The sequence below is a fragment of the Synechococcus sp. WH 8101 genome, from assembly GCF_004209775.1.
Taxonomy (GTDB): Bacteria; Cyanobacteriota; Cyanobacteriia; order PCC-6307; family Cyanobiaceae; genus Synechococcus_C.
Map to the genome: position 1 here is coordinate 111,360 of NZ_CP035914.1, position 55,779 is coordinate 167,138.

The window sequence follows — 55,779 nt, forward strand, 5'->3', positions numbered from 1 at the left end:
CCACAGTGCTGCCCAGGCGCTCACGATCGTGCGCCGTCGTGCCCGCGATACCGAGACCATCTACAGCTTGTATGTCACCGACGGCGAACGTCGCCTTACCGGCATCCTCTCCTTAAGAGATCTGGTAACGGCTGATCCGGAGGACCGGATCGGCGATGTGATGACTCGTGATGTGGTGAGCGTGAGCACCGACACCGACCAAGAGGAGGTTGCGCGCGCGATTCAGCGGTACGACTTCCTGGCCGTGCCGGTGGTGGATCGGGAGCAGCGGCTGGTGGGGATCGTCACCGTCGATGACGTGATCGATGTGATCGAGCAGGAGGCCACCCGCGACATCTATGCCGCCGGTGCTGTGCAGGCCGGTGACGAAGACGATTATTTCCAGAGCAATCTGTTCACCGTCGCCCGGCGTCGGGTGGTATGGCTGGCGGTGTTGGTGGTGGCCAATGGCTTCACCACCGAGGTGATTGCGCTCAACGACGGCGTGCTCAAGCAGGTGGTGCTGCTGGCCGCGTTCATCCCATTGCTGATTGGCACCGGTGGCAATGTCGGTGCTCAGAGCTCCACGGTGGTGATCCGCGGCCTGAGCACCCAGCGGATTCAGGCCCTCGGACCGCTGAAGGCGGTGGGCCGGGAGGCGATCGCCGGTGCTCTGCTCGGATTGCTGATGCTCGTGGTGGTGGTGCCCTTCGCCTGGTGGCGGGGCGAGGGCCCCCTGGTGGGTGCGGCCGTGGGCATCAGCTTGATGGCGATCACCACCCTGGCGGCAACGGCCGGGGCGGCGCTGCCGCTGCTGTTCAACCGCATGGGCCTCGACCCGGCCCTGATGTCGGCACCCTTCATCACCACCGCCACCGATGTGGCCGGGGTATTCATCTATTTGCGTACGGCCGCCTGGCTGCTGGAGCGCCTGCCTGCCATAGCGCCGCCGTTGGCGTCCTGACCCAGGCGGTCTAGGTAATTCCACTCAAAACAGGTCTGGTTTGCGTTCCTGAGAGAGGCTTTACACTTCTTCAGGAGTAGGGTTCACATAACGCAAAGGAGCAGACATGGCCGTCTCCCCAGCCCCCAGAGCCGTCAGCGCCAAAGCGGTCGCCGCTGTTCCAGCCCGTGCATCCGGCGACGTCGATCTGGTGCGTTCGTACCTGCGGGACATCGGTCGTGTGCCGTTGCTGAGCCATCAGCAGGAGATCACGTTGGGCCGCCAGGTGCAGGAGCTGATGGAGCTGGAAGCGCTGGAGTCTGAGCTGCGCGATCAGCGCGGTGGTGAGGCGGTGCCGGCAGGGGAATTGGCGACAGCGGCGGGGTTGAGTGCGCTGCAACTGAAGCGAAAGCTCCAGGCGGGCCGCCGCGCCAAAGAGCGGATGGTGGCGGCGAATTTGAGGTTGGTGGTGAGTGTGGCCAAGAAATACACCAAGCGGAATATGGAACTGCTGGACCTGATCCAGGAGGGAACGATCGGCCTGGTGCGGGGTGTGGAGAAATTCGACCCAACGCGGGGCTACAAGTTCAGTACGTATGCGTATTGGTGGATCCGTCAGGGGATCACGCGGGCGATTGCGGAGAAGAGCCGCACGATCCGGCTGCCGATCCACATCACCGAGATGCTCAACAAGCTGAAGAAAGGGCAGCGTGAACTGAGCCAGGAGCTGGGGCGCACACCGACGGTGACGGAACTGGCGGCATTTGTGGAACTGCCGGAGGAGGAGGTGAAAGACCTGATGTGCCGTGCGCGTCAGCCGGTGAGCCTGGAGATGAAGGTGGGGGATGGAGATGACACCGAATTGTTGGAGCTCTTGGCAGGTGATGGCGAATTGCCTGAGGAGCAGGTGGAGGTGGAGTGCTTGAAGGGCGACCTGCGGGATCTATTGGAACAACTGCCGGACCTGCAACGGCGTGTGTTGCGGATGCGGTATGGGATGGACGGCGAGGAGCCGATGAGCCTCACCGGGATTGGGCGCGTCATCGGCATCAGCCGTGATCGCGTCCGCAATCTGGAGCGCGACGGTCTGGCCGGTCTGCGCCGCCTCAGTGATCAGGTGGAGGCCTACGTCGCCTGCTGATCGGGCGCCCTCTGATCGGGCATCTGCTGAGGGCGACTCGTCTGCTCGGCGATGGCTAGGAGCAGCGGATTCACCAGTTCCGGCGCTTCGTCGTGGGGGCAGTGGCCAACGCCGGGAAGGATCTGAAGCGAACGAATACAGGGGAAACGTCCGGCCCAGGCCCGGGCTTCAGTCACCGGCTCCCACGGATCGGCTTCACCCCAGATCAGATGCACCGGCAGATCCAGTTGGGCTAAAAGATCCGGGGCGAGGTGGTCGTTGAAGAGATTGATGAAGCCGCGGAACGCTTCCGCAGCGCCGGGGCGCCGGCTCGGGCGATAAAGCAAGTCCACCAGCTCCTCATCCACATGGGCGCCGCTGGGGTAAGCCTGCCGAAGCACCTGCCGGATCAGGGCCGGTCGGGCGGCGTTGCGGAACAGGGCCGTGCTCAGCCAGCGCTGGCGCACCATCGCCTTCAGTAGCGGCCGGATCCAGGCCATCCAGGCCGGCTGCCGGCCCAGTTGTTTGTCGTCCATCAGCCGCTGGGCGCAGTCGATCAACACCAGACCAGAGCATGGGCTCGGGCCCGCATCCGCGTTCAGCAGCTGGGTGGCGCGCAGGGCCACGACGCCGCCGATCGAATTGCCCACCAGCAGCACCGGCCGGCCTACGATCTCCCGGCAGAACGCGGCCACCTGGGCGCCCCAGAGCTCAAAGCCGTAGTGCAGGCTGTGGTGGTCGCTCTGTTCATCGGCGAGTCGGGCCCGCGGTTGGCTGCTGTTCCCGAACCCCACCAGGTCGAGCGCGTAGGTGGGCAGGTGGGCTCCAAGCGAGGGCAGGGTGTGGCGCCAGTGCTCCTTGCAGGCGCCGAAGCCATGGATCAACACAACAGCCAGTGGTGCGGCTGAGGTCAGCGGCGCTGAGGTTGAGGGTTCTTCACACCAGCTGATCTCCAGGCTGAGCTCGTGATCGGGGCCGATCCCAGCACCGACGGGCGGGGTCCAGGTCCAGGTCTCACCCACCGGCACCGGCCACCGATGCGGAGGGGTCGGTGTTGCCATCACCGTCATCGTCGCCTTTGCCGAACAGGCGCTCCTCCAGTCCCTTGATCACCACATAGAAGGGGGGCACCACCCCGAGCGAGAGGATCGTTGCCACCACCAGGCCGCCGAAGATCACGGTGCCGAGCGATTGCTGGCTCTGGGCGCCGGCGCCATTGGCCACCACCAAGGGGAGGAAGCCTGCCAGTGCTGCGATGGCGGTCATCAGGATCGGCCGCAGCCTCGATTCGGCTGAAGCGATCACCGCTTCGCTGGCGCTCATGCCTGCTTCAAGGTGCTGTTCGGCCACTTCCACGATCAGGATGCCGTTCTTGGCGGCCAGACCGATCAGGGTCACCAGGCCCACCTGGGCATACACATTCAGATCAATCGAACGGATGGCCAGGAAGCCGAGCGCACCGAGCATGGCCAGGGGCACGGTCATCAGGATGATCACCGGCGTCACGTAGCTCTCGTATTGGGCGGAGAGCACGAGATACACGATCAGGATGCCGAGACCGAACACGAGGATGCTGGCGCTACCGGCGGAGAGCTGCAGGGCCGCCAGACCGGTGAAGGCGTAGCCGATGTTGTTGAAATCCAGCTGCTTGAACAGAGTCTGGATTGCTGTGAGGGCCTGTCCGGAACTCTTGCCAATGGCCTGGGCGCCCTGCACCAGCACCGTGCGATAGAGGTTGTAGTGGCTGATGATCGGCGGTGCGCTGTCGAGCTCCGCTTCCGCGAACTGGGAGACCTGCACCAGATCGCCCGCCTTGTTCTTCACGTAGTAGTTGAGGATGTTCTCCACCTGGGAGCGTTGGTCGGCGCCCGATTGCACATACACGTTGCGCACCTGGCCGTTCTCGTAGGTGAGGCCGGTGTAGGTGCCGCCGGCCAGGGTTGCGATCGTGTCCATCGCCTCCTGGTAGTCCACGTTGAGGGCTCCCATCACGGCCCGATCCACCTTGAGGCCGAAGGCGGGAGCGCTGGGGATGAACTGGCTGTAGAGCGAGGAGAATTCACCGCTGGCCTTGCCGGCCTTGATCAGTTTCTGGGCCTGATCGTTGAGCTGGTTGAAGGTGTAATCGCCGCTCAGGTCATTGAATTGGAAGTAGAAGCCGCCCTGGGCGGAGAATCCCGGCACCGCCGGCGGTTGGCCGATCACGGCCAACCGCCGCTCAGTTGCGACAGTTTGGCGTTGAGCCGATCGGCGATGGCAAAGGAACTGTTCTTCTGCCCGGGCCGCTCACTGAGGGGCTTGAGGCCCACCATGATCGTGCCCTGGTCGGGGCTGGAACCGTTGAAGCCGTAGCCGCTGATGATCGCCGCTGAGAGCACATCGTCTTCCTCTTTGAGGATGGAGGCGATCTCCTTACCCATCGCCTGGGTCTGGCTGAGGGAGGCGCCGTTCTGCAACTGATAAATACCGAGGATGTAGCCCTGGTCTTCGTCGGGGATGAAGGCCTGGGGCAGGGCCGCGAAGGCCAGCACCGTGAGCACGATGCCGCTGCCCAGGGCCACCATCACCCAGCGCCGGGCCTTGATCAGGCTGGTCACCAGCCGGGCGTAGCCGTTCTGCAAGCGATCGAAGAACCGGTTGAACACCCGGAAGATCAGGGGGAGATTGGCGCCGGCCAATCCACCCACCACCACGCCGAGCACGTAGGTCCAGCTGCCGAACGCTGCGGAACTGAACCGACCGAAGGCCAGACCCACGATCACGCCGGCGACGGGCCAGGCCCATCCCTTCGGCTCCTTCGGTTCGCCTCCCTTGAGGATCAGGCCCGAGAGCATCGGCGAGAAGGTGAGGGCGTTGAAGGCGGAAATGGCAATCGAGAAGGCAATCGTGAGGGCGAACTGCTGGTAGATGATGCCAATGCTTCCTGGATAGAAGGCCACAGGAACGAACACCGCCATCAACACCAGGGCCGTGGCAACCAGGGCACCAAAGAGTTCACCCATGCAGGCGAGAGCCGCCTGCCGGGGCCGCAGGCCCGCCTCGATATTTTTCGACACCGCCTCGATCACCACGATCGCGTCGTCCACCACCAGGCCTGTGGCGAGCACCAGGCCGAGCAGGGTCAATTGGTTGATCGAGAAGCCGAACACCTTGATGAAGGCGAAGGTGCCGATCAGGGAGATCGGGATCGCCAGGCTGGGCACCACCGTGGCGCGCCAGTTCTGCAGGAAGATGAACAAGATCAGCAGCACCAGCACAATCGCCAGGCCGAGGGCATCGATCACCCCTTCCACCGACGATTCAATGAACTGACCGATGTTGTAAACCTGCTGCACCGTGACACCCGGCGGCACGGTGGCGGCGAAGGAGGTCATCTCTTTCACCACAGCATCGGCCACATCCAAGGCATTGCTTTCCGGGGTCTGGAACACGGCCACGGTGATCGTGTCGAAGCTCGAGGTGTTGATCGCCGCCGTGGTGTAGTTGTTGAAGCCGTATTGCACCTCGCCCACATCCTTGAGCAGCAGCAGATTGCCGGTGGGGGAACGACCCACGATCAGATTGTTGAAATCGTCGATCGAAACCAGGTTGCCGTTGTTCTGCACCAGCAACGGGTAGGTGTAAGCCTGATTGCCTGAGGCGGGTGGCCCGCCCACGAGGCCACCAATGGCCGTGCTGTTCTGCGCTTGCACCGCATCCACCACCTCCTGGGCCGTGAGCTGGTTGGCGGCCAGCTTGTCGGGATCGACAAACAACCAGTAGGCGGGGTTGGTGCCACCGAGGATGTTCACATTGGCAACCCCTTCGACCCGCTCCAGCGGGTAGTAGAGCTGCTCATACACCAGGCCATTGAGATAGGCCGCGTCGTATTGGCCCTCCGTGGACGACACCTGATAGGCCAGCAGAATCGACGGTGTGCTTTGTTGCACCGACACGCCGGTGGCAGACACCTGGGCTGGCAGTTGCGGCATCGCCAGCGACACACGGTTCTGCACATTCACCTGGTCGATGTCGATGTCGGTGGTCTCATCGAAATAGACCTGGATGATGCTCTGCCCCTCCATGTTGCTGGTGGAGGAGATGTAAGACGCGCCGGGAACGCCGTTGATCTGCTGTTCAATCGGGTTGGTCACCGCCTGTTCGGTGACCAGGGAATTGGCACCGCTGTAATTCGCCGTCACCTGGATCAGGGGTGGGGCGATGTTGGGCAGGTTGGCAATCGGCAGCGTGGGGATGGCGATCACCCCCATCAGCACGATCAGGATGCTGCAGACGGTGGTGAGAACCGGCCGCTTGATGAAATTATCGGAAAACGCCATGTTGGTTTCAGTTGCTCCCGCTCTTGCTGGCGAGCTTCACCGGCATGCCGTTGCTCAGCAAGGCGGTGTTGCTGACCACCACCGTTTCACCGCGGCTGAGGCCGGATTGGATCGGATAGAGATTGTTCTGCAGTGTGCCCAGTTGCACCGGTTTCTGCACCACGATCGGCGTGCTGGTAGGAAGGCTTTCCAGTTTTTTCTTGCTCGCTGCCGGGATCACCGTGGAGGCCTTGATCTTGGGGAGCGCTTTGCTCAGGGGAACCACCACATACACGAAAGGTTGCTGCGCCTGCATGAACACCGCCTGCACTGGCACAGCCAACGCCTGGGTCTGGCCGGTGATGATCTGACTCTTGACAAACTGTCCGGTCTTCAACTGTCCGGTGAGGTTCGGGAAAGTGGCCTTCACCATCAGGGTGTTCGGCGATTGCTGGCTGCCTGAGATGCCGAAATAGGGAGAGATGAAGGTGACGCTGCCGACGCCGGTGACCGGTGGTGTGGTCTGGGAACTCACATTCACCGTTTGCCCCACCTTCACTCGACCGGCCTGGGTGGCCGGGATCTGCATCAGCGTCCACAGGGTGGAATTGTCGACGATGCCGGTGATCGCCTGACCGGTTTTGACGTAATCGCCCAACTTCACCGTGTCGAGGTCGCCCACGACCCCGTCGATCGGCGACCGCACGTATTTGTATCCAAGGGTTGCGGCGCTGGCGAGGGCCTGATCGCGGGAGGCGATCGCCTGAGTGGCGTATTGATCGCGAGTTTTGGCTGAAGCTGCACCCTGTTTGTAAAGGAACTCGTAGCGCTCGGCGTTGAGCTTGTCGGTGCGGGCCTGGGCGCGGGCCGCGTTGAGGGCGGCGCTCTGTTGCACGTTGTCGAGCACCAGGATTGGCTGGCCTGCCTTCACGCGCTGGCCTTCGGTGGCGATGATCTTCACCACCCGTCCGTCGGTTTCCGGCCGCAGGGCCACGTTGGTGGTGGATTCGAGCGTGCTGATCGCTTCCACGCTGGGATTGAAGGTGGCCTCGTTGATCTGAGCCGTTTTCACGGTCAGGAACTGTTGAGCCGGTTGCTTCGGTTTGCTGCAGCCCACCAGCAACGTCGCCGCAATCGCGGTGCAGGCCAGAGGACCTCTCACGTGCCAAACAAAATCTTCGCGGACCCTACCGGGTTTTCTCGGGCTTGATCGTTCAGGTCTGCCACTCCTGGCGATGCCACAGCTGACATTTCCGACGCTCTGGCCACAGTGGAGCTGTTGCAGCAGAAGCAATGTGCCTCAGTTGTGAGATTGGTGCCCAGCTTGGGGCGTTTTCCGAGGCGATCCTGGCCGGTTCTTCTCGCACCAGTCGGCGGCGGGTGCTGAAGGCGGGGGCCTTGATCGCGGCCTCGGCACTGTTGCCGCCTTTGCTGCAGAGCCATGCCCGGGCCGACGTCAAGGCCGACAGCGACCGTCCCATGCCCGCGGATGGACCGGCGGATTGGCTGTTTGAAAACGGCACGATCCTCACCATGGAGACGGATCAGCCGCGGGTGGAGGCGGTGGCTGTGCGGGGGCGGGCGATTGTGTATGCCGGCGATCGCAGCGGCGCCCAGGCCTGGATCGGTCCTGGCACCCGCAGGATCGATCTGCAGGGCCGCATGCTGATGCCCGGCCTGGTGGACAGCCATGTGCACCCCATGCTCGGCACCCTCTTCAGCAGCGGCTTTGTGATCGACGCCAATGCCAAGGAAGAGCAGGTGATCGATGCGATCAAGGCCCATGTGAAGGCCGACCCCGGCACGGGCGTGTTCTTCGGGGTGGGTTGGAACACCAATCTCTGGCAGGCGCAGGGCGGCCCGCACAAACGGGACCTCGATGCGATTGAGGCGGAGCGCCCGATGCTCTTTCTCTCCAGCGATGCGCATTCCGCCTGGGCCAACAGCAAGGCATTGGCGTTGGCCGGTGTCACCGCCGCCACCAAGGATCCGCCGGTGGGTGGGTACCAGCGAGACGCCAATGGTGAACCCACGGGTCTGGTGCGGGAAGCGCCGGCGATGGTGCCGATGATCGCTGCCCTGAAGCTGCTGGCACCGGAGCGTTACAACCCGGCCCTGAAGGCGATGTTGCAGACCTTCGCCCAGATGGGATTCACCAGCCTGTTTGATGCCGGCATGCCGCTGGGGCTGGAGACAATTTTTGCCGCGCTGGTGCAGATGGACGAGGCGGGTGCATTGCCGGTGCGCTTGCATGCCACGCGCATGGTCACCAACAAAGACCAGGTGCAGGGCGCGGTGGCCGACCTGGCCGAGCTGAATCGGCGCTTCCGCAGCGAACACTTCACAGTGCGCACCCTCAAGATCGTGGCCGATGGGGTGATCGAGAATCGCCAGGCAGCGATGCTGGAGCCGTATCAGCAACCCCCCGGGGCCCGCGGTCAGCTGGCTCTGAGCGAGGCCAATGTGCAGGGTCTGCTGCGGCAGTGCGAGCGCGCCGGTTTCGATGTGCACTTCCACACCATCGGCGATGCCTCCCTGCGCCAGGCCCTGGATGCGCTCACGGCGGTGCAGGCCTCCGGTGGTCAACCGAAACTCACCCTTGCCCATGTGCAGGTGGTGGCCGACAGCGATCAGCAACGGCTCGCCCGCCTCAAGCCCCTGATCACCAGCACCGGCATCTGGTGCATTCGCTACGCCGCGGTCGAAGACGCACTTGGTGCTGAGCGTTACCGCAAGATGTTTCGCTTCGGCCGCCTGCAGCGTGATCACGGCGTCAATGTGGCGCTCGGCAGTGACTGGCCGGCAACGTATGGCAGCGGCACCCTCGGCATTCGCCCCTTCCTCAACATCCAGGCGGCGATCCTGCGCCAACCGCCACCGCCGTTGCTCGAGGCGATGGGCTCGAGTCTTGGGGCTGATGCCGAGCAGCCGCTACCACCACAAGCGGATGCGTTCACGCTCGAGGGGGCCCTACAGGCTTACACCCTGGCTGGGGCGCGCCAGATGGGCCTGGAGGCCATCACCGGATCGATCCGCGTTGGCAAGCGGGCTGACCTGGTGCTGCTCGATCGGGACCTCACTGCGATCCCGACCGAGGACATTCACCGCACCAACGTGTTGCTCACCCTGATGGATGGCCGCTCAACGGGCGTCGACCGGAGCTGAGGAGTGGTGCAGCACGATGCGGATGTCGCCTTTCTGGGTTTTGTAGAAGGTCCAGGTTTTCTCCACCGTGGTGGTGACGCCCTTGTCGTCGGTGAGGGTCACGAACCCCATCGTGTTGGCGGTTTTGCCGAACAGCTGCACAACGTTGTCGTTCACTGTGCAGGTTTTCCAGCGGCGGTAGGTGGCGAATCCCTTGCCGCTGGGGAAGGCGCTGTCGGGTCCGACGAAATAGGCGAGGGCCCCGGCGCGGCTCGGGCGGAAGGTGTCTTGACCTGTCGCCAGGGTGGGCTTGAAAGCCACGGGCCCGATGGCGTAGCCATAGGCCACATCAATGATGGTGCCGGCTTTGCTGCGGGCGGCGGCTTCACCCTCCACATAGAAGCTGTTGCTGATGGCAATCAGCGCGTTGCACCAGGCTTTTTGGGCCTGTTCCACCTCCTTCACGGTGATGGTGTTATCAAACACCTGCACCTGTGGGTTGGCATGGCCGACGGCGGGGCTGAAAGCCGTGAGGGCCAGGGCGGCGCTGCTGCCGGCAGCGAGAAGCCTGCTCAGGTGCATCGTGGATCGTGGTGAAACCAATCGGAACTGACCGTAGCCAGGTTGCGTGCTTCAGGTGCGGTTCACATCGGCAAGACCTGATGCAATCGCTGCATAGCAGCGTTCCAGTTGGCTATCGCTGATGCACAGCGGCGGCAGCAGATACACCACATTGCCGAGGGGGCGCAGATACACGCCCCGGTGGAGGGCCTGGAGCTGCAGCTGGCGGCCGATCGGGTTGAGGTACTCGGTGGCGCCGATCGTCAGCTCGAAGGCCGCCATCGTGCCCAGGCAGCGCACCCGCGCGATGCCGTCGAGCTGTTGCAGATGCTCCAGATGCCGCTGGTGCCTGGATTCGAAGCCGCTGTAGGCCTCTGGGTTGGCCTCGAGCCGATCGAGGCTGGCGAGGGCGGCGGCACAACCCAGGGGATTGGCCGTGAAGCTGTGGCCGTGGAAGAAGGTGTGGCTTGGTTCCCGGCTGATGAACCCCTGATAGAGCCGTTCGCTTGCCATCGTCGCGCCCATCGGCAGGAAGCCGCCGGTGAGCCCTTTGGAGAGGGCCATCAGATCGGGTTGGAGTCCGGCCAGGGCGCTGGCGAACAGGGCGCCGGTGCGTCCGAACCCCGTCATCACCTCATCAGCGATCAGAAGCGCGCCCTTCTCGCGCACGCGGGCCTGCACGGCTCGGAGAAAGGCGGGGCGCACCAGGCGCATGCCGGAGGCACCCTGGATCAGCGGTTCCAGGATCAGCGCTGCCGTCGGCGTCTCCAGGGCCTGGTCGAGTGCAGCCAGCGCTTCATGCTCCCGAGCCTCCACGCTGCTGTCGCCCCAGTGGGTGTGCGGCCAAAGAAGGCGGCGAACGTCGAAGAGCAGGCTGTCGTAGGGTTCGGTGAAGACGGAGCGATCGCCCAGGGCCATCGCCCCGAAGGTGTCGCCGTGATAAGCCCCTTCAAAGGCGATTAGCTGACGCCGCTCGCTGCCCTGGTTCCGCCACCACTGCCAGGCGATCTTGAGCGCCACCTCCACGGCGGTGGAGCCGTTGTCGGAGAAAAACATCCGCTCCAGGCCGGTGTGGGCCGCCAGGCGTGTGGCCAGCTGCTCCGCGGGCGCATGGCTGAAATTGGCGAAGATCACTTGCTCCAGCTGCTTGGCCTGGCAGGCGATGGCGGCGGCGATGCTTGGTTCGCCATGGCCGTGCAGGGTGACCCACCAGCTGCTGATGGCGTCGATCAGTTCACGCCCATCCTCGAGGCTGAGCACACAGCCCCGGGCGGCGCGCACCCGCAGAGGTTCGGGGTGCAGGGCCACCTGGGTGGTGGGGTGCCAGAGATGGGGATGCCAGACCATCGCCTCAGCTTCGCGCCCCAGATGCCGGCAGACCCTCTACCCAGTGACGAAACAGCTGCTCAGGCAACTGATCGGCATTGGCGTAGCGGATCCAGAGATCCCATACCTCGGGGAGCCCGCTGGCCTGGCGGGGAAAGGCCCGAGCCGCCGGCAACTGGTGCGCCGGTTGGGGCACCAGCAGAGTGAGATCGGGCTCCAGCACCGTCCAGGCAGCTCCTTTCTGAGCGGCGATCAGCACCGCATCCACGGCGCCGCTCTGCAGGGAGCGCACAAGGTCGCGCAATGGTTGCTGGGGGTGGATGCTGGCGTTGGGCAGCAGGTGCTGCGTCCATTGCAGCAGAAAGGGAGAGGCGCTGGGCAAGCCCACGCGTAGATCGCCCACCTGGCGGAGTTCGGCCCAGGTGCGGGCGTTGCGTAGCCGTTCCCCGTGCAACAGCAGCGACACGCCATACACCTCCTGAACGGTGCTGAACCGCAACGCGCTGGCCTGATCCGGTGCCGGTGCCTTCAGCGCGATCGTCATGTCACAGCGCCCATTGCGCAGGGCCTGCTCCCCACTGCCACCACTCCCGCTCCCCAACGGCAGAAACCCGGCCTTCAGATTCATCTGCTCGGCAAACAAAAGGGCCAGCTCCACATCTGCTCCCACCAGGGCGCCTGTGTCATTCAGAAAGGCCATCGGCACATCGTTGACATGGGTGCAGAACCGAATTGCACCGCGGCGTTGGATTGCCTCCCAGCGACCTGGTTGCTCCAGCGCTGGTGCCTTGGCATCCACCAGAACGGCGGGTCCGCGGGCCCGCAGGAAGGGCCGTGTTTCCAGTTCCCGGCGCAGCGGTTGGCCGGGAGGGGGCAGGCGATTAAAGGCCAGCCGGGCGGCACCGATGAAGAGGGGCAGGCTGAGCAGGGTCAGGCCCGGCGTGAGCAGCTGTCGAGGCGAGGGCCAGGTCTGCTCCAGGCTGAGCCAGGTGGCGAGGATCACCAGACTGATCACACTCATGCAGGCCAGCAGGGTGCCCATCCGGGCGATCGCCAACTGGTCGATAGCGATGTAGAGCTGCACCAGATCGGTGGGGAGGCCGAGCCGGTTGAGCAGGAAGGTCATCGCCATCACCCCTTCGAGAAAACTGCTCGCCAGCCCGGTCATCAGAAACTCGGGCACGCCGGAGAGGGGCATGGGATTGCCGTTGAGCCAGCCGGCAAAGGGCACGAACGCCAGCGACAGCAACCGCCCCATGTCGGGGAACACCAGGGCCAGGGGGGTGAGCACCTCCACGGGCAGCTCCACTTCCGCCTCAAGCTCTGCCTCCATTGCCCGGCGGTTTGACTGGGGCATCGCCTCTGTTTGGCCCCCGCGGCGTTCGATCCGGGCCTCAACGATCAGTCGTTTGCCCTGCTCCACCAACAGCGGCAACACCACAAACAGATTGGCGGTGGCGAAGGCGATCGTGAGCGGGGTGCGGAAGCAGCGCAGCAGGCGGCCGGCACCGATCGGTGTGCAGGCGGCGATCAGCTGGGGCAGCACCACCAGGGTGAACAGCAGCACGATGCCGCCCTGCAGGAAGAGATAGATGCCGAGGCGCGGAATCTCCGCTGCGGAAACTTGGGCGGTGGTGCCGGCGAGGATGGCGAAGACACCGATCGGAGTGAAGCGCGCCACAAAGGCGGAGATCGCCAGCAAGCCATCGCTGAGCCGGTCGAGAATGCTGATGAGGTTCTGACGCGCCGGCACACCGATCAGGGCGATGCCAAGGCAGAGCGAGAAGAGCACCACCGCTGGGATCTGGGTGGTGGCGAAGGCTTCGAAGGGGTTCACCGGGATGAACAGCTCGAGCAGATTCAGCTGCTTCGGCGCTTCCAGGAGGCTGGGGCGGAAGAGGGAGGCGTCCTGCCAGGCGGGAAATCCCAGGGGCAGCAGCAACACCGCCAGCAGGGCCAACAGCCAGAGCAGCAACAGCACCAAAGCGGCTCGGCCGAGCAGGCGACCGGCCTGCGACAGCTCCAGGCGACCGACTCCGGCGATCAGGGAGAGGCTCAGGAAGGGCAGCACCGGCATCTGAAACAGACGCAGAAACCCGTCACCCACCGGGGCCAGCAGCTGGGTGACGCCGGGCGGCAGCCAGAGCCCTACCACCAGCCCTGCGAGCAGGCCCTCCAACACCTGTACCGCCAGGGATTGCCGCAGAAACAGGCGAAGCGGTGCGAGCAGGCTGCGGCACAACGTGGGCATGGGCCTGGACCGCTTATCCGACGCTAGGGGTCTTCAGTTTGTAGCCGCTGTCGATCGTGGTCTCGGGCAGAGGTTGGCTCTCCTCGTTGGGGATCATCACCTCGATGTAGGCGGCGCCATCGTGGGCGTCGATCTGATCGAGCACGGCATCCAGCTCGGCCAACGTGCTCACGCGGGCGCTGAGCCAGTTCTTGCAGCCGAAGGCTTCCGGCAGCAGGTGGTAGTTCACCGGAGCCAGGTCGTCGTAGCCGTGGCCGCGCTCGCTGATCACATCCTCGATGCCGTAGAGGCCGTTGTTGAGCACGAAGATCCGCGGTTTCACGCCGTAGCGGCCCATCACGGCCAGTTCGTTCAGGGTGAGCTGGTGGGAGCCATCACCGGTCACCATCCAGGTGTGGCCGGAGGTTTTGGCCATCACCACCCCGAGGCAGGCCGGCGTGGCCCAGCCGATCGAGCCCCACAGGCCCTGGCCTTCGGCGCTCACACCTGCCGGCAGCAGCACCTTGTTGAGGTGGGTCATGCAGGTGCCGGTTTCGATCACCAGCGTGTCGCCGGAGCGCAGTCGCCGCTGCAGACGGGGGTAGAAGCTGGCGGAGCTGGTGGCATCGGTCGGAGCACCCACCAGCGGCATCGCCTCGAGCTTCAGGCCGTGATCGTTGCAGTGGGTGGTGACGCGTTCGCACAGGGCGTTGAGCACATCATCGATCGCCACATTCACGAACACCTTGCCGCCTGCGCGTACGAAGTTGTCCTGAATCGACACCACCTTGGCTGGGTCGTAGTGACCGGTCCACAGGCCGGTGTTGAGTTCGGTGGTGACGATTCCGCCGATGTCGAGCAAGAAGTCGGCATGGCCGACCAGATCGCGCACCTCGTTCGACGAGGACCAGTCGCCGGCGTACATCCCGGCGTATTGCGGCATCGCTTCGTCGATGGTGCCTTTGTCGTTCGGGGTGAGGGCCGTGGGCAGGTTCGTTTTGCGGATCAGTTCCAGCGCCTGCTCGCGCACGCCATAACGGCTCACGAGATGGGTGAGCACCGCCACAGGACGTTGTGCTGCAGCCAATCGGGCCAGGATCGTGCCCACCGCGGCGTCCAGTTCTTCGGGCACGCTGTGTTGCCGCTTGATGGCCGAGAGCGGTTGTCCGCTCACCGGTGTGCCGAGCACGGGTTGGCCACCGTTCACCTCCGAGATCACCAGGTAGCCGGGCTTGCTCTGGCGCAGGGCTTCACGGATTACCCGCTCCAGCTCGTCCACGCAGTTGTCGGGCGTGAGCACGGCGCTCACGCAAGCGGCTTCGGCGGAGAGGGCCTGGAAGCGGTCGTAGACCGCATCGCCAAGGTTGTGGTGGGTGATCAGCCCTTGCTTCTGGATGCGTTCGCTGGGCATGCCCACCAGATGGAACACCGGCAGGCGATGGGCCTTGCTGCCCATCACGCCATTGATCGCCGACAGCTCACCCACGCCGTAGGTGGTGGAGAGGATGGCAGCACCGCGGATGCGGGCGTAGCCATCGGCGGCGTAGGCGGCATTCAGTTCGTTGGCGCAGGCCACCCAGGAGAGGCCCGGCACCAGTTCCGCGGCATCGTCGATCGAGAAGGCGTAGTCGCCCGGTACTCCGAAGATCCGATCGAGGCCGAGCTGCGACAGACGGCTGAGGGTGTATTGGGCAACGCTTGGAGCAGCCATGGCCCTGAGAGGGAGAGGGATCGTTTCAGAATTAGCGGGCTTGGAGTGACTTGATTTGGAAGAGATTCTGGGAATTCGCTGACTTTGTTTAGGCGTCTCTGATAGTGCATGATGCGTATCAATTGCTTGGCTCACGTTGGGCTTTGTTGACGCGTCAGTGCGTTGGCTTTAGATCATGATTTTGGTTGTTCTGAGGTTGCACGATGTCGATCAATGGCTCCCGCATCCTGGTGGCTGCGCGCATCCTCACCATGGATCCTGCCTGCCCCATCGCAACGGCGGTGGGGGTGAACCGTGAGGGTCGCATTGCGGCGGTGGGCGATCTCATCAGCTGCCAGAAGCAATTGCCGGACGCGGAGGTGATTGATCTGGGTTCTGATGTGCTGTTGCCCGGCTTTGTGGAATCCCACTCTCATCCTGTTCTCTCTGGGGTGGCAACACAGCCTCCGGCTTACTGGATTGCGCCTTATGTGGGCTATCCCACCTGGCAATCAGTCACTGACTTATTCGAGAAACTGCAAGCTGAGGCGCCAGCTGGCCAGGCCTTGCTGTTTAATGGTTTTGATAAATTACTGCACGGTGCTCCACCGCCAACCCGTGAGGTTCTCGATCGCTATTTCCCGGATCGTGAGGCGCTGGTGGTGGATAATTCGGGGCATGGAGCGTATTTCAATTCGGCGGTGATCGAGCGCATGGGGTGGACCAAGGCTCCGCCCCCTGATCCTGTGGGTGGCTCCTTTGGTCGGAATCCTGATGGCACGTCGAATGGTCAGGCTTTTGAAGCTCCTCCGTTGATGTTGCTGATGGAGGCGTTGATGCCAGATCTGGTTCCGCACCCTCTCGCTTCTGCGGCCCAGTGGTACGCCTTGATGGCGGGGAATGGCATCACCACAGCCTCGGAGATGACCTACAACAGCACCCAAAAACAGTCGTTTGAGACCCTGGCGCAACTGCCTCACTGTCCCTTGAGGATCTCCCTTTACCACGTGTCGACGGCTGCCGATTGTGCTGGGCCCTGGGAGTCGGATGTTGCGCCTGAGATGCTGTGCAAGCAAGGGATCAAGTTGTGGGCTGATGGTTCTCCATGGGTGGGCAACATTGCGCTCACATTCCCTTATCTCGATACGCCCGCGGTGCGAGCTGCTGGCATCCAGCCGGGGGTGCCGCAGGAGATGAATTATTCCCGTGAGCAATTGGATCAGATTCTGGATCAATTGGCTGGCGATCGCCTTCAGTTTGATTTTCAGGGTCAAAGCACAATTTGCACGCAGAACTGGCAGATGGCTATTCATGTGAATGGTGATGCGGCTTTGGATGTGGTGCTGGATGCGTTTGAGGCGGCCCTCCAACGCCACAACCTGCTGGGTACGGATCACCGCTGGCGCTTGGAGCATCTCGGTGCCGCCAGGCCGGATCAGCTTCGTCGGGCGGCCGGTCTTGGGGTGTACGCCTCCATGGGGCCATTCCAATTCCAGTACTGGGGAGATTTATTGGATGGAGAGATGTTTGAACCTGAGCAAGGATCCCAGTGGTGCCGCGTCAAAGACGCCACCGAGGCTGGCCTCAGGCCCTCGTATCACAACGATGGTTCGGTGAGCCCACCCTCACCGCTTGGCAATCTGAAAACAGTGGTCACACGCACCACACAGTCCGGCGCCCTGCATGGTCCTGAACAGCGGGTCAGCCTGGATCAAGCTCTGCGTGCACAAACCATTGATGCAGCCTTCATTCTTGGCCGTGAGCACGACATTGGCTCCATTGAAGTTGGCAAGTTGGCTGACTTTGTGCAGCTCGATGTCGATCCTCACGATGTGGAGCCGATGCATCTCGAAGACGGGATCACTGTGCAAGCGACCTGGCTGGGCGGTGAACGCCTTGACATTGCTGCCTTTGAACGTGCGGCTGGAGTGAGTGATCCTGAGCCCCATCGCCATTTGGCCACGGCTGTGGTCAGACGGTGTTGCTGATCACAACTTCCCTCTCAAGAGCCACCCACAGCTTGCTTTGTTCTGATGACTGTTGCCATTGCTGATCTCATCCTTCATGGGGGCCCCATCCTCACGATGGAGGCTTCCCAGCCCCGAGCCGAGGCGATCGCCATCGCCGGCGGTGAGATCTTGGCGGTGGGAACCAAGACGGACGTGATGGCCCACGCTGGGCCCACCACCCAGCATCTGGATCTGGCGGGCCGCACCGTGCTGCCTGGCTTTATTGACGCTCACGGTCACTTCGCCAATGCCCTGCAGGTGGTGGGTTGGGCCAACATTCAGAGGCCCCCGGCGGGGCCCGTGACCAGCATCGCCGACCTGCTGCAGGTGCTGCGCGAGCACGTGCTGCGCCACCCCGTTGCCAACGGCGAGTGGGTGATCGCCTATGGCTACGACCCGGATGGCTTCAGCGACGGCCGCCCGCTCGATAAGGCCGATCTGGATGCGCTGTTTCCGGAGAACCCGGTGATGGTGATCCATAACTCCAACCACGGCGCTGTGCTCAACAGCTGCGCTCTGGCACTGGCGGGTTACGACGCCAGCACCCCCGATCCGGCCGGTGGCGTGATCGTGCGCCGCCCCGGCAGCACTGAGCCCGCGGGGCTGGTGATGGAGACGGCCTTCATCCCGTTGTTCCTGCACATGCCACAGCCCTCCGAGGAGCAGCGGCTGGAGCAGTTTGAGACGGCACAGCGGCTCTACACCGCGAAGGGCATCACCACCGTGCAGGACGGCGCCACGGTGGCCGCCGATCTGGGCCTGTTTCAGCGGGCGGCGCGTGAAGGTCGCCTCTGTGTCGACCTGGTGTTGCTGCCGCTGGTGCTCGATGTGCCATCGATGCTGCGCGAGCGCTTCCCCGACTTTCACGGTCAACCACTGGAGCTCCCCCAGCCCGCGCGCGAGGCCTTCGGCCACTACCGCGATCGCCTCAAGCTTCAGGGCATCAAGCTGCTGGTGGATGGCTCACCCCAGGGCAAAACGGCCTTCTGGGGCGAGCCGCTGCTCACACCGGGCCCTAATGGGGAGGCCAACTGGCGCGGTCAGCCGGTGTGCGCGCCTGAGCAACTGATGGAGGCGGTGGCGCAGCTGAGCGCTCAGGGCATTCAGCTGTTTTCCCATTGCAACGGTGATGCTGCGATCGACTTGATGATCGAGGCCTGCCGCCGGGCCGGGCTTCGGCCCGAGCAGGACCACCGCACGGTGATCATCCACTCCCAGTTCATGGCGCCCGGCCAGCTTGAGCAGTACGTGGAGCTGGGCCTGCACCCCAGCTTTTTCACGGTGCATGCCTTCTTCTATGGGGATGTGCACCTGGCCAACCTGGGGCCTGAGCGGGCTGGGCGCATGAGCTCGATGGCCAGTGCCATGGCTCTGGGGCTGCACTGCTCGAACCACAACGATTTTTCCGTCACGCCGATTGAGCCCATGCGCATGGTGGAAACGGCGATGACCCGCCGCACCCGCACCGGTGTGGTGCTGGGCGCCTCGGAGTGCGTGAGCGCTGAAGCGGCTCTGCGGGCCCTCACCATCGAAGCCGCCTGGCAAATCCGTGAGGAGACCAGCAAAGGCAGCCTGGCTCCTGGCAAGCGGGCCGACCTGGTGATCCTCGACGCCGACCCCACCGCTCTGGCCCCCGAGCAGCTCAATGGCATTGCCGTGGTGGCCACACTCAAAGACGGCGTGTGCGTGTACGGCTCCCTCGATGGAGGTCAGGCATGAGCAACGCCTCAGCTGTGGCGAGGCTGCGTGGTGTCCCCGTCACGGTGGTGGGGGGCTACCTGGGTTCGGGCAAAACCACCCTGATCAATGGTTGGCTGCAGCAGGGCGCCTGTGAGGGTTGGGCCCTGTTGGTGAATGATCTCGGCCAGATCAACGTGGATGCCGAACGCCTCCGCCAGGGCGATGGTCGTGTGCTGGAGCTCGGCGGTGGATGCGTCTGCTGCACCCTGCGCGATGGCTTGGGAGTGGCGCTCCTGGAGCTGGCCAAGCGCGAGCAGCCACCCGTTCATGTGCTGATTGAAACCAGTGGCATGGCGGTGCCCCGCCGGGTGGCCAGTCAGCTGCAGCTGTTGGGTTTGACCATCGCCCGTGTGTTGCAGGTGGTGGATTTGGAGCGGATTGAAACCCTCTGGCACGACCCCTGGGTGGGTGAGGTGGTGCAACAACAGTTCGAAGGGGTCGACGTGTTGCAGTTCAGCAAGGCCGATCTGCTGGAACCGGTGGAGGCCCAGCGGCGTCAGCAGTGGTTGCTTCAGCAGCTGGAGGCCCTCCAACAGCAGCCTGCTCCCCCCTCTCACAGCGAACGGCAACTGGTGCGGAGCGATGTCTGGCTGCAACTCGAAGCGCTCGAGCGCAGTCAGGTGCTGGCTTGGGCCGAGCAACTCGGTCCAGAGGTGCTGCGCGCCAAAGGTGAGCTCTGGCTCAACGATGCCCCGGATGGCCCCGTGTCGCTCGACCGCGTCGGCGATCGGGTGATCCTGGTCGCCAGCCCTACCCGGCCCTGGAGCCAGCCGCTGCAGCGGCGTGGTGAGCTGGTGGTCATCAGCCAGGCCGGCGCCCCTGCCCCCCGCTGGCCTTCTCTCTGCCTGATCCCTGCATGAACGACAAATCCACAGGCGCCCTGGCGGTGCCGTTTCTGGGGCTGGTGTCCAGCCTTCAGCTGATCGATCCCACCGTGGCCAACACCGCTCTGGTGAAGGCGGGCGAGGCTCTGAACATGCAGGGATCCACCCTGGCGTTGGCGGCGAGTATCTCCACCCTGGCTCAGGCGGCCACCGTGCTGCTGATGGGGTTTCTCGGTGATCGCCTGGGCCGGCGTCAGGTGCTGATGGCGTCCTTGCTGCTCTCCATCGCTGGGGATGGCATCGCCCTGATGGCGCCGAATGCCGATCTGTTCCTTCTGGGCCGTGCCTTGGTGGGCATCGGCGTCGGCGCCGCCCTGGCGCTCTCATTCGCGGCGGTGCGGTTCGTGAGCCGCCCGGAGCAGCTCGGCCAAGCCCTGGGCGTGTGGAACCTGCTGATCATCGCTGGGTTCATTGCTGGATCACTGCTGGGGGGCGTGTTGGCAGACACCAGCTGGCGCCTGGCGCTAGGCCTGGTGCCGCTGATTGCGCTGCTCTGTCTGCCGCTGGTTCCCGTGCTGTTGCCGGAGATGCCTGCGAACCGCGAGCTGCGGGCGGACTGGCCGGGGTTGATCAGCATTGCTGCAGCGATGGTGCTGTTCTTGACGGGCGTCAGCCATGCGGTGAGCGGTTTCACGTCACCGGAGTTTCTGATCCCCACCCTGGCTGGTGTGGTGCTCTTCGGGGTGCATGTGTTGATCGAGCGCAGCCGCCAGACGCCCATCTTTCCGGTGGCCTTGTATGGCCGGGGCCTCTTTGCAGCCGCGATTGTGAGCGGCATCGCCTGGAACTTCGCCCAGGCGGTGGTGCAGCTGCAGACCAGCAACTTCTGGCAGGTGGTGCAGCGCTACAGCACCAGCCAGGTCGCCCTGGCCCAGTTACCTCTGTTGATCTGCTTCGCCCTTGGCGGTGTGGTGGCTGGTCGGCTGCTGAGCCCAGGCCGCCGTACGTCGCAGCTCATGGCCAGTGGCGTCATCACCCTGGTGCTGGGCCTCTTCTTGCTTGCCGGAGTGCGTGCCACCAGTCACTACGTCGCGTTCGTGCTGCCGTTGATGCTCGTCGGCAGTGGTCTGGCCTTTGTGTCCGTGCCCCAATCGGCATTGTTTGTTCAGGAGGCACCGCCTCGTTATTTCGGTTCGGTGACCGCCTTCCGCACCACCACTGGTCAGTTGGGCTTTGCCCTTGGCTTTGCCGTCAGTGGCGCCATGGTGAACGGATTTGGTTTCGCCAGCCTGCGCGATCGCTTGTTGAAGCTCGGAGCATCGCCGGCTCAGATCCCAGGTCTGGAAGACAAAGTGCGAGCGCTGCTGAGCAGCGGCGCCCTCAGCCATGTCAAAGGGGCCCCATCTCAGGTGATGGAGGTGATCGGTCAGTCCTATGCCAGTGGCTTGGCAGGCACCATGATCGTGGTGGCACTGTTGGTGGCACTGCTTGGTTCCATCAGCCTGTTGCTGCTGGTGATCGGCCGTCAGCAGGGGCCTGCTCAGGCCTGAGTGCGCATCATGGGTTCGCGTAGTTCTGGCGCTGTGGCGCACCCGTTCGCGGACCGGCAGCTTGCTGCTGCCCTGCTCCAGTGGTGGCAGCAGCACGGTCGCTGCGCGCCAGACCTCAAGCCCTGGATGGTGACGCCTGAGGGGCGTTGGCCCCTGCCTGAGCAGGCGATTGATCCCTACGGCGTTCTCGTTGCCGAGGTGATGTTGCAGCAGACCCAGCTGCAGGTGGTGTTGCCCTATTGGCGGCGCTGGATGGCGGCCTTTCCTTCCTTAGAGGCCCTGGCGGCGGCGGAGGAGCAGGCCGTGCTGCTGCAGTGGCAGGGTTTGGGTTACTACTCCCGTGGTCGACGCCTGCTGGCGGCAGCGCGATGGATCCGGGAGCAGTGGCGCTGCGGTGCCGATCGGTCTAGCGACGCCTGGCCCCGGGAGCTGGAGCTCTGGCTGGCCCTGCCCGGGGTCGGTCGCAGCACCGCCGGTGGCATTCTCTCGTCGGCGTTCAACAGTTGTCTGCCGATTCTTGATGGCAATGTGCGCCGGGTGCTGGCCCGCCTGCAGGCCCATCCGCGGCCACCGATGCGGCAGCAGGCCCTGTTCTGGCAGTGGAGCGAGGCCCTGGTCGCGGCGGCCCCAGGCCGGGGTCGGGATTGCAATCAGGCCTTGATGGATCTGGGCGCCACGCTCTGCACGCCGCGCCAACCGTCCTGTGGTTTGTGTCCCTGGCGCTCGAGCTGTGCTGCCTACGCTGCCGGCAGTCCCGATCACTACCCCGTGAAAGACGCCCCCCGCTCCGTGCCCTTTCAGGTGATCGGTGTGGGCGTGGTGCTCAATGCAGCCGGTGAGGTGCTGATCGATCAGCGTCTCAACGAGGGCTTGCTCGGTGGACTCTGGGAGTTTCCCGGCGGCAAGCAGGAGCCCGGTGAGGCGATCGGGTACACGATTCAACGCGAGCTGCAGGAGGAGCTGGCGATCGAGGTGGAGGTGGGTGAAGAGCTGATCAGCCTGGAGCACGCCTACAGCCACAAGAAGCTGCGGTTTGTGGTGCATCTCTGCCGCTGGAGCTCCGGTGAACCGCAGCCCTTGGCCAGTCAGCAGGTGCGTTGGGTGCGGCCACAAGACCTCGACGCCTACCCCTTCCCCGCTGCCAACGCCAGGATCATCGCTGCCCTGCGCCAGCATCTCGGCATCGTCGCTGGCGATCTGCCCCAGGCGGGCTGAACCCTGTTGGCAGCCAGGCGATCCCTGGCCAGGCTGCCCATCAGACACCTGCACGACCCAGCATGACCGATCCCTCCCCGCAGGTGCTCTGCCTCGGCGAGGCCCTGGTGGATCGGCTCGGTCCGCCAGGTGGTGATCCCCTCAGCGCTGCGCCGGAGCAGTGCGATGACCGGCTGGGTGGCGCGCCCGCCAACGTGGCGTGTGCTCTCGCCCGTCTGGGGACGGCGGCGGGCTTCATCGGCCGGCTAGGCGACGATGCCATCGGCGCCAGCTTCCGGGAATTGCTGGTGGATCGCGGTGTCGATCTGCGCGGGCTTCAGTGGGATGCCGCTCGCCCCACCCGGGTGGTGCTGGTGCGTCGCCACCTCGATGGGGAACGGGTGTTTCAGGGGTTCGCCGGTGATCGGGGGCAGGGGTTTGCCGATCAGGCCCTCGAGCCGGAGGCTCTGGCCCTGGCCTGGCCTCCTCTAGCGGCAGCGGTGCGCTGGTTGCTGGTGGGCACTATTCCTCTCGCCAGTGAGGCCTCGGCGGCGGCGCTGAGGTTTGCGCTCGCCCTGGCCAAGCGCGATCAGGTGCGGATCGCTCTGGATGTGAACTGGCGTCCCACCTTCTGGAGGGCTGACGCTGATCCTGCGGCCGGTCCGGATGCTGCAGCACGGGCTGCGATCGCACCGCTGCTGCCCCAAGCCGCTCTGCTGAAACTGGCGCGGGAGGAAGCGGAATGGCTGTTCGACACGGCCGATCCGGTTGCCGTCAGCGCCCGTTTGCCCCAGCGGCCGGATGTGGTCGTCACCGATGGCGGTGACCCCGTGCGTTGGTGCATCGCCGGGCACAGCGGCGCGCTGCCGGTGCTCGCTCCGCCTCGGGTGGTCGATACCACTGGAGCTGGAGATGCCTTCACCGCCGGCCTGTTGCATCAGCTGGTGCGGCTGACGCCCGCCGTCGGTCAGCCACTTGACCTCAGCGAGGCCGTGGTGCAGCAGATGGTGCGCTTTGCGGCGGCCTGCGGCGCCCTCGTGTGCGCTGGGGCTGGAGGCATCGATCCCCAACCATCCGCTGCCGCCGTGGCGTCGTTTCTGGCTCAGGCGCCAGTGCCGGCGTCCATCTGAATCGCCGGCTCGCGCAGCTGGGCCAGCCGCCCGCCTTCCTGGCGGTGGTTCAACGTGAGTGTCCAGGCATCGGTGAGCTGCAGACTGAGTCGCTCGGGCCACTCCACCACCAGCAGGGCGCCGAGGGCGCGGGCCTCTTCTTCTTCCTGCAGAAACAGGTCATCGGCGGCCGCGGCCAGCTCCAGCCGATAGAGATCGAGATGCACCAGCGGCGGCTGCCCCTGCGAATAGTGCTGGGCGAGCGCGAAGGTGGGGCTGGTGATCGGTTCGCTGATCCCCAACTTCTCCGCCATGCCTTGCACCAGGGAGGTTTTGCCGGCGCCGAGCGGGCCCTGCAGCAACAGCAGGGAGCCGGCGGGCAGCCAGCCGGCCAGAGCGCGACCGAGGTCGCGTGTGGCCTGCAGATCCGTGAGGATCCAGCTTCTCTCTGTACATTGAAGGCCTGGCGAGCCCGAAGCCTCGGAGACTCTGCAGAGATTCCTGTCCACGTCCTCCCCAGGGAGTTTTCAACTCATGGTGGCAACACCCACGGCTACGACCGGCCTTCAGGTCGCCTCCGACTACGTCGTTGCGGATATCAATCAGGCCGATTTCGGCCGCAAGGAGCTCGACATCGCCGAGACCGAGATGCCCGGTCTGATGGCGCTCCGTCAGAAATACGGCAGCGAGAAGCCCCTCAAGGGCGCCCGGATCGCCGGCTCCCTGCACATGACGATCCAGACGGCCTGTCTGATCGAGACCCTGGTGGAGCTGGGCGCTGAGGTGCGCTGGGCCTCCTGCAACATCTTCTCCACCCAGGACCACGCGGCCGCCGCCATGGCCGCCCGTGGTATTCCGGTGTTCGCCGTCAAAGGCGAGACCCTGGAGGAGTATTGGGATTACACCCATCGCATCCTGGCCTGGGGCGATGGCGGTGCCCCAAACATGATCCTCGACGACGGCGGCGATGCCACCGGTCTGGTGATGCTCGGCAGCAAGGCGGAGCAGGACAGCAGCGTGCTCGACAACCCCTCCAACGAGGAGGAGACCTATCTCTTCGCCTCGATCAAGAAGAAGCTGGCCGAAGATCCCACCTTCTATTCCCGCACCAAGGCGGCGATTCAGGGTGTGACGGAAGAGACCACCACCGGTGTGGCCCGTCTTTACAAGATGCAGAAGAGCGGCGAACTGCCTTTCCCGGCGATCAACGTCAACGACTCGGTCACCAAGAGCAAGTTCGACAACCTCTACGGCTGCCGTGAGTCGCTGGTCGACAGCATCAAGCGCGCCACCGATGTGATGGTGGCCGGCAAGCAGGCCCTGGTGATGGGCTACGGCGATGTGGGCAAGGGCTCGGCCCAGTCGCTGCGTGGGCTCGGCGCCACCGTCTGCATCGCGGAAGTGGATCCGATCTGCGCCCTGCAGGCTGCCATGGAGGGCTATCGCGTCGTTCGCCTTGAAGACGTGGTCGAGGAGATGGACATCTTCGTGACCGCCACCGGCAACTACCAGGTGATCCGCAACGAGCACCTGCTGAAGATGAAGGACGAAGCGATCGTCTGCAACATCGGCCACTTTGACAATGAGATCGATGTCGCCTCGCTCAAGCAGTACGAGTGGGAGAACATCAAGCCCCAGGTGGACCACATCACCCTGCCCAGCGGCAACCGGATCATCCTTCTCGCCGAGGGACGTCTTGTGAACCTGGGTTGCGCCACCGGCCACCCCAGCTTCGTGATGAGCAACTCCTTCACCAACCAGGTGCTGGCCCAGATCGAGTTGTTCACCAAGGGCAACGAGTACGGCAAGCAGGTGTATGTACTGCCCAAGCACCTCGATGAAATGGTGGCCCGTCTCCACCTCGACCGCATCGGCGCAAAGCTCACCGAGCTGAGCCAGGATCAGGCCGATTACATCAACGTGCCGGTGGAGGGTCCCTACAAGCCCGACCACTACCGCTACTGATCCCCACCTCGGGCGGCGTTGACGCCCCATGGAAGACTTGCGCCAACGTGCGCAGGCTCCATGGGGCTTTCTGAATTCGTCACCCAGTTGCCCCAATGGATCGGGCAGGCCGTCGAGGCCAATCCCTGGGCCGGCTACGGCGCGATCTTCGCGGCGATGTTCCTGGAGAACCTCTTTCCGCCGATCCCCTCGGAATTGATCATGCCCCTGGGGGGCTTTTACGTGCAGCAGGGCCAGCTGCAGTTCATTCCGGTGGTGCTCGCCGGCCTGATCGGCACCGTGCTTGGTGCCCTGCCCTGGTATGGAATCGGTCGCTTGATCAACGAGGAGCGGATCGAGCAGTGGCTCAGCCGTCATGGCCGTTGGATCGGCATCAGCCCCGACGAGCTGGCGCGCAGTCGCCGCTGGTTTAATCGCTATGGCACCGCTCTGGTGTTCTGGGGGCGCCTGGTTCCCGGCATCCGCACCTTGATTTCCGTGCCCGCCGGCATCGAGCTGATGCCGCTGCCACCCTTCCTGATCTGGACCACGGCCGGCAGCCTGATCTGGACCCTGTTGCTCACCATCGCCGGCATGGTGCTGGGTGAGGGCTACAGCAACGTGGAGCTGTGGATCGAGCCGGTCTCCAAGGTGATCAAGGTGCTGCTGGTGATTGCCGTGCTGGCTGGTGCGGTGTGGCTCGGGTTGCGGATCTGGCGGAGAGGCAACGCGGCCGACTGAAGCGACGGCCGCGGTCTGGCTGGCTCAGAAGGGCACTTCCTCTTCGCTGGGGCTGCCGCCGAAGCCACCTGAAGCGGCGTCGTTGTCGCGCTTGGAGCCGAGCAGCTCGAGGCGGTCGACCCGCACCACGGGTTTGCTGCGCTCTTCACCGCTGTTGCGATCGGTCCAGCGTTCCAGCTTGAAGCTGCCGATGATGCCCAGCAGTGAACCCTTCTTCACGTAATCGGCGGCCACCTGGGCCTGCTTGCCCCAGATCTCCAGGTTGAACCAGTCGGGTTCGTCGTCGCGGCTGCGACGGTTCACGGCCATGGTGAGGTTCGCCACCATGCTGCCGGATTCGAAATAACGCACTTCAGGGTCGCGGCCGGCTCGGCCGACCAGGGTGACGGAATTCACGCCCATGTCAGTCTCCAATTTGATTGGGTCAATGATGCGCCACAGCTGTCTGGTTCGACAGTTGTTGTGGCTGCTTTCAAGGAGTTCCACCGTCCGGGTCGACTGTCACAGGCTGGTGGGCTGAAGGGCCGTGCAACTGCCCCTATGATTCGCCGACCTGAGCCGGGCCAAGGTGCTTTTTCGTCGCTTCCAGCTGTCCCGTGACATCGGGATCGACCTGGGCACAGCCAACACTCTCATTTATGTGTCGGGCCGCGGCATCGTGCTGCAGGAGCCTTCGGTGGTGGCCCTGGATCTGGAGCGCGGTGTGCCTCTGGCGGTGGGGGATGAGGCCAAACTGATGTTGGGCCGCACTCCGGGAAACATCAAGGCCGTGCGTCCCCTGCGCGATGGCGTGATCGCCGATTTTGATGCCGCCGAGCAGATGCTCAAGACCTTCATCCAGAAGGGCAATGAGGGTCGCGGCATCGTGGCGCCCCGCCTGGTGGTGGGCATCCCCAGCGGCGTCACCGGCGTGGAGCGACGTGCCGTGCGTGAAGCCGGTCTGGCCGGAGCCCGTGAGGTGCATCTGATCGATGAGCCGGTGGCGGCGGCCATCGGCGCCGGTCTGCCGGTGACGGAACCCGTCGGCACGATGATTGTGGACATCGGCGGTGGGACCACCGAGGTGGCGGTGCTCAGCCTCGGCGGCACCGTGCTGAGCGAATCCGTTCGGGTGGCCGGTGATGAGATCAGCGATGCCATCGGCGTCTATCTCAAGAAAGTGCACAACCTCGTGGTGGGTGAGCGCACGGCGGAAGACATCAAGATTCGGATCGGCTCGGCCTTCCCCGACAACGAGTTCGACCAGACCGTGATGGATGTGCGCGGTCTGCACCTGCTGTCGGGGCTGCCCCGCACGATCCAGCTTCAGGCCGGTGATCTGCGCGAAGCAATCGCTGAGCCGCTCAATGTGATCGTGGAAGCGGTGAAGCGCACCCTGGAGCGCACCCCACCCGAGCTGGCGGCCGACATCGTTGATCGCGGCATCATGCTGGCCGGCGGCGGTGCCCTGGTGCGGGGCATCAGCGACCTGATCAGCCACGAAACCGGCATCTTCACCCACATCGCTGAAGACCCGCTCCTGTGCGTGGTCAATGGCTGCGGCCAGGTGCTGGAGGACTACAAGCGTCTGCAGCGTGTGCTCGACACGCCTGAATACGTGCGCAACACGGTGACGGCCTGAACCGATGGGCTCCTCCCAGTGGCCGACTGTGCCACGCCTGCGGGGCTGGCGACGTCTCTGGCCCTGGGTGGTGTTGCTCGCCGCCCTCGCGGCTGTGCGCTGGAGCAAAGGGGCTGGTTTCGCGGATGCCTACGCCCTGTTGAGTCGTCCCTTCTGGCCCGGTTCCGCCCAGAGGGAGTGGCTGCAGTCGGCTGGCAGCCTCGAGCAGCGCGCCCGCCTGCAGCTGTTGCAGCAAGACAATGCCCGCTTGCGGGGGCTGCTGGAGCTGGATCGCAACGCCGATGCCAGTCGCCGCGTGTCGGCGGCGGTGATCTCCCGCCAAGTGGAGGGTTGGTGGCAGCAACTGGAGCTGGGCCAGGGTTCCCTCGCTGGCCTTGCTGCCGGTGACGCGGTCATGGGGCCGGGTGGCCTGCTGGGCCGGGTGCAGAGCGTCACTCCTTCCACAGCTCGCGTGCGTTTGCTTACGTCACCTGGCAGTCAGGTGGGGGTGTGGGTGCCGCGAACGCAACAACATGCCCTGTTGGTGGGCGTGGGCACCGGCAGACCTCAGCTGCGCTTTCTCGACAAGGACGTGAAAGCCCGTGCCGGCGATCTGGTGAGCACCTCACCCGCTAGCACCTTGCTTCCCCCCAATCTGCCGGTGGCGGTGATCCAGTCGATCAACCCCCGCGGGGTGCCTGCGCCCGATGCGGTGGTGCAGCTGGTGGCGTCGCCGGATGCTGTCGACTGGGTGCAGGTGCAGACCCGCTGATGGCACGGCTGCATCAACAACCGATCTGTGTGGCCTCCGCCCTGATGGTGCCCCTGCTCACCCTCGCCACCCCCACCTGGCTCACCCTCTCGGGGGTGGCGCCGAGCTGGGCGATTCTCTGGCTGCTGCCCTGGTCGCTGGTGGATGGCCCCGTGTCCGGGCTGGTGGCTGGCGCCTGTGTGGGCCTGGTGCTCGATGGCCTCGGCGGCAGCGGCCTGACCCAGGTGCCAGCGTTGATGCTGCTCGGTTGGTGGTGGGGGCGATTGGGCCGCCGTGGGCGGCAGATTCAGCGCAGCCTCAACCTGGGGCTTCTGGCCTGGATCGGCAGCATGGCGCTTGGTCTCAGTCTCTGGGTGCAGCTGCGACTGTTCCAGGGCCTGGATGCTCCGTTGCTGCAGCACTGGGCCTGGCAGCTCTGTCTGTTGCAGGCTGTGCTCACCGGTCTTCTTGCGCCCATGCTCGCGTCCTGGCAGCTGCTGATCTGGCGCCGCCGCGCCCCGGCCTGATGCTCTCCGCCTGAGTTCGCCCGAGATGGTTCTCCCCCTCCGCCGCCGCACTGTTCTGCTCGCCCTGCTGCTGAGCGGCTCCACCCTGCTGGCCTGGGGGTGCCGCCCGGCGGCCCGCACCGAGGGGCCGCTGCAGCTCTGGACGCTCCAACTGGCGCCCAAGTTCAACGGTTACATGGAGGGGGTGATCGATCAGTGGGAGCGCCAACACCCCACGGCACCGGTCCGTTGGACGGATTTGCCCTGGGGATCGGTGGAACGCAAGCTGCTTGCCGCCGTTTTCGCGCGCACGGCGCCTGATGTGGTCAATTTGAATCCACCCTTTGCGGCCAATCTCGCTAGCAAGGGTGGACTGGCGGATCTCACGCCTCTGTTGCCGGAAGGGGCGTCCAGCCGCTATCTGCCGTCGGTGTGGCAGGCGGCGCGCGATCCAGAGGCCGGTCAGATCGCTGTGCCCTGGTATCTCACCGTGCGCTTGAGCCTGGTGAACCGCGCGCTCCTGGCGGAGGCGGGGCTGAAGCAGCCACCGCAGCGCTGGGAGGAGGTGCCGGCGTTCGCGCGCCGGATTCGCCGGGCCACCGGGCGCTATGGCCTGTTTGTGACCGTGGTTCCCGACGACTCCGCCGAATTGCTGGAGTCGATGGTTCAGATGGGGGTGACCCTGCTCGATGACCGACAACGGGCAGCATTCGACTCGGCGGCTGGCCGCCGCGCCTTTGCGTTCTGGACCGATCTCTATCGCGAAGGCCTGTTGCCGCGTGAGGTGGTAAGTCAGGGGCAGCGACGGGCGATCGAGCTGTACCAGAGCGGTGAGCTGGCCGTGCTGGCCAGCGGTGCGGAGTTCCTGCGCAGCATTCAGACCAACGCGCCTGGGATCGCGGCCCGGACCGAGCCGTTTCCGCCCCTCACCGGTGTGGATGGCACCGCCAATGTGGCGCTGATGACCCTGGCGGTGCCCCGTCAGAGTGCGCGTCAGCGGGAGGCGGCGGCCCTGGCCCTCTTCCTCACCAATGCCACCAATCAGGCCCGCTTCGCGCGCGAGGCCCGGGTGCTGCCCTCGTCGCGGCAGGCGCTCAACCAGGTGCGGGCCGAACTGGAGGCGGAGCGGCCGACCACGCCGCAGCAGGCCCAGATCCGTCAGGCGCGCCTGCTGTCGGCCCAGACCCTGGAGTCGGCGAAGGTGCTGGTGCCGGCCAGCCCGGGCATCAAGCGGCTGCAGAGCATCATCTACACCCAGCTGCAGCGGGCCATGCTTGGCCAGATCAGTAGCGATGAGGCGGTTCGGGAGGCGGCGCTGCAGTGGAATCGCTACGCCGAGGCCCGCTGGCCCTAGCTTGCACGGTTTCTTAAGACAATCGGAAGTCTCAAGGCCTTGTGATCGCCTCTCTCGTAATCGGTTTGCCCTGAACGGTAGGGTTGCGACTCTTCACGAGCGGTTCGCATGCCCGAAGCCGGGCCATCCAGCACTCCGAAGGCGACGATCCTGGTGGTGGATGACGAGCCCGCCGTGCGGCGAGTGCTTGTGATGCGTCTGCAGCTGGCCGGATACCAGGTGATCTGCGCTGAAGACGGTGAAGAGGCGCTCGAGCGCTTCCACCGCGACAGCCCCGATCTGGTGGTGCTCGATGTGATGCTGCCGAAGCTCGATGGCTTCGCGGTGTGCCGTCGTTTGCGGGCTGAGTCCTGCGTGCCGATTATTTTCCTTTCCGCTCTGGAAGCGATCTCCGAGCGGGTGGCTGGCCTGGATCTCGGCGCCGACGACTACCTGCCCAAGCCCTTCAGCCCCAAGGAGCTCGAAGCCCGGATCGCCTCGATCCTGCGCCGTGTCGGCCGCGGTTCCGCCACGGCGGAACCGCGCGAGGTGCCGGTGGGGCAGGGTGTGCTGCGCGTGGGTGATCTGATGGTGGATACCAACCGCCGTCAGGTGACCCGTGGCAGTGAGCGGATTGCCCTCACTTACACCGAGTTCAGCCTCCTGGAACTGTTGTTCCGCGAGCCAGGCCGGGTGGTTCCTCGCGCTGAAATCCTGGAGCAGCTCTGGGGTTATCCGCCGCGCCGCGCCGCTGATCTCCGTGTTGTGGATGTGTATGTGGCCCGGTTGCGGGGCAAGCTTGAGCCCGACCCGCGCAATCCGGAATTGATTCTCACAGTGCGGGGGATCGGCTACGCCTCCCAGCGCATGGGTGATCTGCCCCAGGTGGCGAGCGGCTGAGGCACAGCCCCTGGCGGAGCGGTCGGGCAGGATGGCGCCCGACTGCTGAAGGCCCGTTGTCTGAGCTGCGCGACACCCGTTTAGAGAAGGCCAACGCTCTGCGGGAGCTGGGGAGGGAGCCCTATGCCCTGCGTTTTGAGCCCAGCCACCGCACGGCGCAGTTGCAGGCCGACCATGACGACCTTGCCAATGGCGAGGAGCGTCAGTTGGAGGTGGCGGTGGCCGGGCGGGTGATGACCCGACGGGTGATGGGAAAACTCGCCTTCTTCACCCTCGCCGATGCCACCGGCCCGATCCAGCTGTTTCTGGAGAAAGCCAGCCTCGGCGACGCCTTCGCCCAACTCACGTCCCTGGTGGATGCGGGGGATTGGATCGGGGTGCGGGGGATCCTGCGCCGCACCGATCGCGGTGAGCTTTCGGTGAAGGTGGCGGAGTGGCAGATGCTCACCAAGGCACTCCAGCCCCTACCCGACAAGTGGCATGGCCTGGCGGATGTGGAGAAGCGCTACCGGCAGCGTTACCTCGATCTGATCGTCAGCCCCCAGTCGCGCGAGACCTTCCGGCGTCGCGCCCTGATGGTGAGCGCGATCCGTCGCTGGCTGGATAGCCGCGATTTTCTCGAGATCGAGACGCCCGTGCTGCAGGCGGAAGCCGGTGGGGCGGAGGCGCGGCCGTTCATCACTCACCACAACACGCTCGACCTGCCGCTCTACTTGCGGATCGCCACCGAGCTGCATCTGAAGCGGCTGGTGGTGGGAGGGTTCGAACGGGTGTATGAGCTGGGTCGCATCTTCCGCAACGAAGGGGTCAGCACCCGTCACAACCCGGAATTCACCTCCGTGGAGGTGTATCAGGCCTATGCCGATTACGTCGACATGATGGATCTCACCGAGCAGTTGATCGCCTCGGTGACCGAACAGATCTGCGGCACCACCCGCATCACTTATCAAGGCATGGAGGTGGATCTGACGCCCCCTTGGCGCCGGGCGACGATGCATGAGCTCGTGCAGGAAGCGACAGGACTCGATTTCACTGCGTTCACGGACCGCGACGCCGCCGCAACGGCCATGGCCGCTGCGGGGTTGGAGGTGCCGGATGCGGCCGACAGCGTCGGTCGCCTGCTCAACGAAGCTTTTGAGCAACGGGTGGAGGCCACGCTGATCCAGCCCACGTTTGTGATCGACTATCCAATCGAGATCTCACCGCTGGCCCGTAAGCACCGCAGCAAACCGGGCCTGGTGGAGCGCTTCGAATTGTTCATCGTCGGTCGCGAGACCGCCAATGCCTTCAGTGAATTGATCGATCCGCTCGATCAACGCCAGCGCCTCGAGGATCAGCAGGCCCGTCGCGCTGCAGGTGATGACGAAGCCCATGGGGTGGATGAGGATTTCCTTCAGGCCCTGGAGGTGGGCATGCCCCCCACCGGCGGCCTGGGGATCGGCATTGATCGGCTGGTGATGCTGCTCACCGACAGCGCTTCGATCCGCGATGTGATTGCGTTCCCGTTGCTGCGCCCCGAGGCCCGACCCGTCAGCATGGATAATTAGACCCAGTGGCTGGGTTCTCTTCCCATGAGTGGTGAGCGCGTAGGTTTCCGCTTCAAGCACGCCGATGCGGTGGTCAAGCGCAATCCCCAGGGGCGCTCCCGGCGCGGCTGGGTGATGGAGCCGGTGGAGCAGACCACCAGCCGTGGCACCAAGATGCCCGCCTACCGCATCCGCTGGCGCGACAGTGAACGGCCTGAGATCGTGCTGCAGCACATGCTGATTGCCGATCCTGATCCCACCCCGCCGCCGGAAAATGTGAGCCTCGAGCCGCCGGCCCCCAAGGCTTGATCAGCTGAGCCCCTGGCGGCGCCGCAGCTCCTCCAGTTCCTGTTGGGCTTCAAACAGGGCCCAGTCCTCGTCCAGACTTCTCCCCTGCTGCTGCTGGGCAGCACTGCGGTGCAAGGCATTGAGTTGGTGGTCGAGATCCCGGAACTGCTGGCCGAGCTGGCCCAGTTCCTCCCACAGCTGCCGCCCCTGATCCATCAGGGTTTGCGTGTGGGCTTCGGCCCGTCGCGTCAGATCCATGGCGCCGGCAGCGCGAGCTCGATCACTGCGCCCGCGCCAATCGCGCACCTCCTGCGCCAGGCTGAGCAGTTGGCGGCGATGCTCCTGTGCCTGCTCCTGCAGTTGCCGCCGCCGGCGTTGCAGGTCCTGTTGCCGGTCGTGAAGGTGCTGCTGGCGCAGCAGTTGATCCTGCTGGGGGTTGGAGCGCAGAAAGGCGTTGAGGCGCTGCTCCAGGTTGCGTTCGAGTTGATCCAGCCAGCTGGGAGCCATCAGTCGGCCTCGGGCGCTGGGGGAGCCGCCGGGGTTGCCGGTGAGGTGATCAAGGGTGCCTCGATCTCCTGCTGCAGCGGTGTGATCGCTCCGTCGCGGGAGCGCAGCAGCAATTGGGTGAGGCGGGCCACCGATCCCTCCCCCAGATCCAGTGCACTGAGTCGTTCAAAGGCCTGCCTGTAGAGCGTTTCCAGCTCTTCGATCAGGGATTCGCGCTGTTGGCGGATGGTGCGGCGCTGTTCCTCGCGACTCATGGCTGTTCTTCGCGACGCATGGCAGCGGCGATAACGGGATCGAGCGTCAGTCTGCCGCTTCCAGGAGATGCAGGGAGAGGCTGTCGGCGGCGTCATGCCAGCGGGCCGCGCACCGCCAGCCCGCTTCCTGCGCCAGGGCCGCGGCCATCGCCGGGCTGTATTTCACGCTGTATTCCGTGACCAGGGGCTCCCCTGCCGCGAAGTCCCACCGCTGGCCGTCGATGCTCACCTGTTGGTCGCAGCAGCTGATCAGGGCCATTTCCACCCGGCTGTGGTCGGCTTGCCAGCGGGCCCTGTAGCGAAACCGTTCGGGGTTGAAATCGGCCTGCAGATCCTGGTTCAGCCGTTGCAGCAGGTTGCGGGCGAAGGCGGCGGAGATCCCGGCAGCGTCGTCATAGGCCGCCTCCAGCCGCTGGGCCGGCTTGGGATGGTCGAGGCCGAGCAACAAGGGGCCTCCCGCCAGCAGGTGGCGGAAGCGTTGCAGCAACTGCACGGCCTCCTGCCGATTGAAATTGCCCAGGGAGCTGCCGGGGAAGAAGCCGAGCCGCCTCTGGCCCTCCAGCAGCGGATGGGGGGGCAGGGCGTCGAGTTGGCTGTGGTCACAGCAGATGCCGAGCATCGGCACCCGGGGGTGGGCCGGTTGGAGAGCGGCGAGTGCGTCGCGCAGATGGGAGGCGCTGATGTCGAGGGCGACATAGGCGGCTGGTTGCAGGGCCGCCAGCAGGGGACCCACTTTGCGGGCACTGCCGGCACCAAACTCCACGATCACCCCCGAACCGAGCCTGGTGGCGATCTCAGCAGCGCTGGCGTTCAGCAGGGCGATTTCGGTGCGGGTGAGGGTGTATTCCGGTTGCTCGCAGATCTGATCGAACAGGCGCGAGCCCTCGGCGTCGTAGAGAAACCAGGCCGGCAGCTGGCGGGGCTGACGTGCCATGCCCTCGCGCACCAATTGGTGCATGTCGGCGGCGGCAGGATGGAGATCGATCAGGTTCATCGGCACAAGCGCAGGCCGGAGGCCATCCAGCGCGAGGCGGGTGGGAAGAAATTGCGGTAGGTGAGGCGGCTGTGCCCCGCCGGGGTCAACCGGCTGCTGCCGCGCAACACAAACTGGGAGGTCATGAATTTGCCGTTGTATTCCCCCACGGCACCGGCTGCCGCTTGGAAGCCCGGATAGGGCCGATACGGACTGGCGGTCCATTGCCACAGCTCCCCGTGGGCTTGATGCAGCGCGCCGTTGAACTTCCGCGCTGCCACCTCCCATTCCGCTTCGCTGGGCAGTCGGGCGCCGGCCCAGCGGGCGTAGGCATCGGCCTCAAACCAACTGAGATGACGCACGGGACGCTCGGGCTGCAGCGGTTGGCGACCCGCCAGGGTGAACTCCCACATCCAGGGGCCTTCGGGGTCATCGCGGCGCCAGTAGCGGGGTGCCTGCCACTGCCGCTCCTGAAGCAGCGCCCAGCCTTCGCTCATCCAGAGATCCGGTCGCCGGTAGCCGCCGTCGTCGATGAAGCGGTGGAAGTCGGCATTGGTCACCAGCCGGTCCGCGATCGCAAACGGTTCCAGCCACACCCGGTGGCGCGGCCCCTCGTTGTCGAAGTGGAAACCGTCGCAGCTTTGGCCGATCTCCACCAGGCCAGCGGTGGGTTCAAGCCACACAGGCCCATCCGCGGCTTCGTGGGCCCAGGTGGGTGGCGTGGGCTGGTCGGCATCGCGGCGATACACCGGCTCCAGGGGCTGACGGCTGAAGCCATCGAGCAGGTCCATCAGCAGCAGCTCCTGGTGCTGCTGCTCGTGGTGCAGGCCCAGCTCCACCAGCTCCAAGCAGAGGGGGTCGTTGCTGCGACTCAGCAGCCGTTCCACGGAGCCGTCGACCCGGCGGCGCCAGGCGAGCACTTCCTCGATCGTCGGACGGCTGAGCAGACCGCGCTGCGGCCTCGGTTGCCGGGGCCCGATGGCGTCGTAATAGGAATTAAACAGATAGCCCCAGCGGCGATCCGCCGTCTCGTGCTCGGGCCAGAAGCGCTCCAACACAAAGGTTTCGAAGAACCAGGTGGTGTGCGCCAGGTGCCACTTCGGCGGGCTCGCATCCGCCATGCCCTGAAGGCAGAGATCCTCCGGTTGCAGCGGTTCGATCAGGCGTTCGCTGCTGCGGCGCACCTCCAGCAACCGCGACAGCAGGGAAGGCAACGTGCTCAGGGGCATGGCCTGCTGGTCATTCGGCGAGCCCCTTCTACCATCAGCCCACTGCGGCGGGAACGATGGAGATCGGCTCTGTGCTCGCGGAGCGTTATCGGATCGATCAGCAGCTGAGTGGTGCTGCGGCTGACGCAGCAGCTGGCGTTGACGGCCCCGTTGGCTCGGCTCCCCAGGGGATCCTCTGGCGTGCGGCCGACACGCTCGCTGCCGATGCGCCTGTCGCCCTGCGTGAATTGCGTGATCCCGCCGCCCAGGCGCGGTTCCGGGCAATCTGGCCGGCGATGCAGGCGGTTTTGCACCCCCAGATTCCCCGCTTCGGTGGTCTGTTGGAGGAGAACGGTGCCCTTTGGCTGGTGCGCGAGTGGCAGGAGGGTCAGAGCCTGCGCCAAATCCAGATCCAGCGGACTGAACGCCAGCTGGTGTTCGGTGCCGGGGAGGTGCTGCTGCTGCTGCGGCAGTTGCTGCCGGCCCTGGCCGTGCTCCATGGCCGTGAGCTCGTGCACGGGGATCTCAACCCGGGCAATCTGCTCCGCCGCGACCAGGACGGTCTCCCGGTGCTGATCGATTTCGGCCTGCTTCAGCAGGTGGGCCAGCAGCCGATCGCCGGAGCCACCGCCGGCTTTGCGCCCCGGGCCCAGGGCCGTGGCGAGGCGGCCGCGGCTTGGATGGATCTGCATGGCCTCGGGGTCACGGCCCTCACCCTGCTGAGCGGTCGTCCACCGGAACAACTGCTGGAGGCCAGCCGCGAGGCCAACAGCCCCTGGCGCCTGCCCGACAGCCTCAGCCTGGAGGCTCCCTTCCGGGGTGTGCTCGAGCGTTTGCTGAGCGAGCGTCAGGGCGAGCGTTTCGAGCAGGCCCGCGAGGCCTTGCAAGCGCTCCAGGCCGTGGCGATGCCGGAATCCATCGGCCCCCAGGTGCTCTCGGAGCGCACCGTGGTTCTGGCGCCGGTGGCGCCGATTCCCGTGCCAGTCCGGGAGACCACGTCTCCCGCCCTGCCCAGCCTCGAGCCTGAGCCTGCGGCGGCCTCTGAGGTCTCCGTGTCGCGCAGTCGGCCGCGGCAGGAGGAGCGGCAGCAGGCAGCGGAGGGGCGTCTCTGGCCCGTGGTGGGGGCACTGCTGATCTCCGCTGTGCTTGGAACGGCCATCGGCTGGTTCCTGCTCAGCCGTGGCCGGGCCCCCGATCGCGCTCCTTCCACGGAGCGGGATGTGGTGGGCCGGGCGCCGACGGCAAGCCTGCCCCCGGCGGAGGTGGATCAGCGGCAGCAGCTGCTCAGTCGCCTTCGTGCGCTCCAGATCGACCGCAGCTGGTTCCTGCAGTTGGTGGATGCCAGTTTGCTGGCTCGCTTCCCGGAGCGGAACGGCCGCCTGCCCAGCGACTCGCTCGAGGATGCACCGTTGCGCCGGGTCTGGAACGAGCTGGCGGAGGAATGGCTGGCCCGGGTCGAGCAGTTGCCACCGGATCTGCGCTCTCGCCTCGGCCGTCTCAAGGGAGCGGATTGGCAAAAACAACGGGAGACCCTGACCCAACAGGGCGTCAATCCCCGGGTGGTGGAGCAGTTGGTCAGTGCGTCGGCTCAGAATCTTCTGCCTGGGGTGGTGAGCGGCAGCAAGCCGCCGGAGCCCTATCTGCAGCTCTGGTATGCGGCGGCGATGCGAGGCCTGGCGGATGTGCAGATCGAAACGCTGAAGGCCAGGCCCGATGCGCCGGTGGTGCTTTCCAGCCGGGTGCCCTCGGGCGGCGCCCGTTTGATCACCATTCAGGTGCCGGCGGGCCGTCGTCTCGTGCTGGGTATCAACGGCACCCCCCTGATGCAAATGACGGTGTATGGCGCCGATGGTCAGGTGGCGGCGGAACGGGGCCCGCTGCGGGTGGTGACGCTGACGCCGGAGGCGGGCTCTCCGGTGCAAGTGTTGGTCACCAACGAAGGGGTCTCCTCCGGCCTGCTCACCCTCTCCTGCCGCGCCGATCGCCCGGCACCGAAACCCCTGCCTGAGGTGGATCCGCAGCCGATTCCAGATCCAGCCACCGGCGCCCGCGGCTCCGTGGAGGCGATGCCGGAACCGCCTGGCCCCAGGCCGGCGGGGATGCCGGAACCCGTGGCCGAACCAGCGCCGCCGGCCGAGCCCGCTGCGTCAGCCACTCCGCCGGGGGCTGCCGGGGCTCAATAACGCGCCATAGCCGCCCGCGTTTCCTTTTTCACTTGCTTCTCCTTCTCGGCGGCACGCTTGTCGTGCAGCTTGCGGCCTTTGCCGAGGCCGATGGTGACCTTGATCCATGACCCCTGCAGGTGCATGTTCAGCGGGATCAGGGCCAGTCCCTTCTGGTCGAGCTGGCCCCGCAGCTTGTCAATTTCGCGCCGGTGGGCGAGCAGGCGCCGGACCCGTAGGGGGTCGTGGTTGTAGTAGCCGCTGGCGTGGCTGTGGGGGGCGATGTGCACGTTGTGCAGCTGCAGTTCGCCGTTGCGGATCAGGCAGAAGCCATCGCGCAGGTTGGCCTGGCCGGCCCGGATCGATTTCACTTCTGTGCCCACCAGTTCGATGCCTGTTTCCAGCGTTTCAAGAATCTCGTATTGATGACGCGCCAGGCGGTTGTCCGCCAGCAGACGGTTGGCCGCTGCCCGGGCTGCGGCGCCTTTCTTTCCTCCCCCCTTGGCCATCGCCGTTACCCTTCCTCCATGGCGATCGTCTCATCCGGTGCCGGCCGGTCCCCTCTGCTGGATCCCACCGCTGCTCCGGAGCGGCAGGAACAGCCGCTGCTGGCAGCGAATCGGGATGAGGGTCTCAGGCCCCGCCGCCTCGACGACTACATCGGCCAGCCCGAGCTCAAGCAGGTGTTGGCGATCGCGGTGCAGGCGGCCCTCGGTCGCGGCGACGCCCTGGATCATGTGCTGCTCTACGGCCCACCGGGCCTGGGCAAAACCACCATGGCTCTGGTGCTTGCCGAGGAGCTCGGGGTGAGCTGCCGGATCACCAGTGCCCCCGCCCTCGAACGCCCCCGCGACATCGTCGGTCTGTTGGTGAACCTGCAGCCGAATGAGTTGTTGTTCATCGATGAGATTCACCGTCTCACCCGGGTGGCTGAGGAGCTGCTCTATCCGGCGATGGAGGATCGCCGTCTGGATCTCACCGTGGGCAAGGGCAGCACGGCCCGCACCCGCACCCTGGAGCTGCCACCGTTCACGCTGGTGGGGGCCACCACCAGGGCTGGGGCGCTCAGCTCACCGTTGCGCGATCGCTTTGGCCTGATTCAACGGCTCGAGTTTTATGGCCAGGAGGATCTGGAGGCGATTGTGGAGCGGGCGGCGGGTCTGCTCGGTCTTCGCCTCACGCCCCAGGCCTGCGCTGAAATCGCCGGCCGCTGTCGCGGCACGCCGCGGATTGCCAACCGTCTGTTGCGCCGGGTGCGGGATGTGGCCTGCGTAAGGGATGTGGAGGGAGCGATTGATGCGGCACTGGTGGATGACGCGCTCCGCCTGCATCGCGTCGATGGCCGCGGCCTCGATGCCAGTGATCGCCGCCTGCTGGAGCTGCTGCTGCAGGCCCATGGCGGCGGGCCGGTGGGGCTCGACACCCTGGCGGCTGCGCTCGGTGAGGACCCCACCACCCTGGAAGCGGTGGTGGAGCCTTATTTGCTCCAGCTCGGTTTTCTGCAACGCACCCCCCGGGGCCGGGTGGTGACGGCAGCAGGACGCGATCATCTGGGCTGGCCGGTCGAGGAGATCGACGCTGCATGATGCGTCGTTGTCTGCTGCTTTTGTTCACGCTGCTGCTGCTGGCCCAGCCGGCGTCAGCGCTGAGTGACGTGGTGCCAGACGATCAGGCCCTGTTTGAGCAGGCTCTGGGGGCGAGTCGGCAGGGGGAGGCGGCTGAGGCCCTGCCCCTCTGGGATGCCTTCCTGGCGCGTCATCCTGAGGATGCGGCGGCCTGGAGCAACCGCGGCAATGTGCGCCTGGTGCTTGGCGATCCGGAGGGGGCCATTGCTGATCAGAGCGAGGCGATCGCCTTGGCCCCAGACGCCATCGACCCCCATCTCAACCGGGGCACCGCCGAAGAAGCCCTGCAGCGCTGGCCTGAAGCCGCCGCCGATTACGACTGGATCCTGGAGCGGGATCCTGCCGAAGCCTCGGCCCTTTACAACCTCGGGAATGTGCGCGGCTCCCAAAGCGACTGGTCGGCTGCCGCCCATCTCTATGGCCAGGCGGCGCTAGCTCGACCTGGATTCGCCATGGCGCGCTCCAGCGAAGCCCTGGCCCGTTATCAACTGGGTGAGCTCGATGCCGCCGAGCAGGAGCTGCGCAAGCTGATCCGCCGCTATCCGCTCTTCGCGGATGCCCGCGCTGGTCTTTCAGCCCTGCTTTGGCGGCGCGGACGCGGCGGCGAAGCGGAAAGCCATTGGGCCGCCGCCGCTGGGCTTGATCCGCGTTATCGCCAGAGCGACTGGTTGCTCCAGGTGCGGCGCTGGCCGCCCCGGCCCACCGCCGACCTTGCGGCGTTCCTCAAGCTGGAGAGTCCATGAGTGATCCCTCCCGGCTCTGGTCCGCGCGTCTCGAGCGGGAACTCCCTGAGCTTCTGGAGCTGCGCCGCCATCTGCATGCCCATCCCGAGCTCAGTGGCGAGGAGCACCAGACGGCGGCCCTGGTGGCCGGTGAGCTCAGGCAGCGCGGCTGGCGGGTGCGTGAAGCGGTGGGTCGCACGGGGGTGGTGGCGGATCTGGGGCCTGCGGAAGGCCCCAGGGTGGGGCTGCGGGTCGACATGGATGCCCTGCCGGTGGAGGAGCGCACAGGCCTTCCTTTCGCTTCCCGTCGTCAGGGTGTGATGCATGCCTGCGGCCACGATCTGCACACCTGCGTGGGGCTCGGCGTGGCGCGGTTGCTGGCGGCCGAACCGGCGTTGCCCTGCGGCGTGCGCTTGTTGTTTCAACCGGCCGAGGAGCTGGCCCAGGGAGCGCGTTGGATGCGGGAGGACGGCGCCCTGGAGGGGCTGAGTGCCCTCTATGGCGTGCATGTGTTTCCCTCCCTGGCTGCGGGCACGATCGGGGTGCGCAGCGGCAGCCTCACGGCAGCGGCCGGTGAACTGGAGATCGAGGTGATCGGGGAGGGCGGCCATGGCGCCCGGCCGCACCAGTCGGTGGATGCGATCTGGATCGCCGCCCGGGTCGTGACCGGTCTGCAGGAGGCGATCAGTCGGCGCCTTGATGCCCTGCACCCTGTGGTGGTGAGTTTCGGGGCGATTGAGGGGGGCAAGGCCTTCAACGTGATTGCCGATCGGGTGCGACTGCTTGGCACCCTCCGCTGCCTGGATGCTGACCTGCACGCCCGGCTGCCGGCCTGGATCGAAGAGACCGTGCAGGCGATCTGCGCCAGTTTCGGTGCCACGGCCCGGGTTGGTTATCGCTGCATCGCGCCGCCGGTGCACAACGACCCGGCGCTCACCGATCTGCTTGAGCGGTGTGCGATCGACCAGCTGGGGCGCGACCGGGTGCTGCGTCTGGAGCAGCCGTCTCTGGGCGCCGAGGATTTTGCTGAGCTGGTGCAGGACGTTCCCGGCAGCATGTTTCGCCTCGGGGTCGCGGGGCCGGAGGGATGCGCGCCCCTGCATCACGGCAGCTTTCTGCCGGATGAGGCGAGCCTGGCCGTGGGAATCCGGGTGCTCACCGCCACTCTGCTGGCCTGGTTGCAGGACAAGGGCAGCCAGGAGGTGGGGCGATGACGTCGCCAGTCCGCCCCGCCGGTCACGTCTGGTTGTCGTTGGCAGCCCCGTTGCTGGTGCTGCTGGGGGTGGTGGCGATGCTGCAGCGCCAGGGCAACGATCGCCTGCAGGCCCTGCCTGCGATTCTGGTGGGCATCGCCCTGGTGATCAGTGCGATCGTCGGCCGGAGGCGCCGGCGACATCGTCTGTTGCTCGCTTTGCGCAGCACCCGGGCGGAGCGCCCCTCGCGATCACGGGATTGATGCCTGCCATGCCTGAGTTTTCATCGCTGCCGGATCCGTCCGCCTTGCGTGCGGCGATCAGCTCCGGGGATCCAACCCGGGCGATGCCGGCTTTGGCCGGACTGCGGGAGTTCCCGGAGGATCAGACCGAGGCGGTGGTGGTGCCGTTGCTGATCCTCGGTTCAGAGCAGGAGGCCTTTCTGGTGCGCTCCCTCAGTTGCAGTGGGCTCGGGGTGCGCCGGAGCGAGGCGGGCTGGGCGGTGCTGTGTCGTCTGCTCCGCGAGGACGAGGACGCCAATGTGCGCGCCGAAGCCGCCAATGCCTTGGCCAGCTACGGCGTTGCGCGATCCTGGCCCCTGCTGCGGGACAGCTTCAGCGCCGATCACGCCTGGTTGGTGCGCTGCAGCATCCTGGCTGCCTTGGCGGAGCAGCCGGCGATGGAGCCCGGTTGGTTGATGGCGCTGGCCCGTGAGGCGATTGCCGATGCGGATGGCACCGTGCGGGTGGGCGGAACGGAGATCTTGGGCCGGTTAGTGCGGGAGCAGGGTGGTGCTGCCACCGATGCGCCGGTCATCACCGCTGAGGCCCGCAGCCTCCTGCAACGGCTTCAGCAGGACGGCGATCACCGGGTGGTGGCGGCGGCCCTGAATGGCCTTCAGTCCTGATCGGTCAGCCCTTGCTAGCGTTCCAACACCACTAGGGGTGCCTCAGAGCTGCTTACAGCTTGGGGGCTGAGATCACACCCTCCGCACCTGATCCGGGTCATGCCGGCGCCAGGGAAGTGACCAAGCGTGATCTGCGGCTGTTCCGTCGCCTCCTGGCAGTCCCATCGCTCCACGGATCATGCGCGCTTCCTGGGTTGAATCCCGCCGCGGTCAGGCCAACGTCTCCCAGATGCACTTCGCCCGTCAGGGGGTGGTCACTGAGGAGATGGCCTACGTAGCCAAACGGGAGAACCTGCCCGAATCGCTGGTGATGGAGGAGGTGGCTCGGGGTCGCATGATCATCCCTGCCAACATCAACCACACCAACCTGGAGCCGATGGCAATCGGCATCGCCAGCACCTGCAAGGTGAATGCCAACATCGGCGCCTCTCCGAATGCCTCCGATGTGGATCAGGAGGTGGAAAAGCTGCAGTTGGCGGTGAAGTATGGCGCCGACACGGTGATGGATCTTTCCACCGGTGGAGTGAACCTGGATGAGGTGCGCACGGCGATCATCAACGCCTCACCTGTGCCGATCGGCACGGTGCCCGTGTATCAGGCACTGGAGAGCGTGCATGGCTCGATCGAGAAGCTCAGCGAGGATGATTTTCTCCACATCATCGAGAAGCACTGCCAGCAGGGGGTTGATTACCAGACGATTCACGCTGGTCTGCTGATTGAGCACCTGCCCAAGGTGAAAGGGCGCCTCACCGGCATTGTGAGCCGTGGTGGCGGCATCCTGGCGCAGTGGATGCTGTATCACCACAAGCAGAATCCGCTGTACACCCGTTTTGATGACATCTGCGAGATCTTCAAGCGTTACGACTGCAGCTTCTCGCTCGGCGATTCACTGCGCCCCGGTTGTCAGCACGACGCTTCTGACGAGGCGCAGCTGGCGGAATTGAAGACCCTGGGCGAACTCACCCGTCGCGCCTGGAAACACGACGTGCAGGTGATGGTGGAGGGTCCGGGCCACGTGCCGATGGATCAGATCGAGTTCAATGTGAAAAAGCAGATGGAGGAGTGCAACGAAGCACCCTTCTATGTGCTCGGCCCCCTGGTCACCGACATTGCACCCGGCTACGACCACATCACCTCAGCCATTGGTGCGGCCATGGCCGGTTGGCATGGCACGGCGATGCTCTGCTATGTGACACCGAAGGAGCACCTGGGTCTTCCCAATGCCGAGGATGTGCGCGAAGGTTTGATCGCCTATAAGATCGCCGCCCACGCGGCGGATATCGCCCGGCACCGGCCCGGTGCCCGCGATCGCGATGATGAGCTGAGTCTGGCCCGTTACAACTTCGATTGGAACAAGCAGTTTGAACTGTCGCTGGATCCCGAACGGGCTAAGCAGTATCACGATGAAACCCTGCCGGCGGATATCTACAAGCAGGCGGAGTTCTGCTCGATGTGCGGTCCGAAGCACTGCCCGATGCAAACCAAGATCACCGATGCCGACATCGAGGGCCTGGAAGAAGCGCTCAAGGCCAAAGGGGGCGCCGAACTGGCCGGCGTGAAGATGGACAAGGCGGAGTGATCATGACTCGAGAGCGCGGAGATGCGGTTCAGTCGGCGTCTCCGCTGCATCGCGATTTGAAATCTGCAATCGTGCGATCCAGGCCGGTGGCGAGGGGAACTATCGGTTGCCATTGGAGAACATCTTGAGCCAGCTTGATTACGGGCTGGCGTTGTAGCGGATCGTCCTGAGGCAGGGGCTGATGGACGATGGCCAGATCGGAATTGATCCGATCACGCACCATGTTTGCCAGCTGTTGGATGGTGAATTCGTCTGGGTTGCCGATGTTCATCGGTCCTGTGTGATCGCTTTTCATTAGGCGGATCATGCCTTCGATTAGATCGTCCACGTAGCAGAAGGATCGCGTCTGCTGGCCATCGCCATAAAGGGTCAGTGCTTTTCCCCTGAGTGCTTGCATAATGAAGTTGCTCACGACGCGGCCATCGTCGGGAAGCATGCGGGGACCATAGGTGTTGAAGATGCGCATCACACGGATTTCCGTGTTGTGCATGCGCTTGTAGTCAAAGCAGAGTGTTTCAGCGATGCGCTTACCTTCGTCGTAGCAGCTGCGAATGCCGATGGCGTTAACGCAGCCGCGATAACTTTCCGGTTGTGGGTGAACCTCGGGATCGCCATACACCTCGCTGGTGCTCGCGAGGAGGAATCGCGCTTTCACACGCCGGGCCAGGCCCAGCATGTTGTAGGTGCCCAGAAAGCTGGTTTTAGCCGTTTTGATCGGGTTGTGTTGGTAGTGAATCGGGGATGCAGGGCAGGCCAGGTGCCAGATCCGATCCACCTCCAGTTTGATCGGTTCGGTCACATCGTGACGAATCAACTCGAACTTGGGATGACCGATCCAGTGCTGAATATTGGCTTTACGTCCGGTGAAGTAATTGTCGAGACAAATCACTTCTTCGCCGGCTTGCATCAGCCGATCCACCAGATGGGAGCCGAGAAAGCCGGCGCCGCCGGTGATTAGGTTTCGAGTTGGAGCCATAGCTGGAAATAAAAAAGCCCCGCTATGAAGCGCGGGGCCATGAAATCATTCACTTGTGAGTTGGTGTCGCCTTCAGCCCAGCAGCGCTTTGGCTTTGGCCACTACATTCTCCACGGTGAAGCCGAACTTCTCCATGCAGGTGCCGCCCGGGGCGGAGGCGCCGAAGCGATCCATGGTGACGGTGGCGCCATCGAGGCCCACGAAACGGTGCCAGCCGAAGGCTTCCGCTGCTTCCACCACGATCCGCTTGCGCACGGCGCTGGGCAGAACCTCTTCCTTGTAGGCCTCGCTCTGCTCATCGAACAGCTCCACGCAGGGCATGGAGACGACGCGCACCTTGTGGCCTTCGGCGCTGAGCTGCTTGGCCGCTTGCACGCAGAGATCGAGTTCGGTGCCCGTGCCGATCAGAATCAAGTCGGGTGTGCCAGCGCAATCCTCGAGGATGTAACCGCCGTGGGCCACCTTGTCGATCGAGGAGTTGGCCTGGTTAGCCATGCCCTGGCGGCTGAGGCAGAGAGCACTCGGACGCTTGCGGTTCTGGATGGCCAGCTTGTAAGCGCCACTGGTTTCGTTGCCGTCGCCGGGGCGGAACACCAGCAGGTTGGGCATCGCCCGCAGGGAAGGGATGGTTTCGATCGGCTGGTGGGTGGGGCCGTCTTCACCAACGCCGATGGAGTCGTGGGTGAGCACGTAGATCACGCCCAGCTCGCTGAGAGCGGAGAGGCGCATTGAACCCCGCATGTAGTCAGCAAACACCAGGAAGGTGCCGCCGTAGGGGATCAAGCCGCTGTTGTGATAGGCGATGCCGTTGAGGATCGCCGCCATGGCGTGCTCGCGCACGCCGAAGTGCAGATAGCGCTTCTCGGGGGTCTCCGGCTGGAAGGATCCAGTCTCACCGGCGATGTCGGTGTAGTTGGAGTGGGTGAGGTCAGCGGAGCCACCGATCAGCTCGGGCAGGTTCGGGCCCAGGGCACCCAGGCAGATCTGGGAGTGCTTGCGGGTGGCCAGACCCTTGTCGTTGGGGGTGTAGGAGGGGAGATCCTTGTCCCAGCCCTGGGGCAGTTCACCTCGCAGCATCCGCTCAAATTCAGCGGCTTCGCTGGGATACTTGTTGCGATAGCTGGCTAGAGCCTGGTTCCATTCGGCTTCGAGGCTGGCGCCGCGTTCGATCGCCTGACGGTATTGGTCGTAGGCCTCCTGGGGCACTTCGAACGGCCCGTGGTCCCAGCCGAGCTGCTTGCGGGTGAGTTCCGTTTCTTCTTCGCCGAGGGGAGCGCCGTGCACACCAGCCGTGTCGCTCTTGTTGGGGGAGCCGTAGCCGATCGTGGTGGTCACCTTGATGATCGACGGCTTGTCGGTGACGGCCTTGGCGGCCTCAATCGCCTGAGCAATGGCATTCACATCGGTGTTGCCATCGGCCACGTGCTGCACGTGCCAGCCGTAAGCCTCATACCGCTTGAGAACGTCTTCGGTGAAGGACACATCGGTGCGTCCGTCGATGGTGATGTGGTTGTCGTCGTAGAGAGCGATCAGCTTGCCCAGCTTCAGGTGACCTGCCAACGAGCAAGCTTCCGAGGCCACACCCTCCTGATTACAGCCATCGCCCATGATCACGTAGGTGTAGTGATCGACGACCTTGGCGTCGGGCTTGTTGAACTTGGCCGCCAGGTGGGCTTCAGCGATCGCTAGGCCCACGGCATTGGAGATGCCGGCACCAAGAGGACCCGTGGTCACTTCAACGCCAGGGGTTTCGAAGGTTTCCGGGTGTCCGGGGGTCTTGGAGCCCCACTGACGGAACTGCTTGATGTCGTCCATCGTCACCGAGTCGTAACCGGTGAGGTGCAGCAGCGCGTAAAGGAGCATGCAGCCATGGCCAGCCGAGAGCACGAACCGATCTCGGTTGAACCAGAGGGGGTTCTTGGGGTTGTGCTTCAGGAACTTGTCCCAGAGGGTGTAGCCCATCGGGGCTGCACCCATGGGCAGACCGGGGTGGCCGCTCTTGGATTTGTTGACCGCATCAACGGCCAGCATGCGGATGCTGTTGATGCAGAGGGTGTCGAGGGAAGCGGGCGCGGCGACCATGGCGTGGTGACGAGGAACAGAACAGTGGATGCGCAGAGTTTGGATCAGCGCATGCGACGGAAGGCAAGGCAGACGTTGTGGCCGCCGAAGCCGAAGGAGTTGGAGAGCACCGCGTCCAGTGTGGCTTCACGGGCGGTGTTCGGAACGACATCCAGATCACAGTTGGGATCTGGGTTGGCGTAGTTGATCGTGGGGGGCACAACGCCATAGCGGATGGCGAGAACGCTGGCCACCGCCTCAATGCCCCCGGAGCCTCCAAGCAGGTGGCCGGTCATCGATTTGGTGGAGCTCACAGGGATCTGAGAGGCCCGATCACCGAGTGCGCTCTTGATGGCAGCGGTTTCGTTGCTGTCGTTGGCTGGGGTGCTGGTGCCATGGGCATTGATGTAACCCACACACTCAGGGGCCAGGGCGGCATCGTCGAGCGCTAGGCGGATGGCAGCGGCGCCGCCCACACCACCCGGGGTCGGGGCGGTGATGTGGTGGGCATCACAGGTAGTGCCGTAGCCCACGATTTCCGCCAGCACCGTGGCGCCGCGGGCTTCGGCGTGGGCCAGGGTTTCGAGCACCAGCAGGCCTGCCCCTTCACCGATCACGAAACCATCCCGCTCGGCGTCGAAGGGGCGACTGGCTGTGGCGGGATCATCGTTGCGGAACGACAACGCCTTGGCGCTGGCGAAACCGGCCACTCCCAGGGGCGTAATCGCTGATTCGGCGCCACCGCAAATCATGGCGTCGGCTTTTCCCAGCTGGAGGATCCGGAAGGCATCGCCGATCGCATTGGATCCGGCGGCACAGGCGGTGGCCACGGCGGAGCTGGGGCCCTTGGCGCCGAGGGCGATGGCCGCCAGCCCGGTGGCCATGTTGGGGATCATCATCGGCACCGTGAAGGGGCTGACCCGCCCTGGTCCCTTGTCGACTAAGACGTGGGCCTGAGTCTCCATCGTCAGGAGGCCGCCGACGCCAGAGCCGATGCTGATGCCGATGCGGTGGGCATTGGCGTCGGTGATCTCCAGGCCGGAATCGGCAAGGGCCTGCTTGGCCGCCACCACACCGAATTTGCAAAACCGATCCCAGCGCTTGGCTTCCTTCGCTTCGAGATAGCCGCTGGGGTCAAAGGCTTTCACTTCCGCCGCGAAGCGGCAGGCGTGGGCGCTGGCATCAAACAGTGTGATCGGAGCCACACCATTGCGGCCGGAGGTCAGCCCGGTCCAGTAGTCGGCAACCGTGTTGCCGATCGGTGTCACCGCGCCGAGGCCCGTGACCACGACACGTTGGAGACCCTCCACCATCCCGATCCTCAGGCCTGCTTGTCTTCGATGTACTTGACGGCGTCACCAACGGTGGCGATGCCTTCAGCGGCTTCGTCGGGAATTTCGATGTCGAAGGCTTCTTCCAGAGCCATCACCAGCTCGACTGTGTCGAGGGAGTCGGCGCCGAGATCGTTCTGAAAGTTGGATTCCGGCTTCACGTCGCCGGCATCAACGCTGAGCTGCTCCGCCACGATCGAACGGACTTTTTCGAGGATCGCTTCCTGGGACATGGCCGTGAAGACGGGACGACGCATCCTACGGGCTGGTCTCGCGGTCGTTAACAACGGTGACGGCGACGTGCCACAGGTGGTTCAGCTCCGGTTGTGACGGGTACCTTGGCGCCAAGCCATCTGTTCAGGAACGGGCACATGTCCCACGCCGTCAAGATCTACGACACCTGCATCGGCTGCACTCAGTGTGTGCGCGCCTGCCCTCTGGATGTGCTCGAAATGGTGCCCTGGGACGGCTGCAAGGCCGGTCAGATCGCGTCCTCTCCCCGCACTGAGGATTGCGTTGGTTGCAAGCGCTGTGAAACCGCCTGCCCCACCGACTTCCTCAGCATCCGCGTGTATCTCGGTGATGAAACCAGCCGCAGCATGGGCCTGGCTTACTGATTTGGCTCGTCAATAGGCCATAAGCTCAGCCCGGCAGTTGCCGGGCTTTTTTATATGTGCGGAATCGTTGCGGTCATTGGCTCGCGGGATGCGGCCCCCTTGTTACTGGAGGGCCTCAGGCAGCTGGAGTATCGCGGCTACGACTCCGCCGGGATCGCCACGGTGGAGGCCACCCAGCTGCATTGCCTCCGGGCCAAGGGCAAGTTGGTGAACCTGGCGACACGGCTGGAAGCGGAGGGAGCACCAGGCCACTGCGGCATCGGCCACACCCGCTGGGCCACCCATGGAAAACCAGAGGAGCGCAATGCCCATCCCCATCGGGATGGCAGCGGCACGGTGGCGGTGGTGCAGAACGGCATCATCGAGAACCACCGCAGCCTGCGGGAGCAGCTCATGGCTGCAGGAGTGGTGTTCGAGTCGGAGACCGACACCGAGGTGATTCCCCACCTGATCGCAGCCCGGTTGCAGGCTTTGCGTTCAGAAGGGCGCCCCGCCGATGGGGCTCTGCTGCTGGAGGCGGTGCAGGCGGTGCTGCCTCAGCTGCAGGGCGCCTATGCCTTGGCGGTGGTGTGGGCGGAGGTTCCCGGCGCCCTGGTGGTGGCCCGTCGGGCGGCGCCGTTGCTGATCGGTCTTGGTGAAGGGGAGTTTGTCTGCGCCAGCGACACGCCGGCTCTCGCCGGGATCACCCGCACGATCCTGCCGATGGAGGACGGGGAAGTCGCCCTGCTCAGCCCTTTGGGCATCGAGCTTTACGACGCTGATGGCGTGCGGCAGCAGCGCACACCCTCTCTATTGAGTGGCTCGGATCACGTGGCCGACAAGCGCCATTTCCGCCACTTCATGCTCAAGGAGATTCATGAGCAGCCGGAAACGGCCGAGCTCTGGGTGGCGCGCCATCTCCCCAGCGGTTTGCCGGAGACGAATCCGGTGGCCTTGCCGTTCGATGAGGCCTTCTACACCGGGGTGGAGCGGATTCAGATCCTGGCCTGTGGCACCAGTCGTCATGCGGCTTTGGTGGGGGCCTACCTGCTGGAGCAGTTCGCCGGATTGCCCACCAGCGTTTTCTATGCCAGCGAATTCCGCTATGCGCCGCCGCCGCTGGCGCCCCACACGCTCACCATCGGAGTGACCCAGTCGGGGGAAACGGCCGATACCCTCGCCGCCCTGGCGATGGAGGCGGAGCGCCGCCGCGCCCTGGGCGATGACGCCTATGCACCGCGCCAGCTGGGGATCACCAATCGGCCTGAGAGTTCTCTGGCCCGCCAGGTGGAACACATCCTCGACATCGGCGCTGGCATTGAAGTGGGTGTGGCGGCGACCAAAACGTTCCTCGGCCAGTTGTTGGCGTTTTATGCCCTGGCCCTCGGCTTTGCGGCCCGGCGCGGTAGCCAGCCGGTGGCGGAGATCGCCGCTTTGGTGGCGGAGCTGCGCCAACTTCCCAGCCACCTCAGGCAACTGGTGGAGCGGCACGATCGGGAGTCGGAAGCGCTCGCCCACCGCTTTGCTGAAACCCAGGACGTGATCTTCCTGGGGCGTGGCATCAATTATCCGATCGCCCTGGAGGGGGCGCTCAAGCTCAAGGAGATCAGCTACATCCACGCCGAGGGCTATCCGGCTGGAGAGATGAAGCATGGCCCGATCGCTCTGCTGGATGCCCACGTGCCGGTGGTGTCAATCGCGGTGCCCGGCGTGGTGTTCGAGAAGGTGCTGAGCAATGCCCAGGAGGCCAAAGCCCGCGATGCTCAGCTAATCGGCGTGGCGCCGAAAGGGCCGGACACGGCCCTGTTCGATGACTTGTTGGCAGTGCCGGAGGTGAGCGAATGGGTGAGCCCCCTGCTCACAGTGGTGCCGATGCAACTGCTGAGTTATCACATCGCCGCCCATCGTGGCCTCGATGTGGATCAACCGCGCAACCTGGCGAAGAGCGTCACCGTGGAGTGATCGCGGCCGCATCACTGCGGCCATACAGATCGTCGAAACGCACGATGTCATCTTCACCGAGGTATTCACCGCTCTGCACCTCGATCATCTCCACCGGGATACGGCCGGGGTTGCTCAGTCTGTGCTTGCAGCCCATCGGGATGTAAGTGCTCTGGTTTTCCCCCACGAGTTGTTGATTGCCATCCCGCTCGACGAGGGCGGTGCCCTTCACCACCACCCAGTGTTCGGCGCGGTGGTGGTGCATCTGCAGCGACAGGCTTGCACCCGGTTTGACTGAGATTCGTTTCACTTGCCAACGGTTGCCTTCCACCACGCCGGTGTAGGAGCCCCAGGGGCGGTAGATCCTGCGGTGGGCCTTGCCTTCGGGGCTGCCGTCGGCCTCCAGTTGCTTCACGATCGTTTTCACGTTCTGGGTCTGGCTGCGATCGGCGATCAGCACGGCGTCATCGGTTTCCACCACCACCAGGTTCTCCACCCCCAGCCCCACCACGAGGCGATGCTCGCTGCGCAGGTAGCAGTTGCGGCTGCCTGCGCTGATCACTCGGCCGCGCAGAACGTTTCCGTCGTCATCGCGATCGGCGGTGTCCCACAGGGCACTCCAGCTGCCCACATCACTCCAGCCTGCCGCCAGGGGCAGCACCGAGCCCAGCACCGTTTTCTCCATCACGGCCACGTCGATGGCCACATTCGGGCACTTGGCGAAGGCTTCTCGTTCCAGGCGTAGGAAGTCGAGGTCGGCCACGTCCTGCTCCAGAGCGGCGCGGCAGCAGCTCACCACTTCAGGCGCCAGCCGCTCCAGCTCGGCGAGCATGGCGCTGGCCCGGAAGAGGAACATGCCGCTGTTCCAGGTGAAGCGACCGCTGGCGAGGAACTGCTCGGCCGTGGTGCGATCGGGCTTCTCCACAAAGCGCGCAATCGGCACGGGTTGGAGCGATCCCGCCTCTAGCGGCGCCGCCGCTTCGATGTAGCCATAGCCGGTTTCCGGCGCTGTCGGCACGATCCCGAAGGTCACCAGACGGCCTGCTTCCGCGTCGGCCCGACCGGCTTCGATCGCGGCGCGAAAAAGGGCCGCATCGCGGATCACGTGATCGGCGGCCAGCACCAGCAGAAGCGGATCCTCACCGCGGGCGGTGGCCTGGAGGGCGGCGACCGCCACAGCCGGTGCCGTGTTGCGCCCCATCGGCTCCAGCAGGATGGCGCCCGGCTCCACACCGATCTGGCGCATCTGTTCGGCCACGATGAAACGGTGGTCGTCGTTGCAGATCAGCAGGGGAGCTCCGAGGCCGCTCAGTCCCTCCAGCCGTTGCTGGGTTTGCTGCAGCAGGGTTTCGTCGCCGCTCCCCCCCAGGGGCCAATACTGTTTGGGGTAGCTGGCGCGGGAGAGGGGCCAGAGCCGGGTGCCGGTGCCGCCGCAGAGGATCACCGGGATCAGGGGGGTGGTCACCGTGGGCTGAGCCGAACGTGGCGCCAGTGTCGCGCAAGGCTGGAGCGCTTGTCAGTGCCAGCTACAGCTCCAGAAGGCCAGGCGGTGGAGTGAGCAGCAGCCAGCCCGCCTTCAGGTGCACCTCCGGCACGATCGCCTCCACGAAGGGAATCAGTTGTTTGCGGCCATCCCTGCGCTCCACCTCCAGCAGGTCATTGCCACCGCTGATCAGGTCGGTGACGCTGCCGATCGCTTCAGCATCGGCCTGGAGCCGCACCTCGAGGCCCACTAGATCGAGGAGGTGAAATTCGCCATCGGCCAGGGCGGGACGGTCATCGGCGCGCACCAACAGGGTCTGGCCCACCAGGGCTTCGGCGGCGCTGCGGTCGTTAATCCCCTCGAAGCGCACCACGAACAGCTGTTTGCCGGGCAGCTGCCGACCGCTGCTCAACTCCACGGCGCGGGGTTCGCCGCCACGGGCCTGCAGCCAGCGGGTGCCGGGTGTGGTGAAGCGCTCCTGGAACTCACTGGCGGGATTGACGCGCAGCTCGCCGCGGAGCCCCTGGGCCCCCACCACGGTTCCCACCGCCAGCCAGTCGTTGCTGTTCATCAGCTCATCATGTCGCCACGCGATACTGGGTATCGATCGCTGCCTGCATCCATGGCCTCCACCGCTCCGATCCTGCCCGGTGCCACGGTGAAGGTGGTGGATCCTCGTTCGATCTACAACGGGTACACCGGGTTCGTGCAGCGGATCAGCGGGGACCGGGCAGCGGTGCTGTTTGAAGGCGGCAACTGGGACAAGCTCGTGACCCTCCGCCTCAGGGATCTCAGCGCCGCCTGAGAGTGATGTTGGCCGGCGTCCGGGTGCAGCTGCGGCGGGTCGTGCTCGACTCCGACACCCGAGCCGGACGCCTTTACAACCTGATCATTTTTGGCACGATCCTGGTGAGTGTGGCGGGGCTGATGGTTGAGCCCCATCCGCTCCATCTCGCTGCGGATGATGTGGTGCCGGCCTGGGTGCACAGCCTTGAGCGGGCCTGCCTGCTGGTGTTCATCGCCGATTTTCTGCTCCACCTCTGGGTCACGCCCCGGCCGCTCGCCTACCTGCGCAGCTTCTACGGCCTGATCGACCTCTCGGCGGTGCTGTTCTTTTTTGTGCCCCAGATCAGCAGTGGCCTAATCCTCTGGATCTTCAAGTTCGGGCGGGTGCTGCGGGTGTTCAAGCTGCTGCGCTTTCTCGATGAGGCCCAGCTGCTTGGCAATGCCCTGCGCGCCAGTGCCCGCCGCATCGGCGTGTTCCTGTTCTTTGTGGTGATGACCCAGGTGGTGCTGGGTTACGTGATGGTGGTGATTGAAAGTGGTCACCCCCAGACGCAGTTCCAGACCGTGGGGCACGGCGTGTATTGGGCGATCGTCACCATGACCACCGTGGGCTACGGCGATGTGGTGCCCCAGACGGTGCTCGGTCGCTTGTTGGCGGCGGTGGTGATGTTGCTCGGCTTCGGGATCATTGCCATCCCCACCGGCATCGTCACGGTGGAGACGATCAATCAGGCCCGGCAGGATCAACGCTCCTGTGGGGATTGCGGCCGCACCGGCCACCGCCACCGGGCCGCCCATTGCGATCAGTGCGGCGCGGTGTTGCCCTTAGGGCGTTCTTGAAGGTGTTGCAGGGCGTTCCTGGCGGCCTCCTGTTCCGCCTGGCGGCGTGAGCCGCCCCATCCCTCAGCGAGGAGATCGGGCAGGCTCACGCGGCAATGAAAGCGGCGCGGGTCACCGTGGCGCCGGCTGATCTCCCGGGTGTCATAGGCCGGCAGGCCCTGGGCCTGACTCTGGCTCCACTCCTGTAGGGCGGATTTGCTGTTGCCCCGGTGCGGATCGGCGAGCACGGCGGCGCTGGTCTGCTGCCAATAGGGCGTCAGCCAGGCCTGCACCGGCTGCAGCCCCCCGATGGCATAGATCGCGCCGATCAGCGCTTCACTGAGTTCGGCGCGCAGGGTGGCGTGCGCGGCGACATCACCGCTGGCCGTGGCACCGATCCGCCACCAGTGCTCGATGCCGATGGTTTCCCCCAGCTGAGCCAGCCACTGATCGCTCACCAGCTGGGCGCGCAGGGAAGATCGGTCCCCCACCGGCAGCTGGGGATAAATGCTGGCGATGAACTCGGTGGCGGCCAGGCGCAGCACCGCATCGCCGAGAAATTCCAGCTGCTCGTGATGGGGATGCAGACCGCTGGAGGTGTGGGTGAGCGCTTCATTGAGTTGGGCGAGTTCGCGGCCCTTGAGCGGCAGCGGCGGGGTGAGGTCAAGCTGCAGCCAGAGCTTCTCCAGCTGCTCGCGACGAGCGGCATCGATTGCAGTCGGCGTGTTCGGTGCCATGGCGCAGGCGCGGCATCCCCCATGATTGCCTTCGAAAGACAGGGGCGGTTCCGGTGGGCGGCGTTGCTGCTATCGGCACACTTTGGCCATGACCTACTGGCTCAGCAAAATCCTTCCCCTGGCCCTGCTGCCCCTGGGGTTGAGCCTGATTCTGCTGCTTCTGGGGCTGTCGATGCGCTGGCGGTGGCCGGTGATCGGAGCCCTTGCGCTGCTGTGGATGTTTTCGCTTGGACTGGTGAGTCAGGCCCTGTGGCGCTGGTTGGAAGCTCCCTGGCAGCGCCTGCCTGCGTCAGCAGCCTCTTCGGCCGATGCGATTGTGGTGCTCAGTGGTGGCCGTCATCCCGCTCCGGGGGCGGCCCGTATCAGCGAGTGGGAAGATCCCGATCGCTTCCTGGCTGGGCTCGATCTCTATCGGGCCGGCAAGGCGCCGCGCCTGCTTTTCACCGGCGGAGCCAGCCCTTTTCGACCCGGACAGCCCCCGGAAGGCCAGCGCTATCTCGCCGAAGCGGAGCAGCTCGGCATTCCTCCAGCGGCCATGGCCAGCACGCCGGTGGTGGTGAACACCGCTGAGGAAGCGGTGGCGATTCGGCAGCTGCTCGATGGTCCCTCCGCC

50 protein-coding genes, 1 pseudogene and 1 riboswitch (2 of these 52 running past the window's edge) are annotated in these 55,779 nt (G+C 65.1%); of the genes and pseudogenes, 30 read left to right on the forward strand and 21 right to left on the reverse strand.

Annotated elements, in window-relative coordinates:
- Both mgtE and SynWH8101_RS00565 read left to right on the forward strand, forming a co-directional pair.
- Positions 1-943: the 3' portion of a magnesium transporter gene (gene mgtE, locus SynWH8101_RS00560; protein WP_130128133.1), read on the forward strand. The gene continues 485 nt to the left of window position 1, outside the view; 943 of the gene's 1,428 nt are visible here — the last part of the coding sequence; the start codon falls outside the window, past its left edge; it ends in the stop codon at positions 941-943.
- 106 nt (positions 944-1,049) lie between these two features.
- Complete coding sequence (locus SynWH8101_RS00565; RefSeq protein ID WP_130128134.1) at positions 1,050-2,063, forward strand: RpoD/SigA family RNA polymerase sigma factor; 1,014 nt, start codon at positions 1,050-1,052, stop codon at positions 2,061-2,063.
- On the opposite strand, the gene SynWH8101_RS00570 is transcribed toward SynWH8101_RS00565, so the two are convergent.
- From SynWH8101_RS00570 to SynWH8101_RS00580, 3 genes and pseudogenes are all read right to left on the reverse strand, one after another.
- Entirely contained in the window at positions 2,048-3,103 is a 1,056-nt protein-coding gene (locus SynWH8101_RS00570; RefSeq protein ID WP_254427993.1) for an alpha/beta fold hydrolase, read from the reverse strand. The two genes, SynWH8101_RS00565 and SynWH8101_RS00570, sit on opposite strands and share 16 nt — an antisense overlap.
- Positions 3,057-6,361: pseudogene (locus tag SynWH8101_RS00575) on the reverse strand (efflux RND transporter permease subunit). The gene SynWH8101_RS00570 and the pseudogene SynWH8101_RS00575 overlap by 47 nt, the downstream one beginning before the upstream one ends.
- A 7-nt stretch (positions 6,362-6,368) precedes the next feature.
- Positions 6,369-7,502, reverse strand: a complete 1,134-nt coding sequence (locus SynWH8101_RS00580) for an efflux RND transporter periplasmic adaptor subunit (protein WP_130128135.1) — start codon at positions 7,500-7,502, stop codon at positions 6,369-6,371.
- A gap of 131 nt (positions 7,503-7,633) precedes the next feature.
- Between SynWH8101_RS00580 and SynWH8101_RS00585 the strand changes: the two genes are divergently transcribed.
- On the forward strand, positions 7,634-9,505 hold the full coding sequence (locus SynWH8101_RS00585) for an amidohydrolase (protein ID WP_130128136.1): 1,872 nt from the start codon (positions 7,634-7,636) through the stop codon (positions 9,503-9,505).
- Here SynWH8101_RS00585 and SynWH8101_RS00590 read toward each other — a convergent pair.
- The 4 genes from SynWH8101_RS00590 to SynWH8101_RS00605 are packed head-to-tail and all read right to left on the reverse strand — an operon-like array spanning position 9,482 to position 15,312.
- A complete protein-coding gene (locus SynWH8101_RS00590) occupies positions 9,482-10,066 on the reverse strand; it encodes a hypothetical protein (protein ID WP_130128137.1) in 585 nt (194 codons plus the stop codon). The two genes, SynWH8101_RS00585 and SynWH8101_RS00590, sit on opposite strands and share 24 nt — an antisense overlap.
- Before the next feature lie 51 nt (positions 10,067-10,117).
- On the reverse strand, positions 10,118-11,392 hold the full coding sequence (gene bioA, locus SynWH8101_RS00595; protein ID WP_130128138.1) for an adenosylmethionine--8-amino-7-oxononanoate transaminase: 1,275 nt from the start codon (positions 11,390-11,392) through the stop codon (positions 10,118-10,120).
- A 4-nt stretch (positions 11,393-11,396) separates the two neighbouring features.
- Positions 11,397-13,622 carry a cation:dicarboxylate symporter family transporter gene (locus tag SynWH8101_RS00600; RefSeq protein WP_130128139.1) on the reverse strand — a complete coding sequence of 742 codons (2,226 nt, stop codon included), beginning with the start codon at positions 13,620-13,622 and terminating at the stop codon, positions 11,397-11,399.
- A 13-nt stretch (positions 13,623-13,635) separates the two neighbouring features.
- Complete coding sequence (locus SynWH8101_RS00605; protein WP_130128140.1) at positions 13,636-15,312, reverse strand: alpha-keto acid decarboxylase family protein; 1,677 nt, start codon at positions 15,310-15,312, stop codon at positions 13,636-13,638.
- Positions 15,313-15,515: 203 nt separating this feature from the next.
- On the opposite strand from SynWH8101_RS00605, the gene SynWH8101_RS00610 reads away from it, so the two are divergent.
- From SynWH8101_RS00610 to SynWH8101_RS00635, 6 genes are all read left to right on the forward strand, one after another.
- On the forward strand, positions 15,516-17,279 hold the full coding sequence (locus SynWH8101_RS00610; RefSeq protein WP_130128141.1) for an amidohydrolase: 1,764 nt from the start codon (positions 15,516-15,518) through the stop codon (positions 17,277-17,279).
- A gap of 96 nt (positions 17,280-17,375) precedes the next feature.
- The gene (locus SynWH8101_RS00615) at positions 17,376-19,019 is read left to right on the forward strand and encodes an amidohydrolase (RefSeq protein WP_254427994.1); all 1,644 of its coding nucleotides are present in this window, start codon (positions 17,376-17,378) and stop codon (positions 19,017-19,019) included.
- Positions 19,016-19,900, forward strand: a complete 885-nt coding sequence (locus SynWH8101_RS00620; RefSeq protein WP_130128143.1) for a GTP-binding protein — start codon at positions 19,016-19,018, stop codon at positions 19,898-19,900. The genes SynWH8101_RS00615 and SynWH8101_RS00620 overlap by 4 nt, the downstream gene beginning before the upstream one ends.
- The gene (locus SynWH8101_RS00625) at positions 19,897-21,414 is read left to right on the forward strand and encodes an MFS transporter (protein ID WP_130128144.1); all 1,518 of its coding nucleotides are present in this window, start codon (positions 19,897-19,899) and stop codon (positions 21,412-21,414) included. Before SynWH8101_RS00620 ends, SynWH8101_RS00625 begins: the two co-directional genes overlap by 4 nt.
- Positions 21,415-21,447: 33 nt before the next feature.
- Positions 21,448-22,629, forward strand: a complete 1,182-nt coding sequence (mutT, locus tag SynWH8101_RS00630) for an 8-oxo-dGTP diphosphatase MutT (RefSeq protein ID WP_254427995.1) — start codon at positions 21,448-21,450, stop codon at positions 22,627-22,629.
- Between the two features lie 62 nt (positions 22,630-22,691).
- Positions 22,692-23,738 carry a carbohydrate kinase gene (locus SynWH8101_RS00635; protein ID WP_130128146.1) on the forward strand — a complete coding sequence of 349 codons (1,047 nt, stop codon included), beginning with the start codon at positions 22,692-22,694 and terminating at the stop codon, positions 23,736-23,738.
- Here the strand turns inward: SynWH8101_RS00635 and tsaE are convergent.
- Positions 23,711-24,226: a tRNA (adenosine(37)-N6)-threonylcarbamoyltransferase complex ATPase subunit type 1 TsaE gene (tsaE, locus tag SynWH8101_RS00640; protein ID WP_130128147.1), complete on the reverse strand. Its 516-nt coding sequence runs from the start codon at positions 24,224-24,226 to the stop codon at positions 23,711-23,713. The genes SynWH8101_RS00635 and tsaE overlap by 28 nt on opposite strands.
- Before the next feature lie 25 nt (positions 24,227-24,251).
- Here tsaE and ahcY point away from each other — a divergent pair, with 25 nt between their 5' ends.
- Together ahcY and SynWH8101_RS00650 are read left to right on the forward strand one after the other, a co-directional pair.
- Positions 24,252-25,682 (forward strand): adenosylhomocysteinase, encoded by a 1,431-nt coding sequence (gene ahcY, locus SynWH8101_RS00645; RefSeq protein ID WP_130128148.1) that lies wholly within the window; start codon positions 24,252-24,254, stop codon positions 25,680-25,682.
- A gap of 60 nt (positions 25,683-25,742) precedes the next feature.
- Positions 25,743-26,402, forward strand: a complete 660-nt coding sequence (locus tag SynWH8101_RS00650; protein ID WP_130128149.1) for a DedA family protein — start codon at positions 25,743-25,745, stop codon at positions 26,400-26,402.
- Between the two features lie 24 nt (positions 26,403-26,426).
- Here SynWH8101_RS00650 and SynWH8101_RS00655 read toward each other — a convergent pair whose 3' ends face one another.
- Positions 26,427-26,804, reverse strand: coding sequence for a single-stranded DNA-binding protein (locus SynWH8101_RS00655; RefSeq protein ID WP_130128150.1), 378 nt, complete (start codon positions 26,802-26,804; stop codon positions 26,427-26,429).
- Positions 26,805-26,970: 166 nt separating this feature from the next.
- On the opposite strand from SynWH8101_RS00655, the gene SynWH8101_RS00660 reads away from it, so the two are divergent.
- From SynWH8101_RS00660 to SynWH8101_RS00690, 7 genes are all read left to right on the forward strand, one after another.
- Positions 26,971-28,023, forward strand: a complete 1,053-nt coding sequence (locus SynWH8101_RS00660; protein WP_007101013.1) for a rod shape-determining protein — start codon at positions 26,971-26,973, stop codon at positions 28,021-28,023.
- Positions 28,024-28,027: 4 nt separating this feature from the next.
- Complete coding sequence (mreC, locus tag SynWH8101_RS00665) at positions 28,028-28,774, forward strand: rod shape-determining protein MreC (protein WP_130128151.1); 747 nt, start codon at positions 28,028-28,030, stop codon at positions 28,772-28,774.
- Positions 28,774-29,280, forward strand: a complete 507-nt coding sequence (locus SynWH8101_RS00670; RefSeq protein WP_130128152.1) for a rod shape-determining protein MreD — start codon at positions 28,774-28,776, stop codon at positions 29,278-29,280. Before mreC ends, SynWH8101_RS00670 begins: the two co-directional genes overlap by 1 nt.
- A gap of 25 nt (positions 29,281-29,305) precedes the next feature.
- Positions 29,306-30,613 (forward strand): ABC transporter substrate-binding protein, encoded by a 1,308-nt coding sequence (locus tag SynWH8101_RS00675; protein ID WP_130128153.1) that lies wholly within the window; start codon positions 29,306-29,308, stop codon positions 30,611-30,613.
- 108 nt (positions 30,614-30,721) lie between these two features.
- Positions 30,722-31,492, forward strand: coding sequence for a response regulator transcription factor RpaB (gene rpaB / locus SynWH8101_RS00680; protein WP_130128154.1), 771 nt, complete (start codon positions 30,722-30,724; stop codon positions 31,490-31,492).
- Between the two features lie 56 nt (positions 31,493-31,548).
- Positions 31,549-33,039 carry a lysine--tRNA ligase gene (gene lysS / locus SynWH8101_RS00685; protein ID WP_130128155.1) on the forward strand — a complete coding sequence of 497 codons (1,491 nt, stop codon included), beginning with the start codon at positions 31,549-31,551 and terminating at the stop codon, positions 33,037-33,039.
- 24 nt (positions 33,040-33,063) lie between these two features.
- Complete coding sequence (locus SynWH8101_RS00690; RefSeq protein ID WP_006042532.1) at positions 33,064-33,327, forward strand: hypothetical protein; 264 nt, start codon at positions 33,064-33,066, stop codon at positions 33,325-33,327.
- Here SynWH8101_RS00690 and SynWH8101_RS00695 read toward each other — a convergent pair whose 3' ends face one another.
- Genes SynWH8101_RS00695 through egtB form a run of 4 tightly spaced genes read right to left on the reverse strand, consistent with a single transcriptional unit; the run spans position 33,328 to position 36,269 of the window.
- Positions 33,328-33,813: a hercynine metabolism protein gene (locus tag SynWH8101_RS00695; RefSeq protein ID WP_130128156.1), complete on the reverse strand. Its 486-nt coding sequence runs from the start codon at positions 33,811-33,813 to the stop codon at positions 33,328-33,330.
- Entirely contained in the window at positions 33,813-34,067 is a 255-nt protein-coding gene (locus SynWH8101_RS00700) for a hercynine metabolism small protein (RefSeq protein WP_130128157.1), read from the reverse strand. The genes SynWH8101_RS00695 and SynWH8101_RS00700 overlap by 1 nt, the downstream gene beginning before the upstream one ends.
- A gap of 46 nt (positions 34,068-34,113) precedes the next feature.
- Positions 34,114-35,061, reverse strand: coding sequence for an L-histidine N(alpha)-methyltransferase (egtD, locus tag SynWH8101_RS00705; protein WP_174719480.1), 948 nt, complete (start codon positions 35,059-35,061; stop codon positions 34,114-34,116).
- The gene (egtB, locus tag SynWH8101_RS00710) at positions 35,058-36,269 is read right to left on the reverse strand and encodes an ergothioneine biosynthesis protein EgtB (protein ID WP_174719481.1); all 1,212 of its coding nucleotides are present in this window, start codon (positions 36,267-36,269) and stop codon (positions 35,058-35,060) included. The genes egtD and egtB overlap by 4 nt, the downstream gene beginning before the upstream one ends.
- Positions 36,270-36,325: 56 nt before the next feature.
- On the opposite strand from egtB, the gene SynWH8101_RS00715 reads away from it, so the two are divergent.
- Positions 36,326-38,431 carry a protein kinase gene (locus tag SynWH8101_RS00715; RefSeq protein WP_130128159.1) on the forward strand — a complete coding sequence of 702 codons (2,106 nt, stop codon included), beginning with the start codon at positions 36,326-36,328 and terminating at the stop codon, positions 38,429-38,431.
- On the opposite strand, the gene smpB is transcribed toward SynWH8101_RS00715, so the two are convergent.
- Positions 38,425-38,919, reverse strand: coding sequence for an SsrA-binding protein SmpB (gene smpB / locus SynWH8101_RS00720; RefSeq protein ID WP_130128160.1), 495 nt, complete (start codon positions 38,917-38,919; stop codon positions 38,425-38,427). The genes SynWH8101_RS00715 and smpB overlap by 7 nt on opposite strands.
- Positions 38,920-38,937: 18 nt before the next feature.
- Between smpB and ruvB the strand changes: the two genes are divergently transcribed.
- From ruvB to thiC, 6 genes are all read left to right on the forward strand, one after another.
- Entirely contained in the window at positions 38,938-39,996 is a 1,059-nt protein-coding gene (gene ruvB, locus SynWH8101_RS00725; protein WP_130128161.1) for a Holliday junction branch migration DNA helicase RuvB, read from the forward strand.
- Positions 39,996-40,778, forward strand: a complete 783-nt coding sequence (locus tag SynWH8101_RS00730) for a tetratricopeptide repeat protein (protein ID WP_130128162.1) — start codon at positions 39,996-39,998, stop codon at positions 40,776-40,778. The genes ruvB and SynWH8101_RS00730 overlap by 1 nt, the downstream gene beginning before the upstream one ends.
- Entirely contained in the window at positions 40,775-41,971 is a 1,197-nt protein-coding gene (locus SynWH8101_RS00735) for an amidohydrolase (RefSeq protein WP_130128163.1), read from the forward strand. The genes SynWH8101_RS00730 and SynWH8101_RS00735 overlap by 4 nt, the downstream gene beginning before the upstream one ends.
- Entirely contained in the window at positions 41,968-42,213 is a 246-nt protein-coding gene (locus tag SynWH8101_RS00740; protein ID WP_130128164.1) for a DUF3188 domain-containing protein, read from the forward strand. Before SynWH8101_RS00735 ends, SynWH8101_RS00740 begins: the two co-directional genes overlap by 4 nt.
- 8 nt (positions 42,214-42,221) lie before the next feature.
- On the forward strand, positions 42,222-42,857 hold the full coding sequence (locus SynWH8101_RS00745; RefSeq protein ID WP_130128165.1) for a HEAT repeat domain-containing protein: 636 nt from the start codon (positions 42,222-42,224) through the stop codon (positions 42,855-42,857).
- A gap of 23 nt (positions 42,858-42,880) precedes the next feature.
- Positions 42,881-42,989, forward strand: a riboswitch (TPP riboswitch).
- Positions 42,990-43,035: 46 nt separating this feature from the next.
- A complete protein-coding gene (thiC, locus tag SynWH8101_RS00750) occupies positions 43,036-44,436 on the forward strand; it encodes a phosphomethylpyrimidine synthase ThiC (RefSeq protein ID WP_130128166.1) in 1,401 nt (466 codons plus the stop codon).
- A gap of 28 nt (positions 44,437-44,464) precedes the next feature.
- On the opposite strand, the gene SynWH8101_RS00755 is transcribed toward thiC, so the two are convergent.
- The 4 genes from SynWH8101_RS00755 to acpP all read right to left on the reverse strand — a co-directional run bounded on the left by SynWH8101_RS00755 (position 44,465) and on the right by acpP (position 49,037).
- Positions 44,465-45,412: a UDP-glucuronic acid decarboxylase family protein gene (locus tag SynWH8101_RS00755; RefSeq protein WP_130128167.1), complete on the reverse strand. Its 948-nt coding sequence runs from the start codon at positions 45,410-45,412 to the stop codon at positions 44,465-44,467.
- Between the two features lie 72 nt (positions 45,413-45,484).
- Positions 45,485-47,494: a transketolase gene (gene tkt, locus SynWH8101_RS00760; RefSeq protein WP_130128168.1), complete on the reverse strand. Its 2,010-nt coding sequence runs from the start codon at positions 47,492-47,494 to the stop codon at positions 45,485-45,487.
- A 44-nt stretch (positions 47,495-47,538) separates the two neighbouring features.
- Complete coding sequence (gene fabF, locus SynWH8101_RS00765) at positions 47,539-48,786, reverse strand: beta-ketoacyl-ACP synthase II (RefSeq protein WP_130128169.1); 1,248 nt, start codon at positions 48,784-48,786, stop codon at positions 47,539-47,541.
- Between the two features lie 8 nt (positions 48,787-48,794).
- Positions 48,795-49,037: an acyl carrier protein gene (gene acpP, locus SynWH8101_RS00770; protein ID WP_007100992.1), complete on the reverse strand. Its 243-nt coding sequence runs from the start codon at positions 49,035-49,037 to the stop codon at positions 48,795-48,797.
- A gap of 138 nt (positions 49,038-49,175) precedes the next feature.
- Here acpP and psaC point away from each other — a divergent pair, with 138 nt between their 5' ends.
- Both psaC and glmS read left to right on the forward strand, forming a co-directional pair.
- Entirely contained in the window at positions 49,176-49,421 is a 246-nt protein-coding gene (psaC, locus tag SynWH8101_RS00775; protein WP_007099573.1) for a photosystem I iron-sulfur center protein PsaC, read from the forward strand.
- A gap of 54 nt (positions 49,422-49,475) precedes the next feature.
- Positions 49,476-51,362 carry a glutamine--fructose-6-phosphate transaminase (isomerizing) gene (glmS, locus tag SynWH8101_RS00780; protein WP_130128170.1) on the forward strand — a complete coding sequence of 629 codons (1,887 nt, stop codon included), beginning with the start codon at positions 49,476-49,478 and terminating at the stop codon, positions 51,360-51,362.
- Here glmS and SynWH8101_RS00785 read toward each other — a convergent pair.
- Together SynWH8101_RS00785 and rimM are read right to left on the reverse strand one after the other, a co-directional pair.
- A complete protein-coding gene (locus SynWH8101_RS00785; RefSeq protein WP_130128171.1) occupies positions 51,349-52,806 on the reverse strand; it encodes a mannose-1-phosphate guanylyltransferase/mannose-6-phosphate isomerase in 1,458 nt (485 codons plus the stop codon). The two genes, glmS and SynWH8101_RS00785, sit on opposite strands and share 14 nt — an antisense overlap.
- Positions 52,807-52,867: 61 nt before the next feature.
- Complete coding sequence (gene rimM / locus SynWH8101_RS00790) at positions 52,868-53,395, reverse strand: ribosome maturation factor RimM (protein WP_130128172.1); 528 nt, start codon at positions 53,393-53,395, stop codon at positions 52,868-52,870.
- 51 nt (positions 53,396-53,446) lie between these two features.
- Here rimM and SynWH8101_RS00795 point away from each other — a divergent pair, with 51 nt between their 5' ends.
- Both SynWH8101_RS00795 and SynWH8101_RS00800 read left to right on the forward strand, forming a co-directional pair.
- Entirely contained in the window at positions 53,447-53,629 is a 183-nt protein-coding gene (locus SynWH8101_RS00795) for an NAD(P)H dehydrogenase subunit NdhS (protein ID WP_130128173.1), read from the forward strand.
- Positions 53,630-53,634: 5 nt separating this feature from the next.
- Complete coding sequence (locus tag SynWH8101_RS00800) at positions 53,635-54,450, forward strand: ion transporter (protein WP_130128174.1); 816 nt, start codon at positions 53,635-53,637, stop codon at positions 54,448-54,450.
- Here SynWH8101_RS00800 and SynWH8101_RS00805 read toward each other — a convergent pair.
- The gene (locus tag SynWH8101_RS00805; protein ID WP_130128175.1) at positions 54,414-55,166 is read right to left on the reverse strand and encodes a ribonuclease III family protein; all 753 of its coding nucleotides are present in this window, start codon (positions 55,164-55,166) and stop codon (positions 54,414-54,416) included. The genes SynWH8101_RS00800 and SynWH8101_RS00805 overlap by 37 nt on opposite strands.
- An 88-nt stretch (positions 55,167-55,254) precedes the next feature.
- Between SynWH8101_RS00805 and SynWH8101_RS00810 the strand changes: the two genes are divergently transcribed.
- Positions 55,255-55,779: the 5' portion of a YdcF family protein gene (locus SynWH8101_RS00810; RefSeq protein ID WP_130128176.1), read on the forward strand. 228 nt of this gene lie beyond the right edge of the window; the window shows 525 of its 753 coding nt (coding positions 1-525); it begins with the start codon at positions 55,255-55,257; the stop codon falls past the right edge of the window.

Coding starts and splice junctions, on each gene's coding strand:
- SynWH8101_RS00565 (WP_130128134.1), top strand. CDS start 1,050: ATGGCCGTCTCCCCAGCCCCCAGAGCCGTCAGCGCCAAAGCGGTCGCC.
- SynWH8101_RS00570 (WP_254427993.1), bottom strand. CDS start 3,103: ATGGCAACACCGACCCCTCCGCATCGGTGGCCGGTGCCGGTGGGTGAG.
- SynWH8101_RS00585 (WP_130128136.1), top strand. CDS start 7,634: ATGTGCCTCAGTTGTGAGATTGGTGCCCAGCTTGGGGCGTTTTCCGAG.
- SynWH8101_RS00590 (WP_130128137.1), bottom strand. CDS start 10,066: ATGCACCTGAGCAGGCTTCTCGCTGCCGGCAGCAGCGCCGCCCTGGCC.
- bioA (WP_130128138.1), bottom strand. CDS start 11,392: ATGGTCTGGCATCCCCATCTCTGGCACCCCACCACCCAGGTGGCCCTG.
- SynWH8101_RS00600 (WP_130128139.1), bottom strand. CDS start 13,622: ATGCCCACGTTGTGCCGCAGCCTGCTCGCACCGCTTCGCCTGTTTCTG.
- SynWH8101_RS00605 (WP_130128140.1), bottom strand. CDS start 15,312: ATGGCTGCTCCAAGCGTTGCCCAATACACCCTCAGCCGTCTGTCGCAG.
- SynWH8101_RS00610 (WP_130128141.1), top strand. CDS start 15,516: ATGTCGATCAATGGCTCCCGCATCCTGGTGGCTGCGCGCATCCTCACC.
- SynWH8101_RS00615 (WP_254427994.1), top strand. CDS start 17,376: ATGGAGGCTTCCCAGCCCCGAGCCGAGGCGATCGCCATCGCCGGCGGT.
- SynWH8101_RS00620 (WP_130128143.1), top strand. CDS start 19,016: ATGAGCAACGCCTCAGCTGTGGCGAGGCTGCGTGGTGTCCCCGTCACG.
- SynWH8101_RS00625 (WP_130128144.1), top strand. CDS start 19,897: ATGAACGACAAATCCACAGGCGCCCTGGCGGTGCCGTTTCTGGGGCTG.
- SynWH8101_RS00635 (WP_130128146.1), top strand. CDS start 22,692: ATGACCGATCCCTCCCCGCAGGTGCTCTGCCTCGGCGAGGCCCTGGTG.
- ahcY (WP_130128148.1), top strand. CDS start 24,252: ATGGTGGCAACACCCACGGCTACGACCGGCCTTCAGGTCGCCTCCGAC.
- SynWH8101_RS00650 (WP_130128149.1), top strand. CDS start 25,743: ATGGGGCTTTCTGAATTCGTCACCCAGTTGCCCCAATGGATCGGGCAG.
- SynWH8101_RS00655 (WP_130128150.1), bottom strand. CDS start 26,804: ATGGGCGTGAATTCCGTCACCCTGGTCGGCCGAGCCGGCCGCGACCCT.
- mreC (WP_130128151.1), top strand. CDS start 28,028: ATGGGCTCCTCCCAGTGGCCGACTGTGCCACGCCTGCGGGGCTGGCGA.
- SynWH8101_RS00670 (WP_130128152.1), top strand. CDS start 28,774: ATGGCACGGCTGCATCAACAACCGATCTGTGTGGCCTCCGCCCTGATG.
- SynWH8101_RS00675 (WP_130128153.1), top strand. CDS start 29,306: ATGGTTCTCCCCCTCCGCCGCCGCACTGTTCTGCTCGCCCTGCTGCTG.
- rpaB (WP_130128154.1), top strand. CDS start 30,722: ATGCCCGAAGCCGGGCCATCCAGCACTCCGAAGGCGACGATCCTGGTG.
- SynWH8101_RS00690 (WP_006042532.1), top strand. CDS start 33,064: ATGAGTGGTGAGCGCGTAGGTTTCCGCTTCAAGCACGCCGATGCGGTG.
- SynWH8101_RS00695 (WP_130128156.1), bottom strand. CDS start 33,813: ATGGCTCCCAGCTGGCTGGATCAACTCGAACGCAACCTGGAGCAGCGC.
- SynWH8101_RS00700 (WP_130128157.1), bottom strand. CDS start 34,067: ATGAGTCGCGAGGAACAGCGCCGCACCATCCGCCAACAGCGCGAATCC.
- egtD (WP_174719480.1), bottom strand. CDS start 35,061: ATGAACCTGATCGATCTCCATCCTGCCGCCGCCGACATGCACCAATTG.
- egtB (WP_174719481.1), bottom strand. CDS start 36,269: ATGCCCCTGAGCACGTTGCCTTCCCTGCTGTCGCGGTTGCTGGAGGTG.
- SynWH8101_RS00715 (WP_130128159.1), top strand. CDS start 36,326: ATGGAGATCGGCTCTGTGCTCGCGGAGCGTTATCGGATCGATCAGCAG.
- smpB (WP_130128160.1), bottom strand. CDS start 38,919: ATGGCCAAGGGGGGAGGAAAGAAAGGCGCCGCAGCCCGGGCAGCGGCC.
- ruvB (WP_130128161.1), top strand. CDS start 38,938: ATGGCGATCGTCTCATCCGGTGCCGGCCGGTCCCCTCTGCTGGATCCC.
- SynWH8101_RS00730 (WP_130128162.1), top strand. CDS start 39,996: ATGCGTCGTTGTCTGCTGCTTTTGTTCACGCTGCTGCTGCTGGCCCAG.
- SynWH8101_RS00735 (WP_130128163.1), top strand. CDS start 40,775: ATGAGTGATCCCTCCCGGCTCTGGTCCGCGCGTCTCGAGCGGGAACTC.
- SynWH8101_RS00740 (WP_130128164.1), top strand. CDS start 41,968: ATGACGTCGCCAGTCCGCCCCGCCGGTCACGTCTGGTTGTCGTTGGCA.
- SynWH8101_RS00745 (WP_130128165.1), top strand. CDS start 42,222: ATGCCTGAGTTTTCATCGCTGCCGGATCCGTCCGCCTTGCGTGCGGCG.
- thiC (WP_130128166.1), top strand. CDS start 43,036: ATGCGCGCTTCCTGGGTTGAATCCCGCCGCGGTCAGGCCAACGTCTCC.
- SynWH8101_RS00755 (WP_130128167.1), bottom strand. CDS start 45,412: ATGGCTCCAACTCGAAACCTAATCACCGGCGGCGCCGGCTTTCTCGGC.
- tkt (WP_130128168.1), bottom strand. CDS start 47,494: ATGGTCGCCGCGCCCGCTTCCCTCGACACCCTCTGCATCAACAGCATC.
- fabF (WP_130128169.1), bottom strand. CDS start 48,786: ATGGTGGAGGGTCTCCAACGTGTCGTGGTCACGGGCCTCGGCGCGGTG.
- acpP (WP_007100992.1), bottom strand. CDS start 49,037: ATGTCCCAGGAAGCGATCCTCGAAAAAGTCCGTTCGATCGTGGCGGAG.
- psaC (WP_007099573.1), top strand. CDS start 49,176: ATGTCCCACGCCGTCAAGATCTACGACACCTGCATCGGCTGCACTCAG.
- glmS (WP_130128170.1), top strand. CDS start 49,476: ATGTGCGGAATCGTTGCGGTCATTGGCTCGCGGGATGCGGCCCCCTTG.
- rimM (WP_130128172.1), bottom strand. CDS start 53,395: ATGAACAGCAACGACTGGCTGGCGGTGGGAACCGTGGTGGGGGCCCAG.
- SynWH8101_RS00795 (WP_130128173.1), top strand. CDS start 53,447: ATGGCCTCCACCGCTCCGATCCTGCCCGGTGCCACGGTGAAGGTGGTG.
- SynWH8101_RS00800 (WP_130128174.1), top strand. CDS start 53,635: ATGTTGGCCGGCGTCCGGGTGCAGCTGCGGCGGGTCGTGCTCGACTCC.
- SynWH8101_RS00805 (WP_130128175.1), bottom strand. CDS start 55,166: ATGGCACCGAACACGCCGACTGCAATCGATGCCGCTCGTCGCGAGCAG.